48 protein-coding genes, 1 pseudogene and 1 riboswitch (2 of these 50 cut by a window edge) are annotated in these 56,123 nt (G+C 69.2%); of the genes and pseudogenes, 36 read left to right on the forward strand and 13 right to left on the reverse strand.

Annotated features, from left to right (window positions below):
- The 5 genes from ACSFBC_RS20445 to ACSFBC_RS20465 all read left to right on the forward strand — a co-directional run.
- Positions 1 to 680 carry the 3' portion of a histidinol-phosphate transaminase gene (locus tag ACSFBC_RS20445; RefSeq protein ID WP_435512252.1) on the forward strand. Its footprint begins 439 nt before the window's first position, so only the last 680 of its 1,119 coding nucleotides appear in the window; the start codon falls outside the window, past its left edge; it ends in the stop codon at positions 678 to 680.
- A gap of 72 nt (positions 681 to 752) precedes the next feature.
- On the forward strand, positions 753 to 1,190 hold the full coding sequence (locus tag ACSFBC_RS20450) for a GNAT family acetyltransferase (protein WP_435512181.1): 438 nt from the start codon (positions 753 to 755) through the stop codon (positions 1,188 to 1,190).
- A gap of 70 nt (positions 1,191 to 1,260) precedes the next feature.
- Positions 1,261 to 1,536, forward strand: coding sequence for a hypothetical protein (locus tag ACSFBC_RS20455; protein ID WP_435512182.1), 276 nt, complete (start codon positions 1,261 to 1,263; stop codon positions 1,534 to 1,536).
- Between the two features lie 72 nt (positions 1,537 to 1,608).
- Positions 1,609 to 2,643, forward strand: coding sequence for a homocysteine S-methyltransferase family protein (locus ACSFBC_RS20460; protein WP_435512183.1), 1,035 nt, complete (start codon positions 1,609 to 1,611; stop codon positions 2,641 to 2,643).
- A gap of 93 nt (positions 2,644 to 2,736) precedes the next feature.
- On the forward strand, positions 2,737 to 3,576 hold the full coding sequence (locus tag ACSFBC_RS20465) for an SH3 domain-containing protein (RefSeq protein ID WP_435512184.1): 840 nt from the start codon (positions 2,737 to 2,739) through the stop codon (positions 3,574 to 3,576).
- Here ACSFBC_RS20465 and ACSFBC_RS20470 read toward each other — a convergent pair.
- Positions 3,573 to 4,481 (reverse strand): LysR family transcriptional regulator, encoded by a 909-nt coding sequence (locus ACSFBC_RS20470; protein WP_435512185.1) that lies wholly within the window; start codon positions 4,479 to 4,481, stop codon positions 3,573 to 3,575. The two genes, ACSFBC_RS20465 and ACSFBC_RS20470, sit on opposite strands and share 4 nt — an antisense overlap.
- Positions 4,482 to 4,583: 102 nt before the next feature.
- On the opposite strand from ACSFBC_RS20470, the gene ACSFBC_RS20475 reads away from it, so the two are divergent.
- The 4 genes from ACSFBC_RS20475 to ACSFBC_RS20490 all read left to right on the forward strand — a co-directional run bounded on the left by ACSFBC_RS20475 (position 4,584) and on the right by ACSFBC_RS20490 (position 11,233).
- Entirely contained in the window at positions 4,584 to 5,030 is a 447-nt protein-coding gene (locus ACSFBC_RS20475; RefSeq protein WP_435512186.1) for a PACE efflux transporter, read from the forward strand.
- A gap of 55 nt (positions 5,031 to 5,085) precedes the next feature.
- Positions 5,086 to 7,296, forward strand: a complete 2,211-nt coding sequence (gene dinG / locus ACSFBC_RS20480) for an ATP-dependent DNA helicase DinG (RefSeq protein ID WP_435512187.1) — start codon at positions 5,086 to 5,088, stop codon at positions 7,294 to 7,296.
- 272 nt (positions 7,297 to 7,568) lie between these two features.
- Positions 7,569 to 7,645, forward strand: a riboswitch (S-adenosyl-L-homocysteine riboswitch).
- A gap of 23 nt (positions 7,646 to 7,668) precedes the next feature.
- Complete coding sequence (gene metH / locus ACSFBC_RS20485) at positions 7,669 to 10,431, forward strand: methionine synthase (protein WP_435512188.1); 2,763 nt, start codon at positions 7,669 to 7,671, stop codon at positions 10,429 to 10,431.
- Between the two features lie 151 nt (positions 10,432 to 10,582).
- A complete protein-coding gene (locus tag ACSFBC_RS20490) occupies positions 10,583 to 11,233 on the forward strand; it encodes a glycine zipper 2TM domain-containing protein (protein WP_435512189.1) in 651 nt (216 codons plus the stop codon).
- Positions 11,234 to 11,277: 44 nt separating this feature from the next.
- Here ACSFBC_RS20490 and ACSFBC_RS20495 read toward each other — a convergent pair whose 3' ends face one another.
- Entirely contained in the window at positions 11,278 to 12,201 is a 924-nt protein-coding gene (locus tag ACSFBC_RS20495; RefSeq protein ID WP_435512190.1) for a LysR family transcriptional regulator, read from the reverse strand.
- 155 nt (positions 12,202 to 12,356) lie between these two features.
- On the opposite strand from ACSFBC_RS20495, the gene ACSFBC_RS20500 reads away from it, so the two are divergent.
- Positions 12,357 to 13,889 carry an MFS transporter gene (locus ACSFBC_RS20500; protein WP_435512191.1) on the forward strand — a complete coding sequence of 511 codons (1,533 nt, stop codon included), beginning with the start codon at positions 12,357 to 12,359 and terminating at the stop codon, positions 13,887 to 13,889.
- Between the two features lie 113 nt (positions 13,890 to 14,002).
- Entirely contained in the window at positions 14,003 to 14,824 is an 822-nt protein-coding gene (locus tag ACSFBC_RS20505; protein ID WP_435512192.1) for a zinc-ribbon domain-containing protein, read from the forward strand.
- Between the two features lie 16 nt (positions 14,825 to 14,840).
- Here ACSFBC_RS20505 and ACSFBC_RS20510 read toward each other — a convergent pair whose 3' ends face one another.
- The 3 genes from ACSFBC_RS20510 to ACSFBC_RS20520 form a co-directional block, all read right to left on the reverse strand.
- Positions 14,841 to 16,028, reverse strand: a complete 1,188-nt coding sequence (locus tag ACSFBC_RS20510; RefSeq protein WP_435512193.1) for an amidohydrolase family protein — start codon at positions 16,026 to 16,028, stop codon at positions 14,841 to 14,843.
- Complete coding sequence (locus ACSFBC_RS20515; RefSeq protein ID WP_435512194.1) at positions 15,974 to 16,735, reverse strand: TetR/AcrR family transcriptional regulator; 762 nt, start codon at positions 16,733 to 16,735, stop codon at positions 15,974 to 15,976. The genes ACSFBC_RS20510 and ACSFBC_RS20515 overlap by 55 nt, the downstream gene beginning before the upstream one ends.
- A 166-nt stretch (positions 16,736 to 16,901) precedes the next feature.
- Positions 16,902 to 17,675, reverse strand: coding sequence for a ferredoxin--NADP reductase (locus ACSFBC_RS20520; RefSeq protein ID WP_435512195.1), 774 nt, complete (start codon positions 17,673 to 17,675; stop codon positions 16,902 to 16,904).
- Positions 17,676 to 17,967: 292 nt separating this feature from the next.
- On the opposite strand from ACSFBC_RS20520, the gene ACSFBC_RS20525 reads away from it, so the two are divergent.
- The 11 genes from ACSFBC_RS20525 (at position 17,968) to ACSFBC_RS20575 (ending at position 32,214) form a co-directional block, all read left to right on the forward strand.
- The gene (locus ACSFBC_RS20525) at positions 17,968 to 19,590 is read left to right on the forward strand and encodes a 6-hydroxynicotinate reductase (protein ID WP_435512196.1); all 1,623 of its coding nucleotides are present in this window, start codon (positions 17,968 to 17,970) and stop codon (positions 19,588 to 19,590) included.
- Between the two features lie 13 nt (positions 19,591 to 19,603).
- Positions 19,604 to 20,503: a UPF0280 family protein gene (locus tag ACSFBC_RS20530; protein ID WP_435512197.1), complete on the forward strand. Its 900-nt coding sequence runs from the start codon at positions 19,604 to 19,606 to the stop codon at positions 20,501 to 20,503.
- A 22-nt stretch (positions 20,504 to 20,525) separates the two neighbouring features.
- Positions 20,526 to 21,167: an amino acid synthesis family protein gene (locus ACSFBC_RS20535; protein WP_183029132.1), complete on the forward strand. Its 642-nt coding sequence runs from the start codon at positions 20,526 to 20,528 to the stop codon at positions 21,165 to 21,167.
- Positions 21,168 to 21,195: 28 nt separating this feature from the next.
- Positions 21,196 to 21,780: an amino acid synthesis family protein gene (locus ACSFBC_RS20540; RefSeq protein ID WP_435512198.1), complete on the forward strand. Its 585-nt coding sequence runs from the start codon at positions 21,196 to 21,198 to the stop codon at positions 21,778 to 21,780.
- Positions 21,781 to 21,932: 152 nt separating this feature from the next.
- Complete coding sequence (locus ACSFBC_RS20545) at positions 21,933 to 23,138, forward strand: ABC transporter substrate-binding protein (RefSeq protein ID WP_435512199.1); 1,206 nt, start codon at positions 21,933 to 21,935, stop codon at positions 23,136 to 23,138.
- 158 nt (positions 23,139 to 23,296) lie between these two features.
- On the forward strand, positions 23,297 to 25,219 hold the full coding sequence (locus ACSFBC_RS20550; protein ID WP_435512200.1) for an ABC transporter permease: 1,923 nt from the start codon (positions 23,297 to 23,299) through the stop codon (positions 25,217 to 25,219).
- 88 nt (positions 25,220 to 25,307) lie between these two features.
- The gene (locus tag ACSFBC_RS20555; RefSeq protein WP_435512201.1) at positions 25,308 to 26,105 is read left to right on the forward strand and encodes an ABC transporter ATP-binding protein; all 798 of its coding nucleotides are present in this window, start codon (positions 25,308 to 25,310) and stop codon (positions 26,103 to 26,105) included.
- A 2-nt stretch (positions 26,106 to 26,107) separates the two neighbouring features.
- Positions 26,108 to 26,842: an ABC transporter ATP-binding protein gene (locus ACSFBC_RS20560; protein WP_435512202.1), complete on the forward strand. Its 735-nt coding sequence runs from the start codon at positions 26,108 to 26,110 to the stop codon at positions 26,840 to 26,842.
- A 240-nt stretch (positions 26,843 to 27,082) separates the two neighbouring features.
- A complete protein-coding gene (pncA, locus tag ACSFBC_RS20565; RefSeq protein ID WP_435512203.1) occupies positions 27,083 to 27,790 on the forward strand; it encodes a bifunctional nicotinamidase/pyrazinamidase in 708 nt (235 codons plus the stop codon).
- A gap of 13 nt (positions 27,791 to 27,803) precedes the next feature.
- Positions 27,804 to 28,283, forward strand: coding sequence for a (2Fe-2S)-binding protein (locus ACSFBC_RS20570; RefSeq protein ID WP_435512204.1), 480 nt, complete (start codon positions 27,804 to 27,806; stop codon positions 28,281 to 28,283).
- A gap of 181 nt (positions 28,284 to 28,464) precedes the next feature.
- Entirely contained in the window at positions 28,465 to 32,214 is a 3,750-nt protein-coding gene (locus ACSFBC_RS20575; protein WP_435512205.1) for a molybdopterin cofactor-binding domain-containing protein, read from the forward strand.
- Here ACSFBC_RS20575 and ACSFBC_RS20580 read toward each other — a convergent pair.
- The gene (locus tag ACSFBC_RS20580; protein ID WP_435512206.1) at positions 32,211 to 33,119 is read right to left on the reverse strand and encodes an acyltransferase; all 909 of its coding nucleotides are present in this window, start codon (positions 33,117 to 33,119) and stop codon (positions 32,211 to 32,213) included. The genes ACSFBC_RS20575 and ACSFBC_RS20580 overlap by 4 nt on opposite strands.
- Positions 33,120 to 33,329: 210 nt before the next feature.
- On the opposite strand from ACSFBC_RS20580, the gene ACSFBC_RS20585 reads away from it, so the two are divergent.
- On the forward strand, positions 33,330 to 34,514 hold the full coding sequence (locus ACSFBC_RS20585) for a fumarylacetoacetate hydrolase family protein (protein ID WP_435512207.1): 1,185 nt from the start codon (positions 33,330 to 33,332) through the stop codon (positions 34,512 to 34,514).
- 18 nt (positions 34,515 to 34,532) lie between these two features.
- Here the strand turns inward: ACSFBC_RS20585 and ACSFBC_RS20590 are convergent, their stop codons facing one another.
- Positions 34,533 to 36,062: a YifB family Mg chelatase-like AAA ATPase gene (locus tag ACSFBC_RS20590; protein ID WP_435512208.1), complete on the reverse strand. Its 1,530-nt coding sequence runs from the start codon at positions 36,060 to 36,062 to the stop codon at positions 34,533 to 34,535.
- Between the two features lie 214 nt (positions 36,063 to 36,276).
- On the opposite strand from ACSFBC_RS20590, the gene ACSFBC_RS20595 reads away from it, so the two are divergent.
- The 12 genes and pseudogenes from ACSFBC_RS20595 to ACSFBC_RS20650 all read left to right on the forward strand — a co-directional run bounded on the left by ACSFBC_RS20595 (position 36,277) and on the right by ACSFBC_RS20650 (position 49,718).
- Complete coding sequence (locus ACSFBC_RS20595; RefSeq protein WP_435512209.1) at positions 36,277 to 37,011, forward strand: TorF family putative porin; 735 nt, start codon at positions 36,277 to 36,279, stop codon at positions 37,009 to 37,011.
- 57 nt (positions 37,012 to 37,068) lie between these two features.
- The gene (gene glnK, locus ACSFBC_RS20600; protein WP_140844855.1) at positions 37,069 to 37,407 is read left to right on the forward strand and encodes a P-II family nitrogen regulator; all 339 of its coding nucleotides are present in this window, start codon (positions 37,069 to 37,071) and stop codon (positions 37,405 to 37,407) included.
- Positions 37,408 to 37,441: 34 nt separating this feature from the next.
- Positions 37,442 to 38,869: an ammonium transporter gene (locus ACSFBC_RS20605; protein WP_435512210.1), complete on the forward strand. Its 1,428-nt coding sequence runs from the start codon at positions 37,442 to 37,444 to the stop codon at positions 38,867 to 38,869.
- Positions 38,870 to 39,087: 218 nt separating this feature from the next.
- Positions 39,088 to 40,011, forward strand: coding sequence for an SMP-30/gluconolactonase/LRE family protein (locus tag ACSFBC_RS20610; RefSeq protein ID WP_435512211.1), 924 nt, complete (start codon positions 39,088 to 39,090; stop codon positions 40,009 to 40,011).
- Positions 40,012 to 40,051: 40 nt separating this feature from the next.
- Positions 40,052 to 41,164: a glycolate oxidase subunit GlcE gene (gene glcE, locus ACSFBC_RS20615; RefSeq protein WP_435512212.1), complete on the forward strand. Its 1,113-nt coding sequence runs from the start codon at positions 40,052 to 40,054 to the stop codon at positions 41,162 to 41,164.
- A gap of 10 nt (positions 41,165 to 41,174) precedes the next feature.
- A complete protein-coding gene (locus tag ACSFBC_RS20620; RefSeq protein ID WP_435512213.1) occupies positions 41,175 to 41,978 on the forward strand; it encodes a YoaK family protein in 804 nt (267 codons plus the stop codon).
- A gap of 39 nt (positions 41,979 to 42,017) precedes the next feature.
- The gene (glcF, locus tag ACSFBC_RS20625; RefSeq protein ID WP_435512214.1) at positions 42,018 to 43,256 is read left to right on the forward strand and encodes a glycolate oxidase subunit GlcF; all 1,239 of its coding nucleotides are present in this window, start codon (positions 42,018 to 42,020) and stop codon (positions 43,254 to 43,256) included.
- Between the two features lie 139 nt (positions 43,257 to 43,395).
- On the forward strand, positions 43,396 to 44,277 hold the full coding sequence (locus tag ACSFBC_RS20630) for a LysR family transcriptional regulator (protein WP_435512215.1): 882 nt from the start codon (positions 43,396 to 43,398) through the stop codon (positions 44,275 to 44,277).
- Positions 44,278 to 44,495: 218 nt separating this feature from the next.
- Positions 44,496 to 45,308: a hypothetical protein gene (locus ACSFBC_RS20635; RefSeq protein ID WP_435512216.1), complete on the forward strand. Its 813-nt coding sequence runs from the start codon at positions 44,496 to 44,498 to the stop codon at positions 45,306 to 45,308.
- A 474-nt stretch (positions 45,309 to 45,782) separates the two neighbouring features.
- Positions 45,783 to 45,908, forward strand: a pseudogene (locus tag ACSFBC_RS20640) (ESPR domain-containing protein); the annotation flags it as partial.
- Between the two features lie 42 nt (positions 45,909 to 45,950).
- Positions 45,951 to 49,010, forward strand: coding sequence for a YadA-like family protein (locus ACSFBC_RS20645; protein WP_435512253.1), 3,060 nt, complete (start codon positions 45,951 to 45,953; stop codon positions 49,008 to 49,010).
- 276 nt (positions 49,011 to 49,286) lie between these two features.
- A complete protein-coding gene (locus ACSFBC_RS20650) occupies positions 49,287 to 49,718 on the forward strand; it encodes a carboxypeptidase regulatory-like domain-containing protein (protein ID WP_435512217.1) in 432 nt (143 codons plus the stop codon).
- Between the two features lie 16 nt (positions 49,719 to 49,734).
- On the opposite strand, the gene ACSFBC_RS20655 is transcribed toward ACSFBC_RS20650, so the two are convergent.
- Positions 49,735 to 50,220, reverse strand: a complete 486-nt coding sequence (locus ACSFBC_RS20655; protein WP_435512218.1) for a glutathione peroxidase — start codon at positions 50,218 to 50,220, stop codon at positions 49,735 to 49,737.
- A gap of 31 nt (positions 50,221 to 50,251) precedes the next feature.
- On the reverse strand, positions 50,252 to 51,556 hold the full coding sequence (gene lplT, locus ACSFBC_RS20660; protein ID WP_435512219.1) for a lysophospholipid transporter LplT: 1,305 nt from the start codon (positions 51,554 to 51,556) through the stop codon (positions 50,252 to 50,254).
- A gap of 176 nt (positions 51,557 to 51,732) precedes the next feature.
- On the opposite strand from lplT, the gene alr reads away from it, so the two are divergent.
- Entirely contained in the window at positions 51,733 to 52,839 is a 1,107-nt protein-coding gene (gene alr / locus ACSFBC_RS20665) for an alanine racemase (RefSeq protein WP_435512220.1), read from the forward strand.
- Between the two features lie 10 nt (positions 52,840 to 52,849).
- On the opposite strand, the gene ACSFBC_RS20670 is transcribed toward alr, so the two are convergent.
- The 4 genes from ACSFBC_RS20670 to ACSFBC_RS20685 all read right to left on the reverse strand — a co-directional run.
- A complete protein-coding gene (locus ACSFBC_RS20670) occupies positions 52,850 to 53,842 on the reverse strand; it encodes a 2-dehydropantoate 2-reductase (RefSeq protein ID WP_435512221.1) in 993 nt (330 codons plus the stop codon).
- Positions 53,843 to 53,863: 21 nt separating this feature from the next.
- A complete protein-coding gene (locus tag ACSFBC_RS20675; protein WP_435512222.1) occupies positions 53,864 to 54,652 on the reverse strand; it encodes a class II aldolase/adducin family protein in 789 nt (262 codons plus the stop codon).
- Positions 54,607 to 55,596, reverse strand: coding sequence for a Bug family tripartite tricarboxylate transporter substrate binding protein (locus ACSFBC_RS20680; protein WP_435512223.1), 990 nt, complete (start codon positions 55,594 to 55,596; stop codon positions 54,607 to 54,609). Before ACSFBC_RS20680 ends, ACSFBC_RS20675 begins: the two co-directional genes overlap by 46 nt.
- Before the next feature lie 170 nt (positions 55,597 to 55,766).
- Positions 55,767 to 56,123 carry the end of an aldolase/citrate lyase family protein gene (locus ACSFBC_RS20685; protein ID WP_435512224.1) on the reverse strand. It continues 459 nt past the right edge of the window, so 357 of the gene's 816 nt are visible here — the last part of the coding sequence; the start codon falls outside the window, past its right edge; its stop codon occupies positions 55,767 to 55,769.

A 56,123-nucleotide genomic window follows, 5' to 3' on the forward strand; every position in this document is an offset into this window, starting at 1 on the left:
TCGACGTCGATGCCTGGTGCGCGGCGCTCGCGCGCGGCCCGAAGATCGCCTTCATCGCCAACCCCTCGAACCCGGTCGGCTGCATGTTCGACACCGGTGACTTCGCGCGCCTGCTCGATGCGGCGGCACCGAACACGCTGCTGGTGATCGACGAGGCCTACGTCGAATATGCGCGCCTCGCGCCGGGCTATCCCGACGTGCTCGCGCTGCTGCGCGGTCGCGCGCAGCCGTGGATCGTGCTGCGCACCTTCTCCAAGGCCTGGGGCCTGGCGGGCCTGCGCGTGGGCTACGGCGTCGCGTCGGACCCGGCGCTGGTGCAGTTGCTCGACCGCGTGCGCACGCCCTTCAACGTCAACCAGGCGGCACAGGTCGCGGCGCTGGCGGCCTGGGGCGACGAGGCCTTCATGGCGCATGCGGTGGCCGAGACCGTGCAGCGGCGCGAAGTCCTGGCCGCGCAGCTGCGTGCCTTGAAGCTGCCCGGATTTCGCATGGCCCCGTCGGCCACCAACTTCCTGTTCCTCGACCTCGGCCGGCCCAACGGCCCGGTGAACGAAGCGCTGCTGGCGCAGGGCGTGATCGTCAAGCCGTGGAAGGACGCGGGTTTCGAGACTTTCATCCGCGTGTCGATCGGTACGCCCGAGGAGAACGCGCGCTTTCTCGCCGTGCTGCAAGCTCTTTAGCCGCTTCCTACAATCCGACTGCTTTCGCTGCGCGCCGAGTTCATGGCGCAGTGAATTTCAAAGGGATTGCCGATGCATCAGATGGCTTTGTATTCGAACGAAGCGCACAGGGCCCAGGTTGTTTCGCTCTGGCAGCAGGTCTTCGGCCACGCAGGAGGTCATAACGATGCTTGTGTGGCCATCGACACCAAGGTCGAAGTCGATGACGGACTTTTCTTCGTGGCGTTGCGGGACGGGATGGTCGTCGGCACCACGCTCGCCGGCTATGACGGGCATCGAGGGTGGCTCTACAGCGTGGCGGTGCACCCGCTGTACCGCAAGCTGGGCGTTGGCTCGGCACTGGTCTCCCACGCCGAAGAAGCGCTCACGCGCCGAGGTTGCATGAAGATCAACCTGCAGATCGTGAGCGGCAATGAAAGCGTGACGGCGTTCTACGAGGCGCTGGGGTTCGCCGTCGAACCGCGCGTGAGCATGGGAAAGAAAATCGCTGCCAACATCCCCTATGCCTAGCGGTGCAGGCAGCCATCGGTCGCAGCTGAGATACTCGGAAGCATGCGCTGATCAACTCAGGAGGATGGCCATGTCGACACTGCAGAAGCTGCGCGGAGACCCGAAGACCGAGATTCCCATGGGGAGCCGAACGCTGACGATCTATACACAGGGCGCTCGACTGGGTCTGTTTTCATTCGTGGCGACCGTGGTGCTTTTCAACTTGCCCTGGCGCTGGATCCCCGGGATGGGTGACATCCTTCAAGCGCTGGTTGCGGCCGTTGGCTTCTATCTTTCCGCCGCGCTGATCGCTTCGCTCACGCCCACACCCATGGACGCCGCGACTTCGTCACGACGCTGGTTCTGATGCGACGTCGCCGGTGGGCAACGAGCAGCCCTTCGAGGGGAGCGGTCGGGCCGAGCGCCTAGAATTTCGGCAATGAAGCCCGTCGTCTATACCCGTGGCCAGGCCCTGCCTGGCATCCTTTCCCAACGCATCGCCATCCTCGACGGCGCCATGGGCACGATGATCCAGCGCTTCAAGCTCACGGAGGCACAGTACCGTGGCGAGCGCTTCAAGGACTTCGAGCGCGACGTGAAGGGCAACAACGAGTTGCTCTCGCTCACGCGGCCCGACGTGATCTCCGACATCCACGAGAGCTACCTCGCGGCCGGCGCCGACCTGATCGAGACCAACACCTTCGGCGCGACCACCATCGCGCAGGAGGACTACAAGATGGCGCACCTGACGCGCGAGATGAACCTCGAATCCGCCAAGCTCGCGCGCGCGGCCTGCGACAAGTTCAGCACACCCGACAAGCCACGCTTCGTGGCCGGCGCGCTGGGCCCGACGCCCAAGACCGCGAGCATCAGCCCCGACGTGAACGACCCCGGCGCGCGCAACGTCGATTTCGAGTCGCTGCGCGCGGCCTACTACGAGCAGACCGAGGCGCTGGTCGAAGGGGGAGCCGACGTGATTCTGGTCGAGACCATCTTCGACACGCTCAACGCCAAGGCCGCGCTGTTCGCGGTCGACGAGTACTTCGACAACTCGGGCCATCGCCTGCCGCTGATCATCAGCGGCACCGTGACCGACGCCTCGGGCCGGATCCTCAGCGGCCAGACCGTCACCGCCTTCTGGCACAGCGTGCGCCACGCGCGCCCGCTCGCGATCGGGCTGAACTGCGCGCTGGGCGCGGCGCTGATGCGGCCCTACATCCAGGAACTGGCGCGCGTGGCCGAGGACACCTTCATCAGCTGCTACCCCAACGCCGGCCTGCCCAACCCGATGAGCGACACCGGCTTCGACGAGACGCCCGACGTCACTTCGCGCCTGCTGCACGAGTTCGCGGCCGACGGCCTGGTGAACATCGTGGGCGGCTGCTGCGGCACCACGCCCGACCACATCGCCGCCATCGGCCGGGCGGTCGCGCCGGTGCCGGGCCGCGCACTGTTCTACCGCGAAGCGGCCTGAATCTCGCGACGCCGGGGGCCGGGCATTCGGCGCCTCGGCCGGTTGACAGCGCTTCGGCACGGCGCCTACCCTGCAAGGGAAGGAGCCCGACACATGGACACCAAGTTCGCCTGGCGCTGGATCGGCATCGGCTCGATCGCGCTCTCCCTGCCTTTCGCGGCCACCGCGCAGCAGGCCTTCACCCGCGGCGCGCTGAACCTGCGCGCGGGCCCCGCGCCCGACTACCCCGTGGTCGCCACGCTGGGTGGCGGCCAGCCGGTCGATGTGATGGGCTGCACCAACGGCTACAGCTGGTGCGACGTGGTGCTGCCCGACGGCCTGCGCGGCTGGGTCTATGCGCCCAGCCTCGACTACGCCTACGAGCAGCAGCGCGTGCCGCTCGCGACCTATGGCGCGGTGATCGGCGTGCCGATCGTGGCCTTCACGCTGGGCAGCTACTGGTCGAACTATTACCGCGACCGGCCCTGGTACGGCGACCGCCGCTGGTGGGGCCAGCGCCCGCCGCCACCGGTGCAGGGCTGGCGCCCGCCGCCCCCGCCCCGGCCCGAATGGCGGCCGAATCCGTGGCGCCCCGGCGGCCCGGGCGGCCCCGGCCCGGGTTTCCGCCCACGGCCGGATCCACGGCCCACGCCCGGCCCGGGTTTCCGGCCGCCGCGCGACGACGGCTTCCGGCCCCGGCCCGATCCGGGCGTGCGCCCGGTCCGGCCACCGGGTCCGCGGCCCGAGGTGCGGCCCGACCGGCCGCGTCCGCAGGCGCAGGGCGGAGGCCTCCACATCCGCGAGCAGGGCAGTGGCCGGCCGCAGGGCGCCGGCCGTCCGGACCGCGGCCCGCGTGAAGGCGCCGGCAGGCCGCAGGGGCCAGGGCGGGGCGGCGATCACGGGGACCACCGCGGTGGTGGTCGTGGCGGCGGCGAGGGTCGCCACGGACGCTAGGTCTTCTCGGCCTTTTCACCCCCCTTGTCGCGCGCGATCAACGCGACGAAGCGTTGCGCCCCGAGGCCCAGCGGCCGTTCGCGCGACCACACGACGTCGACCCACAGGTCCAGCCCGTTGCTCAGGTTCTCGAACGGAATCTCCAGCAGCGCGCCGGCCGCCACGTGCGGCTTGGCGAAGTTGCGCGGCAGCCAGCCCCAGCCCAGACCGGCAGTGATCAGGCTCAGCGCGGCCAGCGCGTTGTCGGTGCGCCAGACATGGCGGCCGAAAACGAAGCGCGGGTCGCTGGTCGCCAGATCGCGGCCCGCCACCACGATCTGCCGCGTGTTGTGCAGGTGTTCCTCGCGCAGCCGTCCGCCGGCCGCGGCCAGCGCCGGATGGTCGGGCGCCATCACCGCCACCATCGTGTCGCTCGCCACCTCCTGAAAACCTTCGCGCCCGTCGAGGCTGGGCCGCTCGAACACCACCGCGAGCTGGGCGCGGCCGGCGTGCAGCAGCGCCAACGCGTCGGCCTGGGGCGCGGCCAGCACTTCCACCTCCAACAGCGGGTATTCCTGCGCCAGCGCGGCCAGCGCGCCGCTCCAAGGGGCCGCCAGCAGTTCGGGCGCAATCGCCAGCGTCAGCCGGTTCTCCAGGCCCTGGGTCAGCGCCAGCGCCTGCACCTCGAGCTGCTTGAACTGCGCGGCCAGCAGCCGGGCCTGCGGCTCGAGCGAGCGCGCCGCGGCGGTCGGCTTGGGCTCGCGGCCGCTGCGATCGAACAGCGGCAGGTCGAGTTCGGCTTCCAGGCCGGCGATCGCCATGCTGACGGCCGAGGGCACGCGTCCCAGCGAGCGCGCGGCGGCCGAGAAGGAGCCGTGGTCGAGCACCGCGAGGAAGACCTGCAGGTTGTCGGAGGAAAAAGCCATGGGCGACCGACCTGTCAATTGAATTGATAGAAGATGACTTTTTATATCAGCTAGAGACACATAAAGTCCAGGCCTGTTCACCGTTTTTATTCGAGGTTTCTCATGCAAGGGCTCAAGCGCCGCGTCGTCTACATCACCCTCTACGAAGGCATCGCCATCGTGGCGGCCAGCATCGGCCTGGCCCTGATGTCGGGCCAGGGTCTGGCGCACTCGAGCGTGCTGTCGGTCATCGCCTCGGCCATCGCGGTGTGCTGGAACCTGACGTTCAACTGGCTGTTCGAGCGCTGGGAGTCGCGCCAAGCCGTGCGCGGACGCAGCCTGCGCCGCCGCATCGCCCACGCGATCGGTTTCGAGGGCGGCCTGATCGCCTTCCTGGTGCCGGCCATCGCCTGGTGGCTGAACATCAGCCTCTGGCAGGCGCTGGTGATGGACCTGGGCCTGGTGGTCTTCTTCCTGGTCTACACCTTCGTCTTCAACTGGGCCTTCGACGCCATCTTCGGCCTGCCGACCTCGGCTGCCGATCCCGAGGGCGCACCGCAGCCGGCCTGACGCCGCCGGCACGGCCCGCCGTCGCGAATCGTGCGGGTCGTGCAACACTCGCTGCATGTCTTCTTTGGAATGGGCCGCGTCCGCCCTGCAGGCGTTCGATGAGGTGGTCCAGGCCAGCGAGGGTTTCCGCGGCCGCGAAGGCCAGCGGCGCATGGCCGAGCAGGTGGCGAACACGCTGAGTGCCGCCACGCTGGGCAAGGTCGATGACGAGGAAGCGGCCCCGCCGGTGCGCGCCATCGCCGTGATCCAGGCCGGCACCGGCGTCGGCAAGTCGCTGGCCTACTGCGCGCCCGCCATCGCGCTCGCGCTGGCGCGCAACACCCGCGTCGTGATCTCCACCGCCACCGTGGCGCTGCAGGAGCAGCTGGTCCACAAGGACCTGCCCGCGCTGGCGGCGCTGCTGCCGCAGCCCTTCCGCTTCGCGCTGGCCAAGGGCCGGGGCCGCTACGTGTGCCAGCAGAAGCTCGAGCGCCTGACCGGCATGGCCGGCGCGCTCGACGACGAAGACGACGAGGAGGGCGGCTACGACCTGTTCGCCGACGAGCAGGCCGGCGAGGCCGCGGCCCGCGCCATCCGCCCCGCGCACGAGGTCGAGGCGCGGCTCAAGTTCTACACCGGCATCGCGCAGACCCTGTCGACCGGCGCCTGGGACGGCGACCGCGACACGCTGGCCACGCCGCCCGCCGCCGAAGCCTGGATGCCGATGGCGGCCGACGCCGCCTCGTGCAGCGGCAAGCATTGCCCCTCGTTCAGCCAGTGCGTGTACTACGAGCGCCGCAAGGCGCTGGTCGGCGCGCAGGTCATCGTGGTCAACCACGACCTGCTGCTCGCATCGCTGGGCAACCGGCAACTGCCCGAACTCGACAACTCCCTGCTGGTGCTCGACGAGGCCCACCATCTGCCCGCCACCGCGCTCGCGCAGTTCGGCTGCCGCATGGACCTGGGCCAGCACGGCTGGGCCGAGCGGCTGGCCCGGCGCGCGGTGCGCGTGGGCGTGCGCTTCGAGGTGACCGAGGTGGCCGACATCCCGACCCATGCCGCGCAGATGCGCCAGGCGCTGCAGGACACCGAACGGCTGGTGATGGATCTGTACGGCGACACGCTGCGCGCCGGACTCGACGGCCCGGCCGCGCGCGGCCCCGCGCGGGCCCGCCTGCCGCTGGGCGAACTGCCCGAGGTGCTGCAGGGCCCGCTGGGCCGGGTGGCCCATCACGCCTCGGGTTTCCTGGAGGCGCTGCGCGTGATCGCCAACGCCTTGCGCGCCGAGATGCGTGAGCAGCCCGCCATGGCGCGCAAGCTGTCGGCGATGTACGCCCAGCTCGGCGCGCTGGCGCCGCGCCTGGAGCAGATGCTCGACACCGCGCAGCTGTTGTTGCGCGATGCCGCACCCGACGCGGTGCCGGCCGCCAAGTGGTTCACGCTCGAGCTCTACGGCGACCGCGAGGTGCTGCAGGCGCATGCGAGCCCGCTGCTGCCCGGCGCCACGCTGCGCCACCAGCTGTGGAACAAGGTGCGCGGCGCGGTGCTGACCTCGGCCACGCTCACGAGCTGCGGGCGCTTCGATTTCTTCCTGCGCGAGTCGGGGCTTCAGGGCGACGAGGCCGCCACCACGCTGGAGGTGCCCAGCCCCTTCGACTACGCGGCGCAGGGCCGGCTGATCGCGGTCGAGACGCGCGCCGACCCGCGCGACGCGGCCGGCTATGTCGCAGAGATGGTGCAGGCGCTGGTGCGCGACCTGGCCGACGTGCGGCACGGCGCGCTGGTGCTGTTCACCTCGCGCGAGCAGCTGCGGCTGGCGGTCGAAGCGCTGCCCGTCGCGCTGCGTTCGCGCGTGCTGCTGCAGACGGCGCTGCCGCGCCAGCAACTGCTGGCCACGCACCGCCATCGCGTGGGCGAGGGACTGCCCTCGGTCATCTTCGGCATGCAGTCCTTCGGCGAGGGGCTCGATCTGCCGGGCAAGCTGTGCGAGTCGGTGTTCATCGCCAAGCTGCCCTTCGCGCCACCCGACGACCCGGTGGGCGAGGCGCGCGCCGAGTGGCTGCGCACCGTGGGCCGCGATCCCTTCACCGAGCTGGTGGTGCCCGCCACAGCGATCCGCTTGGCGCAATGGGTGGGCCGCGCGATCCGCAGCGAGGACGACCGGGCCAGCGTGTACTGCTACGACCGGCGGCTGGTGCGCACCTCGTACGGGCAGCGGCTGCTGCAGGGGCTGCCGCCGTTTGCGTTGACGACAGTGCGGGCGGGGGAGGCCGCCGCGGCGGCTTGAGGTCTTTCTCCCTCTCCCTCCGGGAGAGGGCGGGGGTGAGGGCTGCAGCCTCAGTCACAGCATGCCCGAACCATCGCCCATGCCCTCACCCTGCCCTCTCCCGGAGGGAGAGGGGAAAGAAGGATGCGCCGAGCTCGTGTTGAGAGCGCCGTGGTCGAAGGTGTTCGGCTGTTCACTCCCTCTCCCGGAGGGAGAGGGAAAAGAGGAACGCTTCACTCGAGCAGCAAGTCCCCAACCCCGCACCCGAGAAGAATCCCGCCTAAAATCCCCACCCCCGAGGAGCGTTGCAGCGGCCGGCTTCACAGCCCCGCCAGGCTCGGGTCTGTCCCCGCAACGACGCTCACCTGAACCTTGTGCATCCAGGTGAGTTCCATGTCCGCTTCTTCCCCGTCCGTCGCTGCCGCCGAAACCGTTTCCCCGATGAAACTGTCGGGCCTCGAGCCCGTGCTGATCGGTGATGGCACGCTGTTCGTCAACATCGGCGAGCGCACCAACGTCACCGGCTCCAAGGCCTTCGCGCGGATGATCCTCAACGGCCAGTTCGAGGAGGCCCTGGCCGTCGCGCGCCAGCAGGTCGAGAACGGCGCGCAGGTGATCGACATCAACATGGACGAGGCCATGCTCGACAGCAAGGCCGCGATGGTCCGCTTCCTCAACCTGATCGCGTCGGAACCCGACATCGCGCGCGTGCCGATCATGGTCGACAGCTCCAAATGGGAGGTGATCGAGGCCGGCCTGCGCTGCATCCAGGGCAAGGGCATCGTCAACTCGATCAGCATGAAGGAAGGCGAAGACCAGTTCCGCCACCATGCCAAGCTGCTGCGCCGCTACGGCGCCGCCGCGGTCGTGATGGCCTTCGACGAGAAGGGCCAGGCCGACACCTACGAGCGCAAGGTCGAGATCTGCGAGCGCGCCTACCGCATCCTGGTCGACGAGATCGACTTCCCGGCCGAGGACATCATCTTCGACCCGAACATCTTCGCGGTCGCCACCGGCATCGAGGAACACAACAACTACGCGGTCGACTTCATCGAGGCCACGCGCTGGATCAAGCAGAACCTGCCCGGCGCGAAGGTGTCGGGCGGCGTGTCGAACGTGAGCTTCAGCTTCCGCGGCAACGACCCGGTGCGCGAGGCCATCCACACCGTGTTCCTGTACCACGCGATCAAGGCCGGTATGGACATGGGCATCGTCAACGCCGGCATGGTCGGCGTCTACGACGACCTCGAGCCGGTACTGCGCGAGCGCGTGGAAGACGTGATCCTCAACCGCCGCCCCGATGCGGGCGAGCGCCTCGTCGAAGTCGCCGAGACCGCCAGGAGCGGCGCCAAGGACGAGAGCAAGCGCAACGACTGGCGCGGCACGCCCGAGGCGCCCGTCACGGTCGGCGCGCGCCTGAGCCATGCGCTGGTGCACGGCATCACCGACTTCATCGTCGACGACACCGAAGAGGCCTACCAGCAGATCCTCGCCAAGGGCGGCCGCCCGCTGCACGTGATCGAAGGCCCGCTGATGGACGGCATGAACGTGGTCGGCGACCTGTTCGGCGCCGGCAAGATGTTCCTGCCGCAGGTGGTGAAGTCGGCCCGCGTGATGAAGCAGGCGGTGGCCCATCTGCTGCCCTACATCGAGGAAGAAAAGCTGCGCGACGAAGCGGCCGGCCGCGACGTGCGCACCAAGGGCAAGATCATCATCGCCACCGTCAAGGGCGATGTGCACGACATCGGCAAGAACATCGTCACGGTCGTGCTCCAGTGCAACAACTTCGAAGTCGTGAACATGGGCGTGATGGTCCCGTGCCACGAGATCCTGGCGCGCGCCAAGGTCGAGGGCGCCGACATCGTGGGCCTGTCGGGCCTGATCACGCCGAGCCTGGAAGAGATGCAGTACGTGGCCGGCGAGATGCAGCGCGACGACCATTTCCGCATCAAGAAGATCCCGCTGATGATCGGCGGCGCCACCACCAGCCGCGTGCACACGGCGGTGAAGATCGCGCCGCACTACGAAGGTCCGGTGGTCTATGTGCCCGACGCCTCGCGCAGCGTGAGCGTGGCGCAGTCGCTGCTGTCCGACCAGGCCGCGAAGTACATCGACGAGCTCAACGCCGACTACGACAAGGTGCGCCACCAGCACGCCAACAAGAAGCAGGTGCCGCTGTGGCCGCTGGCCAAGGTGCGCGCCAACAAGACGCCGATCGACTGGTCGAACTACACGCCGCCCGTGCCCAAGTTCATCGGCCGGCGCCTGTTCAAGAACTTCGACCTGACCGAGCTCGCGAAGTACATCGACTGGGGTCCGTTCTTCCAGACCTGGGACCTGGCCGGGCCCTTCCCCGCGATCCTGAAAGACGAGGTGGTGGGCACCGAAGCGGTACGTGTGTATGCGGACGCGAAGCGCATGCTCCAACGCCTGATCGAGGGCCGTTGGCTCAGCGCGAGCGGCATCGTCGGCTTCTGGCCGGCCAACACGGTCAACGACGACGACATCGAGCTTTACACCGACGAGACCCGCAGCGAAGTCGCGCTCACCTGGTACGGCATGCGCCAGCAGACCGAGAAGCAGGTCATCGACGGCGTGATGCGCCCGAGCCGCTGCCTGGCCGACTTCGTCGCGCCCAAGGAAAGCGGCCTGAAAGACTACGTCGGCATGTTCGCCGTGACCGCGGGCCTGGGCGTGGAGAAGAAGGAAAAGTACTTCGTCGACGACCTCGACGACTACTCGGCCATCATGCTCAAGGCCCTGGCCGACCGGCTGGCCGAGGCCTTCGCCGAATCGCTGCACCACCGCGTGCGCACCGACCTCTGGGGCTATGCGGCCGACGAGGCGCTGAGCAACGAGGACATGATCGCGGAGAAGTACCGCGGCATCCGCCCCGCGCCCGGCTACCCGGCATGCCCCGACCACAGCGTCAAGCGCGCGATGTTCGACGTGATGCAATGCGCCGACATCGGCATGACGCTGACCGAGAGCCTGGCGATGACGCCGGCCGCCAGCGTGAGCGGCTTCCAGCTGAGCCATCCGCAGGCCGTCTACTTCAACGTCGGCAAGATCGGCCACGACCAGCTGGCCGACCAGGCCGCGCGCCGCGGCCAGCCCGAAAGCGAACTCGAGCGCTTGCTCGCGCCGAATCTCTGAGCCTTGTTCCGACGGGGCTTGCAAGCGCCGGCTGACGCGCGGCGCATGCGGGCGCGTCCATGCTGGCGCTGTCGCGCAGACAGCGGCGCACAGCCAAAGGACACAAGCGATGGACAGCTTTTCTTCCTCCCCCTCCGTCCCTGAGACACCCGTGCGTTCCAGTTCGCCCAAGGCCTTGTGGGGCGTGATCGGCGCCTTGGCCGTTGCCGTTGCGGCGCTCGGCGGCACACTGCTTTACCAGCAGGGAAGCCGCAACGCCGGTGCCCCGCCGACGGCCGCCACGCAACCGCTGCACGCGCCGGACGATGGCACGCCGCCGCCCGCACCGGTGGCCGCGATACCGCCTGCGGCCAGCACCGCGCCGGAGCCCGTGCGTGCGCCGGCGCCGGCCGCGCAGGTCGCCGCACCGACGGCCGTGGCCGGCAGCGGCGCCCCCGCCGCCACGCGTCCCGCCGCGCCGGTCTGCACCGTGTGCGGTCGCGTCGAATCCGTTCAGGTCGTGAAGCGCGCGGCGCCCGCGACGGGCGTGGGCGCGGTGGCCGGCGGTGTGCTGGGCGGCGTGGTCGGCAACCAGTTCGGTCATGGCGGCGGACGCACCGCCGCCACCGTGATCGGCGCGGTCGGCGGCGGCTATGCGGGCCACGTGGTCGAGAAGCGCGTCCGCACCGAAACCTTCTATCAGGTGCGCGTGCGCATGGACAACGGTTCGCTGCGCACGGTCGAGACCCGCACCGCGCCGCCCATCGGCAAGCCGGTCACGCTCAAGGGGCAGGTGCTGCGGCCGGCCGACGGGCGCACCTGAGCCGGCTCAGCGTCGTACCGCAGCCTTGCGCAGTCGGGGCGCCTTCATCCGGTCGCGCGAGGTGATGACGACATCCGCGAAACCGCATCGGCTTCTTTGAACAGCCGCTCGCTCGCGAAGTCGACGAAGGCCCGAACCTTGGGCGACAACTGCCGGCTCGATGCCCAGAGCGCCGAGAACTGGCCCTGGCGCACCACGTGCGACGCCAGCACGCATTGCAGCTCGCCGCGGCCCAGCGCGTCGCGCGCGAGGAAGTCGGGCATGTAGGCCACGCCCAGGCCGGCCACCGCCGCGCCGAGCATGGCTTCCATGTTGTTTGTCGCCAGGGCCAGCGGCAGCTGCACGGGCAGGCCGGGCAGGTCCCATTCCTCGATCCGGCCGTCGGTCACGAACTTGTAGCGCAGGCAGAGGTGATGCGCGAGGTCGGCCGGTGTCTGCGGCACGCCGGCCCGCGCGAGGTAGGCGGGCGAGGCCACCAGCACGAAGTTGAACGGACCCAGCCGGCGCGCCACGAGGCCGGAGTCGGCCAGCTCGCCGCTGCGGATCGCCACGTCGACGTTCTCGGCGATCACGTCGACCAGCCGGTCGTTGAAGTCGAGGTCGAGCTCGATCTCCGGGTAGCGCAGCTTGAAGTCCGGCAGCACCGGCAGCAGAAAACGGTAGCCGATGGTCGGCAGGCTCACGCGCAGATGGCCGCGCGGCGTGGCCACGGCGTCCTGCATCATCGCGCGCGCATCGTCGAGCTCGTCGAGGATGCGGCGGCAGCGCGCATGGAACAACGCGCCTTCCGTCGTGAGCCGCACCTGGCGCGTGGTGCGGTGGAACAGGCGCAGGCCCAGTTGCGCTTCGAGCCGCGCCACGTTCTTGCCCACGGCCGAGGCCGAGATGCCCAGGTGCCGGCCGGCGCCCGCAAAGCTCAGCAGGTCGGCCGCCCGCACGAAGGATTCGAGTCCGCTGAAGCTGTCCATGGATGGATGGATGGATGGGGTGGGATTGGCAACCTGAGGTTGGGGGTGTGAGGAGTCTGGCGGCTATTTTCATCGCATTGAATCCTTTCTATCTTCTCCCCACGCCCCGGTCGGCGTTGTCGACCTGCCTCCCTTCCCGCCTGAAAGCCTCTGCGATGTCTCCCTCCGTCTCCAAGAACTGGCTACTGGCCGCCGTCTGCCTCGCGGCATTGGGCATGCCGCTGAGCTTCACCGGCCCCGCGGTGGTGCTGCCCGCGATCCATGCGGCGCTGGGCGGCAGCCCGGTGCAGCTCAACTGGGTCACCAATGCCTTCATGCTGAGCTTCGGCGCCACGCTGCTGGCGGCCGGCGCGCTGGCCGATGCCTTCGGGCGCAAGCGGGTCTTCCTGCTGGGCTTGGCCGTGGTGGCGCTGAGCTGCGCGCTGCTGACCTGGGCGCCGGGCATCGTGGCCTTCGACCTGGTGCGCGCGCTGCAGGGGCTGGGCTCGGCCGCCGGCTTCGCGGCCGGCACGGCCGCGCTGGCGCAGGTGTTCGACGGCCCGGCGCGCACGCGGGCCTTCAGCCTCATTGGCACCTCCTTCGGCGTGGGCCTGTCCTGCGGCGCGATCCTCTCGGGCTGGCTGGCCCAGACCTTCGGCTGGCAGGCCGTGATGCTGAGCCCGGGCGCGGTCAGCCTGCTCGCGCTGTGCATCGCCGCGCCCGGCATGCGCGAATCGCGCAACCCGCAGGCCCAGGGGCTGGACCTGCCCGGCGCGCTGAGCTTCACCGCGGCGCTGAGCCTGCTCACGCTGGGCGTGCTGCAGGCGCCCGACAGCGGCTGGGGCAGTCCCTGGGTGCTCGGTGCGTTGGCCGCTGCGGCGCTGATGGGCGCGGTGTTCGTCGCCATCGAGCGGCGCGTCGCGCATCCGATGCTCGACCTGTCGCTGTTCCGCTTCCCGCGTTTCGTCGGCGTGCAGCTGCTGGCCGCGGCGCCCGCCTATGGTTTCGTGGTGCTGCTGGTGCTGCTTCCGCTGCGCTTCATCGGGCTCGAAGGGCGCAGCGCGCTGGAGGCGGGCGGCTTCATGTTCGCGCTGTCGGGGCCGATCCTGGTGGTGCCGACGCTGGCCGCGTGGCTGGCGCAGCGCTACCCGGCCGGCGCGCTGTCGGCGTTGGGCCTGCTGGGGTGCGCGGCGGGGCTGTTCTGGCTCAGCCGCTGCGCGCCGGGCACGCCGCTGCACGGCATGGTGGGGCCGCTGTTGCTGATCGGCGCGGGCATCGGCCTGCCCTGGGGCCTGATGGACGGCCTGGCCGTGAGCGTGGTGCCGCGCGAACGCGCCGGCATGGCTTCGGGCATCTTCAACACCGTGCGCGTGGCCGGGGAGGGCATCGCGCTGGCGCTGGTCGGCGCGGGGCTGACGGCGCTGGTGGCGCGGCAGCTGGGGCACTTGTCGGGCCACACCGCGCAAGCCGCCTCGCAGGCCGCGCAGCGCGTGACGACCGGTGACCTGGCACAGGCCCTGGCGCTGTTGCCAGGGCTGGGTCGTGCCGAGCTGCTGCAGGCCTACGGCGCGGCCTTCGCGACGCTGCTCTGCGTGCTGGCGGCCGTGACCGTGCTGACGGCGCTGGCGGTGTTCGCCTTTCTGCGGGACGAGGCGCGGCCGGTCGCGGCCGAGGCATCGGCGTTGGCATCGGAACCTCGCGCCTTCTGAACGCGCCCCGGCAGGTCGCGCCATGCCCGTGCAGGCGCACGCTGTGACATGTGGAAACGTCACGAGGTCGCGCGGGCTGCCCGAGGCCGCCGTTCTGATGCAAAGTTCTGTGCATGCTCAGCCAAAGGTTCTCGACGACGGTCTGCCAGGAATGCGGGAAGCGCAACCCCGCCAGTGCACGGTTCTGCGCGGCATGCGCCGCGCGCCTGGGCGCCGAGCCCTCGATCGGAGCTGCCGCGGTGCCCGGCGCCACGATCGCGTCACCCGAAGGCCGGCACGATGCGCCGCGCGCCGTGGATTCGCGGCCGGGCGAGCTTCCCGCGCAGGGCGTGGACGCCAGCGCTTTCTGGTTCAAGCTCTGCATTGCCGGGTTGGTCGTCATGCTGGCCTTCATCGCTTGGGCGCTGTACATGCTGACGGGCAGCAAGGTCCCGGCGCAGGTGCCGACCGGGCAGGGCACGGCATCGTCCGAGGTCTCGACGATCGCGCCGCCACCACCACCCCCGCCAGCCGCCACCGTGCCATCGACAGCGCCGTCCGCTGCCCCTTCCGCAGCCCCTTCCGCAGCCCCTGCAGCGACGACCGCCGCGGTCCCGCCTTCCGATGTGTTCCCCTACACGCCACCGACCAAGGCATCGGGGGCGCCGCAGCGCCGGCCTGCGCGTGTGCCGCAGGCGCCGGTCGAGGGGGCCGCCGATGCGCGCGTGGCTGCTCCCGGTGCATGGGTCGAACCTTCGCGCGAGCCGTCGATGACGTCTTCGCCGGCTTACCGGGATGCCGGGCCGCCGATCGTGCCGGGGCCTGGCCCCGGCATGAGCGACGCCGCGCCGGCAGTCTCGGGCGGCCCGGCGCGGTCGGTCGATCCAGGGCCGCCCGTGGTGGACGGGCCTGGGCCGCGTTACGACTTCTCGACGCCCGGCGCGCGCGGCCGGTAGGCCCGGTGGGTAGGCGTTACAGCACCACCGGCACTTCGGTCGCCGGCGGCGTGTTGCGGCTGCGGCCGCTGCGCACGATGCCGTCGATCATCACCATGCCCACGCCCGGGATGTCGCCCAGCGCCACGCTCTCCAGCAGCCCCGGTGCGGGCGAATGCTGGGCGCGGTCCATGAACACGAAGTCGGCGTCGCGTCCCACTTCGATCAGGCCGCAGTTGAGGTTGCGGATGCGCGCGGTGTTGCCGGTCGCGAAGCAGAACACCTGCTCGGCCGGGATGTTGGCGAAGGCCGTGATGAAGGACACCATGCGCAGGATGCCCAGCGGCTGCACGCCCGAGCCGGCCGGGCCGTCGGTGCCCAGGATCACGCGGTGCGGGCACTTGAGCTCGATCGCGGCGCGGGCCGCGGCGATGGCGGTCTTCTCGTTGCCGTTGTGCACGATCTCGATCGCGCGCGACGACTTCTCGCACAGCTCGCACACATGCGCTTCGGGCAGCGAGGTGTGGCCGCCGTTGATGTGGCCAATGACGTCGGCATCGGCCTCGAGCACCACGTCCTTGTCGATGTAGCCCGAGCCCGGCACCGAGGGGCCGCCCGTGTGGATGGTGCTCTGGATGCCGTACTTGCGCGCCCACGCCACCATCTCCTTGGCCTCGTAGCCGGCCTTGACCGTGCCCAGGCCCACTTCGCCCAGCAGGCTCACGCCGGCCTCGGCCAGTTCCTTGAAGTCGCTCTCGACCATGCCCTTCTCGATCACGGGCGCGCCGGCCAGCACCTTCACGCCGCTGGGGCGGAAGTTGTCGTAGGCACGCTGCGCGGTGATGGCCAGGGCCTTGAGGCCGACGATGTCCTTGGGGCGTCCCGGCAGGTGCACTTCGCCGGCCGAGATCATGGTGGTGACGCCGCCGTTCATCGACGAGTCGATCCAGCCCAACTGGCTCTGGCGTGGCGTCCAGTCGCCGAACACCGGGTGCACGTGGCTGTCGATCAGGCCGGGCGCGACGGTGGTCTGGCGGCAGTCGATGACGGTCTTCGCGCCCTCGAGGTCGCAGTCCTTCTCCTTGCCGACCGCGACGATCAGGCCGTCGTTCACCACGATGGTGTCGGCGTCCAGGATCGGCTTGTCGATGTCGCCCGAGAGCAGCAAGCCTATGTTCTTGATGACGACCTTGCCCGACTTTGCGCCGGCTGCGATTTCTGCCATGTCAGTTCCTCGTGGGGTGGGGTAGTTTCTGAGTTCTCGTTCTCGTCCGCGCGCACGGTGCGCAGTACGGTCTCGACGACGAAGTCCTCCCAGTGCGCGACCGCCTCCGGCGTCTCGAGCGGCTCGCCGAGGAAGGTCGTCAGCGTGTGCCGGTTCGACGTGTAGAAATAGCCGGTGGCCGCGATCAGCAGGTAGACGTCGCGGGCCGCCAGGTCGGTGCGGAACAGGCCCTGCGATGCACCACTGGCGAGCAGTTCACGCACGATCGCGACCGCGCGCGACGAGTACTCGCTGGCCCGCAGCGACTTCGCGATGTGCCGACCTTTGTGCAGGTTCTCGGTGTTGAGCAGCGTGACGAACTCGGGGTTCTTGCGGTAGTAGCCCAGCACGAAGTGGATCACCGTCGTCAGCGCCTCGACCGGGCGCGAGGTGTCGAGGTCGATCGCCGCCTCGGCCTCGTCCATGCGCCGGTAGATGCCTTCGAGCACCGCAATGAAGAGGCCTTCCTTGCTGCCGAAGTAGTAGTAGATCATCCGGTCGTAGGACTTGGCGGCCTTCGAGATCTTCTCGACGCTGCCGCCGTCGTAACCGTAGCGGGCGAACACCTTGGTGGCCGCCTTGAGGATCGCATCGCGCGTGGCCTGGGCTGCTGCTTCGCGCACGCCGGTCTTGCGCTGGGGCTTGGCGGCGGGCTTGCGGGTGCTCATGCCGTGCGTCGGTGCGGGCACGCGGGGGCCAGCGCCGGCAGCACATGCGTGCCGACTGCGCCGACGGCCGCGGAGCGAGCCATGCCAGCGACATCCGCGGGACTGGCTTCGCCAGACCGCAGGATGTGCCCCCCTGGGGGGGAGCCGCGCAGCGGCACGGGGGGGATCATTTCTCGGCGAAGGCGCGTTCGACGACGAAATCGCCGGGCGTCGAGGTGTTGCCTTCCTTGAAGCCGCGGCCTTCGAGCATGTGCTTGAGGTCGACCAGCATGCCCGGGCTGCCGCACAGCATCACGCGGTCTTCGGCGGCGTTGATCGGCGGCAGGCCGAGGTCGTCGGTGAGCTTGCCGCTCTCGACCAACTCGGTGATGCGGCCCATGTTGCGGAATTCCTCGCGCGTCACGGTCGGGTAGTAGAGCAGCTGCTTCTCGATCATCTCGCCGAGGATCTCGTGCTTGGGCAGGTGGTCGCTCACCAGGTCGTGGTAGGCCAGTTCGTCGATCTGGCGCACGCCGTGCACCAGGATGACCTTCTCGAACTTCTCGTACGTTTCCGGGTCGCGGATGATGCTCATGAAGGGGGCCAGCCCCGTGCCGGTGCCGAACAGGTACAGGCGCTTGCCCGGCAGCGTGTAGTCGATCAGAAGCGTGCCGGTAGGCTTGCGGCCCACGATGATCGTGTCGCCGACCTGGATGTGCTGCAGCTTCGAGGTCAGCGGGCCCTCGTCGACCTTGATGCTCAGGAACTCGAGGTACTCCTCGTAGTTGGCGCTGGCGATGCTGTAGGCGCGCAGCAGCGGCTTGTTGTTCACCTTGAGGCCGATCATGGTGAAGTGGCCGTTGGAGAAGCGCAGCGCGGGGTCGCGCGTGGTCGTGAAGGTGAACAGGCGGTCGGTCCAGTGGTGAACCGAGAGGACGCGTTCTTCGCTGAATGCACTCATGGGATGACTCGAAAAAAAGTGGACGAAATGGCAGGCGACGAAGGCTTGCTGTACCTGGCTGGCAGCGTCAACCGGCGGGCTCCGCCCGATTGTCGTTCACCGCACACCATGCCGGGGAACCCAGGAAAACACCCATGCAAGCATCGGGCCGGATGGGTACATTTCATGCGTCCAATGTAGTGAACACCACATGAAAGTGGAGTGGATGCTACACAAATGACAAATTGCGCACAAGCGTGGAACCGGCATGTTTGTTGCACGTGCTGCAGGACGCTTCAAGAGAGATGCCACGATGACTGAACACACCAAGACGGACGGCCTGCCGGGCATGGACGTTCCCACGGCCGCCGATACCGCGGGCTTCGGCAAGGCGCCGCCGCGCAGCGAAAAGATGAGCGTCGCGAAAGTGGAGTGCAACGCCTGCCCGGTGCTGTGCCAGATCTCGGAGGGCCGCACCGGCGCCTGCGACCGTTACGCCAACCGCGCGGGCGTGCTGGTGCGCGTCGACCCGGTCGTGCTGCTGCGGCGCGAACTCCAGAGCCCGTCGCCCGCGCTGGTGCCCTTTGCCCGCGAAGGCGCCGAGCCTGCCGCGGAAGGCGCCGAAGGTGCCGAGGCCGACTGGAACGGCGACCTGCTGCATGCCGACGAGGTCTTCGTGACCGGCGTGGGCTCGTCCACCACCTACCCCGACTACAAGCCCGCGCCCTTCATCGTCGGCTCGAAGGCGCAGGGCGTCGACATGGTCACGGTCGTGACCGAAGGCATCTTCAGCTACTGCAGCTTCAAGGTGAAGATCGACACCGACCGCTTCCTCGGCGCCGAGCAGGCCAACGTCCGCTACAAGGGCGAGGTCGTGGGCCACGTCACCACGGCCGAGTACGGCTCGCAGATGCTCTCGCTGGGCGGCGTGCACCACCTCACCGGCGGCAGCAAGAAGGAAGGCCGGATGACGGCCGAGCTGATGCAGCTGCTGGGCAACAAGAAACCGGTCGAGTGCACCATCGATGGCGGCTCCAGCCTCGTCATCCAGGCCGGCAAGGCGCCCATCGTCAACGGCGTGGAAGAGCAGCGCATGCGCGTGGGCTGCGGCTCGGCCGCGGTCGGCATCTTCGCGCGCCAGTTCGCGGGCGTGGCCGACGAGGTGGTGGTGGTCGACGACCACATCACCGGCGTGCTCACGCAGCACCAGGCCGGGCGCTGCCTCGACATGCCCGAGTCGGGCATCAGGATGCTGGGCCGCAAGTCCACCCCCGGGCGCTACTTCCAGGTGGCCAACCCCGGCGACGGCTGGGGCGGCACCGACATCGCCGATCCGCTCGCGATCATCGAGGGCTGGGAAGAGGGCGTGGCCAAGCCCGGCCTGCGCCTGCTCATGACCTCGACCACCGGCGAGCACGCGCAGTGGTACGTGCTCGACGAAGCGCTCAAGCCCGTCGAGCAGCCGATGCCGCCCGAAGTCAAACGCATCGTCGAGCGCATCGGCGAGAACTGCGAGCCCTCGCTGTGCACCGTGCTGTTCCTCGGCGGCGCGGGCGGCAGCCTGCGCGCGGGCGTGACCGAGAACCCGGTGCTGCTCACGCGCGCCATCAAGCGCGCGCTGGTCAACGTGACCTGCGGCGGTGCGCCGGCCTATGTGTGGCCGGGCGGCGGCATCACGGTGATGGTCGACGTCATGCGCATGCCCGACAACAGCTTCGGCACCGTGCCCACGCCAGCCATCGTCGCACCCATCGAATTCAGCATGCGGCTCGAAGACTACGCGGCGCTGGGCGGCCATGTCGCGCACGTGTTCCCGCTGCAGGAAGCGCTGGCGCGCGGCGCCTGGCAGGACGACGGCGCACCGACCGCGCGGCAGTGGGTGCGCATCGACGATGCGAATCCGTGGCCGCTGGGCCAGTCGCCGATGCTGGGCTGACGCAGGCCATTCCATGCACGCCGAACGCCGCCAGCTCGACGCCCAGCGTTGGCATTTCCAGCACGGACCGATCGATCTGCTGATCGAGGCCGCGGGAAAGGTCGCGGCCGTGACCGACGCGCATGCGGCGGCCTGGGCGCGCTTCGAGCCGCTGCTGGCCGAGCTGGTGCGCGAGCTGCCCGCGCTGCGTGCGCCGGTCGGTGTGCACTGCCTGCTGCAGGGCCCGGTCGCGCAACGCATGTGGCAGGCCTGCGCACCGTTCGGCGAAAGCTTCATCACGCCCATGGCCGCGGTTGCGGGCGCCGTGGCCGAGGAGATCGTCGCCTGCTATCGGCGACCCGGCATCGAACGCGCCTGGGTCAACAACGGCGGCGACATCGCGCTGCACCTGGCGCCGGGGCGCTCGGCGCGCGTCGGGCTGTTCGCGGACCTGGCGCGCTTCGATGTGCGCGATGCAGGGCCGCTCACGACCGACGGCCAGTTCGAGATCCAGGCCGGGCAGCCGGTGCGCGGCGTCGCCACCAGCGGCTGGCGCGGCCGGAGTTTTTCGCTGGGCATCGCCGACAGCGTGACGGTGCTGGCCGCCACCGCTTCGCAGGCCGATGCCGCGGCCACGGTGATCGCCAACGCGGTGGACGTCGACGATGCCGCGATCCGGCGGTTGCCGGCGCGCGACTGCAAGGACGACAGCGACCTCGGCGACCTCCCGGTCACGGTCGAAGTGCCGCCGTTGTCGCCCGACTCGGTGCGCCGTGCACTCGATGCGGGCGCGCGCCGTGCACACGTGCTGCAACAGCAGGGCCGCATCTGGGCCGCGGTGCTGGTTTGTCAGGGGCAATGGCGCCAGGTCGAACCCTTATGCTCCATCGGCGCCAACGTGCCGGGCGATGCGGTTGGTTCAGTATTTGCTTAATGAAAAGACAGGCCTTCATTCCATGATCGATATCCGTCGCGTCTTCACCCATGTCGAGCACATCCACCACGAGTTCGGCCCGCGCGCCGCAACGCCGCTGGTGCGTGGCGCCATCGGCGTGGTGATGACCAATCCTTTCGCCGGCCGCTACGAGCCGGACATCCTGCCGATGATGGCGCTGCTCGACCCGGTGGGCGTGGACATGGCGCACCGGCTGCACGCCGCCATGGACGTGCCGCTCGAAGCCATAGCCACCTACGGCAAGGGCGCCATCGTCGGCGCCGCGGGCGAGCTCGAGCATGGCGCGCTGTGGCACGTGCCCGGCGGCTACGCGATGCGCGAGCTGCTCGGCTGGAAGGGCGACCGCGCGGCCTACACCGCGGGCAAGGCCGAGGACAAGAGCGGCCAGCCCGGCAACGCGCTGTCGATCGTCCCTTCGACCAAGAAGGTGGGCCCGCCCGGCGCCACGCTCGACGTGCCGCTGACCAACATCAACGCCAGTTATGTGCGCGGCCAGTTCGACGCCATCGAGGTGCGCGTGCCCGGCGCGCCCGCGGCCGACGAGATCGTCTTCATCCTCGCGATGAGCACGGGCTACCGCATCCATGCGCGCGTCGGCGGCCTGCTGGCCGAGAACATTTCCAAGTGGGACGGCCTGCGCTGAGCCCGAGACAACCAAGGAAGATCAAGACATGACCGCCAACATCCGCAAGCTCGTCATCCAGGTCGACGAGACCCGCAAGGAAATGGGCCAGGACGTCACGCCGCCCACGCGCCGTGCCGTCGCCATCGCCGTGATCGAGAACCCTTACGCGGGCCGCTACAGCGAAAACCTCGACGAACTGATCGCCATCGGCGAAGAACTCGGTGCGCTGCTGGGCCAGAAGGCCGTGGCTGCGCTGGGCATCGCGCCCGCCGACGCCCAGAGCTACGGTAAGGCTGCGATCGTGGGCGAGGCCGGCGAGCTCGAGCATGCGGCTGCAATCCTGCATCCCAAGCTGGGCGCGCCGCTGCGCGTGGCGGTCGAGAAGGGCGCCGCGCTCGTGCCTTCGGCCAAGAAGCGCGGCACGCTGGGCACCGCCATCGACGTGCCGCTGGGCCACAAGGATGCGGCCTTCGTGCGCAGCCACTTCGACGCGATCGAGGCGCGCGTGTCCGACGCGCCGCGCGCCAACGAGATCGTGGTGGCCGTGGCCGTGACCGACAGCGGCCGTCCGCTGCCGCGCATCGGCGGGCTGCAGCATTCCGAAATCAAAGGCCAAGACGGCTTGAGATAGGCCCACCCCCAGTCTGCGCGCACTGCGTGTCGCTCCGCCAACCCCCTGCAGGGGGCGACACCAGCGGCCCGGCAAAGCCGGTTCCGCGGTGTCTCTGGCCAATGCAACACCGAACTGTTTTGTTTTTCCTTCGACCACTTAGGAGTTTCCCGATGAACCCATTGCGTCATGTCTTCAGCGCGGCCGCCGTCGCCACGCTCGCCACCGCCCTCGTTCCCGCGCATGCGCAGGGCGTGATCAAGATCGGCGAGATCAACAGCTACAAGGCGCAACCGGCCTTCCTCGAGCCCTACAAGAAGGGCATGGAACTCGCGATCGACGAGATCAATGCCGCGGGCGGCGTCAACGGCAAGAAGCTCGAGCTCATCAGCCGCGACGACAACGCCAACCCCGGCGACGCGGTGCGCGTGGCCGAGGAGCTGGTCTCGCGCGAGAAGGTCGACGTGCTGACCGGCGCCTTCCTGTCGAACACCGGCCTGGCGCTGACCGACTTCGCCAAGCAGAAGAAGTTCTTCTACCTGGCCGCCGAGCCGCTGACCGACAAGATCGTCTGGAGCAACGGCAACCGCTACACCTACCGCCTGCGCCCCTCGACCTACATGCAGGTCGCGATGCTGGTGCCCGAGGCCGCCAAGCTCAAGAAGAAGCGCTGGGCCGTGGTCTACCCCAACTACGAGTACGGACAGTCGTCGGTCGCGACCTTCAAGCAGCTGCTCAAGGCCGTGCAGCCCGACGTCGAGTTCGTCGCCGAGCAGGCCCCGCCGCTGGGCAAGGTCGACGCGGGCAGCGTGGCGCAGGCGCTGGCCGATGCCAAGCCCGACGCGATCTTCAACGTGCTGTTCGGTGCCGACCTGTCGAAGTTCGTGCGCGAAGGCAACACGCGCGGCCTGTTCAAGGGCCGTGAAGTGGTCAGCGTGCTGACCGGCGAGCCCGAGTACCTCGATCCGCTCAAGGACGAAGCACCCAACGGCTGGATCGTGACCGGCTACCCGTGGGATTCGCTCAAGACGCCCGAGCACAAGGCCTTCGCCGATGCCTACCAGGCCAAGTTCAAGGACTACCCGCGCCTGGGCTCGGTGGTCGGCTACAGCGCGATCCACTCGCTCGCGGTCGGCATCAAGAAGGCCGGCAGCACCGACACCGAGAAGCTGATCGCCGCCTTCAAGGGCCTGCAGGTCGACAGCCCCTTCGGCAAGTTCAGCTACCGCCCGCAGGACAACCAGTCCACCATGGGCGCCTACGTCGGCAAGACCAAGAACCAGAACGGCAAGGGCGTGATGGTCGACTACGTGTACCTCGACGGTGCCAAGTTCCAACCCTCGGACGAAGAGGTCAAGAAGATGCGCCCTGCCGAGTGACTGTTGCTCGCCCCCAGGCTGCGCGCACCTTGGCCCGTCCTGAGCTCGTCGAAGGGTGTCGCGCGCGCCAACCCCCGACCGGGGGCGGGCCGGCCGCTTCGGGCGGCCGCGTGCGGCGGCCCCTACGAAATGAATAAAGCGTCTCCCAAGGATCCCCGATGAGTCTCTCTGGTTTTGTCGTTCAGTTGCTCAACGGGTTGGCCGGTGCCTCCTCGCTGTTCCTCGTGGCGGCCGGTCTTTCGCTGATCTTCGGTGTGACGCGCATCGTCAATTTCGCGCACGGCTCCTTCTTCATGGTGGGCATCTATGTGGCCTACACGCTGGTCGAGAAGCTGGGCGGCAGCCTGGGCTTCTGGCCGGCTCTCTTGCTCGCCGCCGTGGTGGTGGGCGTGCTGGGTGCGCTGATCGAGGTGCTGCTGCTGCGCCGCATCTACAAGGCGCCCGAACTCTTCCAACTGCTGGCCACCTTCGCGCTGGTGCTGGTCATCAAGGACGCGGTGCTCTGGCTCTGGGGCCCCGACGAGCTGCTGGGCCCGCGCGCGCCCGGCCTGCGGGGCTCGGTCGAAATCCTGGGCCGGCAGTTCCCTTCCTACGACCTGTTCCTGATCGTGGTCGGCCCGGTCGTGCTGGGCCTGGTGTGGCTGCTGCTCACGCGCACCCGCTTCGGCACGCTGGTGCGTGCGGCCACGCAGGACCGCGAGATGGTCAGCGCGCTGGGCGTGAACCAGGCCTGGCTCTTCACCGCGGTGTTCGCGCTCGGCGCGCTGCTGGCCGGCCTGGGTGGCGCGCTGCAGCTGCCGCGCGAACCCGCGACGCTGGAGATGGACCTGAACACCATCGGCGCCGCCTTCGTGGTGGTGGTGGTGGGCGGCATGGGCTCGCTGCCCGGCGCCTATGTGGCGGCCTTGCTGATCGCGGAACTCAAGGCGATCTGCATCTGGCTCGGCGTGGTCGACATCTTCGGCTTCGCGATCTCGTTTTCCAAGCTCACGCTGGTGGTCGACTTCCTCGTGATGGCCGTGGTGCTGGTGTGGCGCCCCTGGGGCCTGATGGGCCGGGCGCAGGCGCCCAGCCGCTACGTGGGCATGCAGGAAGAACCGCTGCGGCGTGCGAGCCGCGGCTACGTGATCGGCGCCGCGCTGTTCGCGCTGGTGCTGGCGGCGGTGCCGCTGCTCACGGCCAACGCGCCCTACACCGTGGTGCTGATGATCGACCTGCTGATCGCCGCGCTGTTCGCTGCAAGCCTGCACTTCATCATGGGTCCGGCCGGCATGCATTCCTTCGGCCACGCGGCCTACTTCGGCCTCGGGGCCTACGCCGCGGCGCTGCTGGTGCGTTCCAGCGGCATGCCGATGGAGCTCGCGCTGGTGGCCGCGCCGCTGATCGCCGCGCTGGGCGCCTTCGTCTACGGCTGGTTCGCCGTGCGCCTGTCGGGCGTGTACCTGGCCATGCTCACGTTGGCCTTCGCGCAGATCACCTGGGCCGTGACCTACCAGTGGGACAGCTTCACCGGCGGCAGCAACGGTCTGACCGGCGTCTGGCCTTCGGAATGGCTGTCGGACAAGCGCGTCTACTACTGGGTCACGCTGGCGCTGGTGGGCGGCGGCGTGTGGTGGCTGCGCCGCGTGCTGTTCTCGCCTTTCGGCTATGCGCTGCGCGCGGGCCGCGACTCGGTGCTGCGCGCCGATGCCATCGGCATCGACGTCAAACGCATGCAGTGGGCCGCCTTCGTGGTGGCGGGCACGGTGGCCGGCCTGGCCGGTGCGCTCTACGCATTCTCGAAAGGCAGCATTTCGCCCGAATCGATGGCGGTCGGCAAGTCGGTCGACGGCCTGGTGATGGTGCTGCTGGGCGGCATCCAGACGCTGGCCGGCCCGGTCGTGGGCGCGGTGACCTTCACCTGGCTGCACGACACCGTGGCCCGCAACACCGACTACTGGCGCGCGATGCTCGGCGCGATCATCCTGCTGCTCGTGCTGCTGTTCCCGCAGGGGATCGCGGGCTCGATCAAGCAGATGGTCGACCGCCGGCGCAAGAGCGCCAAGGCCGAAGCACCGGCGCTCGGAGAGGTGAAGGCGTGAAGGTCAGGGGGCTTTCTTTCCACGCCGTCGCCGCTCCGGGCGCCTTGCCCTGCGCCCGTGCGCGCACCGATTCCCAATGAGATTCCCGATGACCCTTCTGCAAGTCACCAACCTGGGCAAGTCCTTCGGCGGCGTCAAGGCCGTCGACGGCATCAGCTTCGACCTCGCGCCCGGCGAACTGCTGGCGCTGATCGGCCCCAACGGCGCGGGCAAGTCCACGACCTTCAACATGGTCAACGGCCAGCTCAAGGCCGACCAGGGTTCGATCAGGCTCGGGGGCCAGGAACTCGTGGGCCTGAAGCCGCGCGAGATCTGGCGCATGGGCGTGGGCCGCACCTTCCAGATCGCCGAGACCTTCGCCTCGCTGACCGTGGTCGAGAACGTGCAGATGGCGCTGCTCTCGCACGACGGCAAGCTGTTCTCGATGTGGCGGCGCGCGGCCGACCACCGGCGCGAGGACGCGCTGGCGCTGCTCGAGCAGGTCGGCATGAAAAGCCAGGCCGACCGGCCCTGCAGCGAGCTGGCCTATGGCGACGTCAAGCGCGTCGAGCTGGCCATCGCCATGGCCAACGCACCCAAGCTGCTGCTGATGGACGAGCCCACCGCGGGCATGGCGCCGAAGGAACGCAATTCGCTGATGGCGCTGACCAAGGAGCTGGTGATCCAGCGCGGCATGGCCGTGCTCTTCACCGAGCACAGCATGGACGTGGTGTTCGCCTATGCCGACCGCATGATCGTGCTGGCCCGCGGCCGGCTCATCGCGCAGGGCAAGCCGCTGGAGATCCGCGACCATCCGAAGGTGCAGGAGGTGTACTTCGGCAGCGGCAAGACATTCGAAAAAATCGCAGAGAAGGCCGCGCAAGTCAATGCGGCGGCAGGAGCCTGACCATGAGCACGCACGAAACACTGCTGTCGGCGAAGTCCCTGTGCGCCTGGTACGGCGCCGCACAGATCCTCTACGACGTCGACCTCGAGGTGCGGCGCGGCGAGGTGGTCGCGCTCATGGGCCGCAACGGCGCGGGCAAGTCGACCACGCTCAAGACGCTGATCGGCATGCTGAGCAAGCGCAAGGGCAGCGTGAGCTTCCTCGGCCAGGACATCTCGAAGAGCGAGCCGCATGTCGCGGCACGCATGGGCCTGGGCTTCGTGCCCGAAGACCGGCGCGTGTTCACCGACCTGACGGTGATGGAGAACCTCGAGGTCGGCCGCCAGCCCGAACGCCGCTGGAACGACGGCAGCGCCGCGCCCGTGTGGACGCCCGAGCGGCTGTTCAAGCTGTTCCCCAACCTGGGCGAGATGCCCCACCGTCCCGGCGGCCGCATGAGCGGCGGCGAGCAGCAGATGCTCACGGTCGCGCGCACGCTGATGGGCAACCCCTACCTGGTGCTGCTCGACGAGCCCTCCGAAGGCGTGGCGCCGGTGATCGTCGAGCAGATGGCCAACATGATCCTCGAGCTCAAGGCGCAGGGCGTGAGCATCCTGCTGTCGGAGCAGAACATGCACTTCGCCGAGCTGGTGTCCGACCGGGCCTATGTGCTCGAGAAGGGCCAGATCCGCTACCAGGCGACGATGGCCGAACTGGCGGCCAACGACGAAGTGCGCCGCGCCTATTTGTCGGTATGACCCCCAGTCTTCGCGCACTTCGTGTCGCTACGCCAACCCCCTTCCAGGGGGCAACACCAGCGGCCCGGCAAAGCCGGTTCCGCGGTGTCACTGAGCTCACCCCCAGTCTTCGCGCACTTCGTGTCGCTACGCCAACCCCCTTCCAGGGGGCAACACCAGCGGCCCGGCAAAGCCGGTTCCGCGGCGTTCCTGGATAGAGCCAGATCGTTCCTTCCTCACAACTTGCACAGGAGCCTCACCATGCACCGCAGAACCGTTCTCCAAGCCGGCGCCGCCCTCGGGCTGGTCGCGCTGTCGCCGCAGCTCTTCGCCGCGGGCAAGGTCAAGCCGGGCGGCAAGGCCGCGCTGATCGTGGTCGATGTGCAGAACTGCTTCCTCGAGGGCGGAACGCTCGCGGTCAAGGGCGGCAACGAGGTGATCCCGGTGATCAATGCGCTGGCGCCGTCGTTCGAGAACATCGTCGTCACGCAGGACTGGCACACCGCGGGGCATGCCTCCTTCGCGAGCACCTACTCGGGCAAGAAGCCCTTCGAGACCACGAAGCTCAACTACGGCACGCAGGTGCTGTGGCCCGACCACTGCGTGCAGGGCACCAACGACGCTGCGCTGGGCAAGGAGCTCAAGGTGCCGACCGCGCAGCTGATCATCCGCAAGGGCTTCCACAAGGACATGGACAGCTACTCGGCCTTCGAGGAAGCCGACCACAAGACCGCGACCGGCCTGGCCGGCTACCTCAAGGCGCGCGGCATCAAGACCGTGTTCGTCACCGGCCTGGCCACCGACTTCTGCGTCGCCTGGACCGCGATGGATGCACGCAAGGCGGGCTTCGAGGCCTACGTGATCGAGGACGCCACGCGCGGCATCGACCTCAACGGTTCGCTGGCCGCGGCCTGGAAGCAGATGGCGTCCAAGGGCGTGAAGCGCATCCAGTCGGCAGACATCGGCTAGGCCAGGCGCTGCGTTGGTCGAACTCGCCCTCGTCGTCAACTCGCGCGCGACCACGCTGGCCGTGTCGCACGAGGCGACCCTGCTCCACGTGCTGCGCAACGAACTCGGCCTCAACGGGCCGAAGTACGGCTGCGGACTCGGGCAGTGCGGCGCCTGCACCGTGTGGGTCGATGGCGTGGCGGCGCGCAGCTGCGTGATTCCGGCGCATGGTGTGGCGGGCCGCGCAGTCACTACCCTCGAAGGGCTGGGGTCGCGGGGCAACTGGCACCCGGTGCAGGCCGCGTTCGAAGACGCGCAGGCCGCGCAGTGCGGCTACTGCCTGAACGGCATGGTCATGCAGGCGGCGGCGCTGCTGGCGCGCGATCCGCAGGCGAGCGAGGCGCGCATTCGCAGCGAGCTGTCGGGGAACCTGTGCCGTTGCGGGACGCACATCGAGATTCTCGATGCGGTGCAGCGTGCGGCGGTGCGCATGCGCGCACAGGTCAACCCATGAGCCGATCGCGTTGCTCCCTCCCGAGGTCTTGTCCCCTCTCCCTCTGGGAGAGGGTGAGGGCATCGGCCTTGGAGCAAGCACGGCCGCTGCCATCGCCGCCGGCCCTCACCCCAACCCTCTCCCCAAGGGGAGAGGGAGTCATTCCCCGGCGTTGCGTCCTCTCCCTCCGAGAGAAAACCCAATGACGCGCCGCGCCGATCTTCCGCACACCCGTGGCGACTTCCTCTCGGCCGAGGGCGTGCTGGTCGTGAGCCGGCCCACGCCGCCGCCGATGGCGCCTGCCAAGGGTCAGCCGATCGCGGTCGCGGGCAACCCGGCCGAGGGCGACGAGATCCTGATCGCGGTCTGGGACGACGGCAGCGTCACCGCACTCAACGGCCACGTCGACCTGGGCACGGGCATCCGCACCGCGCTCGCGCAGATCGCGGCCGAAGAACTCGACGTGCCGCTCGATGCATTGAACATGGTGCTGGGCGACACGGCGCGTGCACCCAACCAGGGCGGAACCATCGCGAGCGCCTCGATCCAGATCCATGCGGTGCCCCTGCGCGCCGCCGCGGCGCAGGCGCGCGGCTGGCTGCTGGCGCGCGCGGCCGCGCACTTCGGCGTGGCGGTCGACGCGCTGCAAATCGAAGATGGCGTGCTGAGCCTGAAGGCCGACGCGGCGCAGCGCCTGCCGATCGGCGCGCTGGTCGCGGGCCAGCGCACCGTGCTCACGCTCGACCTCCACGCGCCGCTCAAGAACGCGGCCGACTACAAGCTGGTCGGCACGCGGCAATCGCGCGTCGACATCCCGGCCAAGCTCGCGGGCGAACTGGTGTTCGTGCACGACATGCGCGTGCCCGGCATGCTGCACGGCCGCGTGGTGCGGCCACCCTATGCGGGCGCCGACCACGGCGATTACATCGGCAACACGCTGGAGTCGGTGGACGAAGACTCGATCGCGCACATCCCCGGCATCCGCGCGGTGGTGGTGCTGCGCGACTTCGTCGGCGTGGTGGCCGAGCGCGAGGAGCATGCCGAGCAGGCGATGCGCGAACTGCGCGTGCGCTGGAAGGCCTGGCCCGGCATGCCCGACCTGTCGGACGTGGCGCAGGCGCTGCGCGACAACCCCTCGACGCAGCGCCTGTTGGTCGACGACGGCGATGTCGACGGCGCCCTCGCGCGCGCCGCGCAGCCGATGCGCCGCACCTATGTGTGGCCCTACCAGATGCATGCGTCGATCGGGCCCTCGTGTGCGCTGGCCGACTGGTGCGCGGACGCGGCCGACGGCTTCATGCTCCGGGTGTGGGCGGGCTCGCAGAGTCCGCATGTGCTGCGCGCCGATCTCGCCAAGCTCATGGACCTGCAGGACCTGCAGATCGACGTGGTGCGGATGGAAGCCGCGGGCTGCTATGGCCGCAACGGCGCCGACGACGTGGCGGCCGATGCCGCGCTGCTGGCGCGCGCGGTCGGCGCGCCGGTGCGCGTGCAACTCTCGCGCGAGCAGGAACACGCGTGGGAGCCCAAGGGTGCCGCGCAGCTGATGGAGGTCAACGGTGGCCTCGATGCCGAGGGGGGCATCGCCGCCTACGACTTCGAGACCTCGTACCCGTCGAACGGCGCGCCCACGCTGGCGCTCTTGCTCACGCGCACGGTCGAGCCGGTGGCGCAGGCCTACGAGATGGGCGACCGCACTGCGCGCCCGCCCTACACGGTCGACAACCTGCGGGTGAAGGTCAACGACATGGCGCCGATCGTGCGCGCCTCGTGGCTGCGCGGCGTGTCGGCGCTGCCCAGTTCCTTCGCGCACGAGTCGTACATCGACGAACTCGCGACCGCGGCCGGCGTCGACCCGGTGCAGTTTCGGCTGCGCCACCTGCACGACCCGCGCGCCGTCGAGTTGGTGCAGGCCACGGCGCAGAAGGCCGGCTGGCGCATGCGCACCGGGCCGCAGGAAAATTCCGATGGCGGGCTCGGGGAGGGCGGCGACATCCTGTTCGGCCAGGGCTTCGCCTACGCACGCTACATCCACAGCAAGTGGCCGGGCTTCGGCGCGGCCTGGGCCGCCTGGGTGGCCGACGTGGAGGTCAACCGCGTGACCGGCGAGGTGCACGTTCGCCGCGTGGTGGTGGGCCACGACGCCGGGATGATGGTCAACCCCGCGGGCGTCGAGCACCAGATCCACGGCAACGTGATCCAGACCACCAGCCGCGCGCTGATGGAGGAGGTGCGCTTCGCGCCGCAACAGGCCGGCGGCGCGCCCGCGGGCGAGGTCATGGCGGGCCGGCCCGCATCGGGCGTGGTCGCGAATCGCGAGTGGGGCGGCTACCCGATCCTCAATTTCCGCCAGGTGCCGGTGATCGAAGTGATGCACATGCCGCGCCAGGGCGAGGCGCCGCTGGGCGCGGGCGAATCGTCTTCGGTGCCGGGCACGGCCGCGATCGCGAACGCGATCTTCGATGCGACGGGTGTGCGTTTTCGGTCGCCGCCGTTCACGCCGGAGACGGTGCTGGCCGCATTGAACCGGGCTTCACTCCCTCCCCCTCCGGGGGAGGGCGGGGGTGGGGGCACGCGGCCTGGGCAAGGCGAGGCGCTGCAGCCCCCATCCCAGCCTTCCCCCAAGGGGGGAAGGAGCAAGACCGATGCACCCTGGCCCCAGCGCAAAGGCGTCTGGGCCACTGGCGCCGCCCTCGTGATCGGCGGCCTCGGCGTCGTCGCCGGCTTGCTGGGCTGGCGCTCCGCCATCGCGCCCGTGTCGCTCACCGCGCCGGTCTACAGCGCCGTCACCATCGAGCGCGGCCGCGTGCTGGCCGCCATGGGCGACTGCGCGGTCTGCCACACGGCCGCGGGCGGCACGCCCAACGCGGGAGGCCGTGCGATGGACACGCCCTTCGGCACGATCTACACCACCAACCTCACGCCCGACGCCGAAACGGGCCTGGGCCGCTGGTCCTTCAGCGCCTTCCAGCGCGCGATGCGCGAAGGCGTCTCGCGCGACGGCCACCACCTGTACCCGGCCTTCCCGTACACCGCCTTCGCCAAGACCACCGACGACGACCTGCAGGCGCTGTACGCCTACTTCATGTCGCTGCCGCCGGTGGTCGCGGCGACGCCGAAGTCCGATCTCAAGTTTCCGTACAGCGTGCGCCCGCTGATGGCCGGCTGGAACGCGCTGTTCCACGATCCCGCGCCCTATGCACCGGTCGCCACGCAGAGCGCCGAGTGGAACCGCGGCGCCTATCTGGTCAACGGCCTGGGCCATTGCGGCGCCTGCCACACGCCGCGCAATGCACTGGGCGCGGAGCAGGGCGGCGGCGCCTTCCTGTCGGGCGCGATGGCCGACGGCTGGGAGGCGCCCGCGCTCACCGGCCGTTCCAAGTCGGCCGTGCCCTGGGATGCCGAATCGCTCTACCGCTACCTGCGCAACGGCCATGCGCCTGCGCACGGCGCCGCTGGCGGGCCGATGGCCGAGGTGGTGCGCGAGCTGGCCCAGGTGCCCGATGCCGACATCCGCGCGATGAGCACCTACCTCGCTTCCTTCAACCCCGCGGTGCCCGATCCGCAGGCGCTTGCCACGCAGGCCGTACAGGCCGCGGCCGCCAACAAGGGCCGTCTGCTGGGCGCGCCGCAGCGCCTGTTCGACAACGCCTGCGCGGCCTGCCACCACGACGGCGACGGCCCGACGCTGCTGGGCGTGAACACGCCGCTCGCCCTCAACAGCAAGCTCACGAGCGACCGGCCCGACAACCTGCTGCGCACCATCCTCGACGGGGTGCGCGAGCCGGCGTCGAAGGACATCGGCTTCATGCCGGCCTTCCGCGACGCGCTCGACGATGCGCAGATCGCCGAGCTGGCCGGCTACATGCGCGCGCGCTTCGCGCCGCAGGCCGCGCCCTGGTCCGAACTGGCGAAGGACGTGGCGCGCGTGCGCGCCGCCGCGGCGCCTTAGCGCTTGTTCTTCAAGGACGCGAGCAGCGCCTCGATCTGCGCATCCTTGAAGGCCCAGATGTCGGCCAGCCAGCGGTGGAAGCTGCCGCGGAAGGCGGAGTCGGCTTCGTAGTCGCCCCGGCTCAGTTCGGCCGGGATCGGCACCTCGCGCGCGCGCAGCACGATGCGCGTCGTGCGGCCGCACAGGAAGTCCCAGAAGCTGGGCACGGCGTCGGGGTAGACGATGGTCACGTCGATCAGCGACTGGAATTTCTCGCCCATCGCATCCAGTGCCAGGGCCAGCGCGCCGGCCTTGGGCTTGAGCAGGTGGCGGTAGGGCGAGGACTGGCTCTGGTGCTTGGCGGCGGTGAAGCGCGTGCCCTCGGCGAAGTTCATCACGCTGGTCGGCACGAGCGCGAATTTCTCACAAGCGCGGCGCGTGGTCTCGCGGTCCTGGCCGCGCAGCGCGGGGTTCTTGCGCAGGTCGGCCTTCGAGTGGCGCTTCATGAAGGGGAAATCCAGCGCCCACCAGGCCAGGCCGATCACCGGCACGTAGATCAGCTGCTGCTTGAGGAAGAACTTGAGCAGCGGGATGCGCCGGTTCATCGTGTGCTGCAGCACGAAGATGTCGACCCACGACTGGTGGTTGGCATTCACCAGGTACCAGCCACGGTAGGCCAGGCCGTCGACACCCTGCACGTCCCAGGTGGTGCGCTGCGTGAGCCGCATCCAGCCGCTGTTGCAGGCGATCCAGGCGGTGGCGATGGCGTTGAGCACCGGGTCGATGCCGCGACGCACCGCGGCAAAGGGCAGCAGCAGCTTGACCAGCGAGAGCAGCAGCAGCAGCGCACACCAGAACAACGTGTTGATCACCAGCAGCAGGCCGGCGATGACGCCGCGGACGAACGGGGGGAGGAATCCAAGCATGGGTGTCGGTGCAGAAGAGAGAGGTGCGGAGGGCGCAGAAGGGTCGATTGTGCGCATGGCGCGAAAGCCGGGGGTGATGCAGCGCAAACGCCTTCGCCAAAGCCCCTCGTTTCACAAGCCCGCAGGCACGCGTTATCGTGGCAGACCCCGCGGCACGGGCCCGCACCCGCGCGCGTTGCGTTCTTCCATTCCAAGTTTCAGAGACACACCATGCCCCTTGCCCTCGACATTGCTTCCGCCCTTCCCAGCGACGCCGCGACCGCCACGCTGGTCGGCCGGATCTGGCTGCCCGACGTCGGGCCGGTGCTGGTCGCGGTGCATGGCGACCATCTGCACGATCTGTCGCGCGTGGCGCCCACCATGAGCCAGCTGCTCGAAGGCGATGCCCCGGCCGTCGCGGTGCGCGCGGCGCTGGAAGACGGCATCGCGCCGCGCATCGCCGCGCTCGATGCGGTGATCGCCAACGGCGACGAGAGCGCCCGCGATGTGACGCAGCCCTGGCTGCTCGCGCCCTGCGACCTGCAGGCCGTCAAGGCCAGCGGCGTGACCTTCGTCGAGAGCCTGCTCGAACGCGTGATCGAGGAACAGGCCCGCGGCGACGCCTCGCGCGCCGAAGCCACGCGCCAGGCGCTGGGCAGCGTGCTCGGCGACAACCTCGCGGGCATCGTGCCGGGCTCGCCCGAGGCCGCGCGCGTGAAGGAGGTGCTGATCGCGCAGGGCGTGTGGTCGCAGTACCTCGAAGTGGGCATCGGCCCCGACGCCGAGATCTTCACCAAGGCCCCGGTGCTCGCGGCCGTGGGCACGGGCGCCGACGTCGGCATCCATTCGGGTTCGGTCTGGAACAACCCCGAGCCCGAGGTGGTGCTTGCCGTCAACAGCCGCGGCCAGACGCTGGGCGCGGCGCTGGGCAACGACGTGAATCTGCGCGACTTCGAAGGCCGCAGCGCGCTGCTGCTGGGCAAGGCCAAGGACAACAACGCCTCGTGCGCGATCGGCCCCTTCATCCGGCTGTTCGACGCCGGCTTCGGCATCGACGAGGTGCGCCGCATCACGGTGGCGCTCAAGGTCAAGGGCCCGGAGGGCTTCACGCTCGAAGGATCGAGTTCGCTGGCCAAGATCAGCCGCGACCCGCTCGACCTGGTCGGCCAGGCCATCGGCGAGCACCACGACTATCCCGACGGCCTGATGCTGTTCCTGGGCACGATGTTCGCGCCCACGCAGGACCGCCATGGTCCGGGCCAGGGCTTCACGCACGTGGTGGGCGACCAGGTCACCATCTCGGCGCCGGAGCTCGGCGCGCTGGTCAACCGCGTGGTGCACGCCGACCAGGCGCCGCGCTGGACCTTCGGCATCACGGCGCTGATGCGCAACCTGGCCAAGCGCGGGCTGCTTTAAGAACGGCGGCAGGCGCGCTCAGCGCAGCGCGCGCCGGTACTGCACGGCCTCGGCCACGTGCGCGGGCTGTACCGCCTCGGCGCCGGCCAGGTCGGCGATGGTGCGCGCGACCTTGAGCGCGCGGTGCGTGCTGCGGGCCGACCAGCCCAACCGGTTCGACGCCGCGTAGAGCAGTTGCAGCCCGTCGGCGGCCAGCGCCGCATGGCGGTCGATGGCGGTGCCCTGCAGGGCCTGGTTCGGCGTGCCTTGGCGCGCCATCGCGCGCTGGCGTGCGGCGACGACGCGTTCGCGGATGGCCGCGGTCGACTCGCCCGGCGCCGCATCGAGCAACTGCTGCGGCGCGACGGCCGGCACCTCGACGTGCAGGTCGATGCGGTCGAGCAGGGGCCCGCTGAGCTTGCCCTGGTAGCGCGCCACCTGCTCGGGGGTGCAGCGACAGGCCTTGAGGGCCGAGCCCAGAAAACCGCAAGGGCAGGGGTTCATCGCGGCGATCAGCTGAAAGCGCGCCGGGAACTCGGCGCGCCGTGCGGCCCGCGCGATGGTGATGGTGCCGGTCTCGAGCGGCTCGCGCAGCGCCTCGAGCGCCGCGCGTGCGAACTCGGGAAATTCGTCGAGAAAGAGCACGCCCTGGTGCGCGAGCGAGATCTCGCCCGGCCGCGGCGGCGAACCGCCGCCCACCAGCGCCACCGCGCTGGCCGTGTGGTGCGGGCTCGCGGTCGGGCGGCACATCCAGCCTTCGATCGCGAAGCGGCCACCGAGGCTGGCGATGGCCGCGCTCTCGAGCGCCTCGTCGACCGTCATCGGCGGCAGCAGCCCGGCGAAGCGCTGGGCCAGCATCGACTTGCCCGAGCCCGGCGGGCCCACCATCAGCAGGCCGTGCTGGCCGGCCGCCGCGATCTCGAGGGCGCGCTTGATGCCCGCATGGCCCTTGACGTCGGCCAGGTCGGGCCCGGGCGCAGCCGGCACGCCCAGCTGCGCATGGACGCGCGCCCAGCCTTCGGCGGCCGGTGCTTCGACTGCGCCTTCGGCCTGCGGCAGGAACTGGCCGACCACGTCGAGCAGGTGCTGCGCGCCATAGACCTCGGCGCCGGGCACCAGCGCGGCCTCCTGCGCACTGTCGGCGGGCAGGACCAGCCGAGTGGCCACGCCGCGCGTGTGCAGCGCCAGCGCCATGGCCAGCGCGCCGCGCACCGGCCGCAGATGGCCCGACAGCGAGAGCTCGCCCGCGAACTCGTGGCCGGCCAGCCGGGCCGCGTCGATCTGGCCGCTGGCCGCCAGGATGCCGAGCGCGATCGGCAGGTCGAAGCGGCCCGAGTCCTTGGGCAGGTCGGCGGGCGCGAGGTTGACCGTGATGCGCTTGTTGTGGGGAAATTCCAGGCCGGCGTTCTGGATCGCGGAGCGCACGCGCTCGCGTGCCTCCTTGACCTCGACTTCGGCCAGACCGACCAGCGTGAAGCTGGGCAGGCCGTTGGCGAGATGCACCTCGACGGTGACGCTGGCCGCTTCGAGCCCCAGCAGGGCACGGCTTTGCACCAAAGACAGACTCATTCCTCTCCCTTTCCCCAACATGGTGCGCGATGGAGGGCTTGTTCGGGCAAACCTCACATTGGTGCGCGGCCTTGATTTGAAACACGCCGGTAACGCGGCGCAACGGTCTTTCTCCCCGATGGCCAGCTCCGGTGACAGTCGGTCTGGCGCATTTGGCACGCTCCCTGCTTTGAGAAGGTTCCCCCCTACCTTCCAATCCCCGAGGAGCCATTCGATGATGCACCGTAAAACCGCCCAGGCCCTGGCCGTGGTCGCTCTCGCTTCCCTGCCGATGTTCGCCAGCGCCCAGCTCACGGCCAACGTCGCCCTGACCAGCAACTACAAGTTCCGCGGCCAGGACCAGGATTCGAGCAAGAGCAAGGCCGTCAAACCGGCGATCCAGGGTGGCTTCGACTACGCCTTCGGCGAGACCGGCTGGTACGTGGGCAACTGGAACTCCAGCGTCGACTGGCTGCCGGGCAACAGCATCGAGAGCGATCTGTACGGCGGCTACAAGTTCGCGGCCGGCGGCATCGGCTGGGACCTGGGCGCCCTGACCTACATCTACCCGGGCAACAGGAACGGCAACACGACCGAGCTCTACGCCGCCGGCAGCGTCGGCCCGCTGACGCTGAAGTACTCGCACACCATCTCGAAGGACTACTTCGGCTGGGCCGGCGAGAACGCGGGTTCGGGCCTCAAGGGCCAGAACACCGGCTACCTGAACCTCGCCTTCGCCCAGGAAGTGGCGCCGTCGCTGACGCTCAAGGCCAACGTCGGCTACACCCGCTTCGCCAGCGACATCAAGGACCTGGGCGTGCCCAACTACGTCGACTACGCGGTGGGCGTGTCGTACGACTTCGGCAGCGGCGTGGCCCTCTACGGCGGTGTGCAGGGCGCCAACAAGAAGGCCTTCTTCGGCGACGTGAACAAGGCGCGCGCCATCGTCACGCTCAGCAAGACGCTCTAAAGAACAAGGCGCGGCCCATGCTGCCGCGCCACCCCTTTCATCTCCAGGAGAAATTCCATGAAGCTGGTCACAGCCATCATCAAACCATTCAAGCTCGACGAGGTGCGTGAAGCCCTCTCGACGATCGGTGTGCAGGGCATCACCGTGACGGAAGTCAAGGGCTTCGGCCGCCAGAAGGGCCACACCGAGCTCTATCGCGGCGCCGAGTACGTCGTCGACTTCCTGCCCAAGGTCAAGATCGAAGCGGCCGTGGCCGACGAATTGGTCGAGCGCGTGATCGAGGCCGTGGAGGGCGCGGCGCGCACCGGCAAGATCGGCGACGGGAAGATCTTTGTCTACAACCTGGAGCAGGTCGTGCGCATCCGCACCGGCGAAACCGGCCGCGAGGCCCTCTGATTCCAGCGCATCACGGCACGAAAGAACAATCGACATGAAAAAACTGCTTGTCTCACTGGCGCTCGGCTTGAGCGTGCTCACGGCCGGTGTCTCCGGTTTCGCGCAAACACCGGCGGCTGAACCCGCGGCGTCGGCGCCTGCCGCTGCGGCCGCACCGGCTACGCCCGAAGCCGCGGCCGCCGCCGCACCTGCAGCGGCCGCACCCGCCGCCGCTGCGCCGGCTGCTGCCCCCGCACCCAAGGTCGATTCCGGCGACACCGCCTGGATGCTGACCTCGACCCTGCTGGTCATCCTGATGACCATCCCCGGCCTCGCGCTGTTCTACGGCGGCCTGGGCCGCTCGAAGAACATGCTGTCGGTGCTGATGCAGGTGTTCGTCATCTTCTCGCTGATCAGCATCCTGTGGGCCATCTACGGCTACAGCCTGGCGTTCTCGGGTGACGGCAACTTCATCGGCGGTCTGGACAAGATCTTCCTGAAAGGCGTCACCACCGAGACCTTCGGCGCGCTGACGACGATTCCCGAGCACGTGTTCATCGCGTTCCAGGGCACCTTCGCCGCCATCACCGTGGCGCTGATCGTGGGCGCTTTTGCCGAACGCGCCAAGTTCTCGGCCGTGCTGCTGTTCGCCGTGATCTGGTTCACCTTCAGCTACCTGCCGATGGCGCACATCGTCTGGGGCGGCGGCCTGCTGGCCAAGGACGGCGCGCTCGACTTCGCCGGCGGTACCGTGGTGCACATCAACGCCGGTATCGCCGGTCTGGTCGGTGCCTACATGGTCGGCAAGCGCCTGGGCTACGGCAAGGAAGCCTTCACGCCGCACTCGCTGACGCTGACCATGGTCGGTGCCTCGCTGCTGTGGGTGGGCTGGTTCGGCTTCAACGCCGGCTCGGCGGGTGCCGCCAACGGCGCGGCCGGCCTGGCCTTCATCAACACGGTGCTGGCCACCGCCGCCGCGACGCTGTCGTGGATCCTGGGCGAGAGCATGCACAAGGGCAAGGCCTCGATGCTGGGCGCCGCTTCGGGTGCCGTCGCCGGCCTGGTCGCCGTGACGCCGGCTGCCGGCTTCGTCGGCCCGATGGGTTCGATCGTGCTGGGCCTGCTGGCCGGCCTGGTCTGCCTGTGGGGTGTGAGCGGCCTCAAGCGCATGCTCGGCGCCGACGACGCGTTCGACGTGTTCGGCGTGCACGGCGTGGGCGGCATCCTGGGTGCCATCCTGACCGGTGTGTTCGCTTCGCAGAGCCTGGGCGGCACGGGTGGTCTGACCCCCGACACCTTCTCGATGGGCGCGCAGGTCTGGGTGCAGCTCAAGAGCGTGGTGTTCACGATCGTGTGGTCCGGCGTGGTGGCCTTCATCGCCTTCAAGATCGCCGACCTGGTCGTCGGCCTGCGTGTGACGGAAGAAGAAGAGCGCGAAGGCCTCGACATCTCCTCGCATGGTGAAACGGCATATAACAGGTAACACCCCCGAGGGTCCAGGCGCACTGCGTGTCGCCTGGCCCTTCCCCCTCAAGGGGGCAACACCTGCGGCCCGGCAAAGCCGGTTCCGCGGTGTTCCTGGAAGGGACGAAAGAACGAACGAGTTTTCAAGCAAGGTCTCCTCGGATGTTCAGCCCGCAGCGCTTCGGCGTCGCGGGCTTTTTTTTGTCCGGAGCACGGGTGCACCGCACAATCGATGCGATGAACTGGACACCCCTTGAACACAGCCTCTGCCAGCTCGGCGAATCCCCGTTCTGGCACCCGCAGGAGCGCGCGCTGTACTGGATCGACATCGTGGCGCGCGAGGTGCTGCGCACGCGCGGCGAGGGCGCGACGGCGACGGTCGAGCGCTGGCAGCTGCCCAGCGAGCCGGGCTGCATCGCGCCCGCGCGCAGCGGCGGCCTGGTGCTGGCGCTGCGCGACGGCATCTACCGTGCGAAGACCTGGGGCGGCGCGCTGGTGCTGCTGGCGCGCGCCGATTACGACACCCGCACGTTGCGCTTCAACGACGGCAAGTGCGATGCGCTCGGCCGTTTCTGGGCCGGCACCGTGAACGAGGCCAAGGACGGGCCCAGCGCCGCGCTCTACTGCCTCGATGCGCGCGGCGGTCGCACGCCGGTGCTCACGCGGATGGCGAACGAGGCCACCACCGCCAACGGCCTGGGCTTCTCGCCCGATGCGCGCACGCTCTACTGGGCCGACACGCCCTCGCACGCGGTGAAGGCCTGGGATTGGGCGATGGAGGCCAACACGATGTCGAACCCGCGCGTGTTCGCGCGCTTCGACGCCAAGCCCGCGGGGTGGACTTCCGAGTCCGCGCAGCACTACGACGGCCGGCCCGACGGCGCGACCGTCGACGCGGCGGGCCATTACTGGGTTGCGATGTTCGAAGGCGCGCAGGTCGTGCACCTCGATCCCGCGGGCCAACGGCTCGAGGCCATCGCATTGCCCGCACAATGCCCGACCATGCCCTGCTTCGGCGGCGACGACCTGCGCACGCTGTTCGTCACCAGCGCGTCCAAGGGCCGCAGCGAGGCCGAGCGCGCGCGGCTGCCGGCCTCGGGCTGCGTGTTCTCCACCCGCGTCGCGACGCCGGGTCTGCCGGTGCACTTCTTCGAGGACTGACGCGCGCCGAAGCCCGACCCCTGGCGGTACCATCGACCGCATGGATTCCGAGCTTCAAACGATCGTCGAGCGCATCCGCGCTGCCCATGGCAACGCCACACCGCTGCGCATCCGAGGCGGCGGCACCAAGGACTTCTACGGCGAGCCGGCGCAAGGCGAGGTGCTCGACACCCGCGCGCTGGCGGGCATCCGCAGCTACGAGCCCAGCGAGCTGGTGGTCACGGTGCGTGCCGGCACCCCGCTGGCCGAGCTCGAAGCCGTGCTGGCCGAACAGGGCCAGTGCCTGCCCTTCGAGCCGCCGCATTTCGACGGAGAAGTGCAGGGTGGCACCGTCGGCGGCATGGTGGCCGCCGGGCTCTCGGGGCCGGCCCGCGCCAGCGTCGGCGCGGTGCGTGACTACGTGCTGGGCGCCACCCTGGTCAACGGCCGCGGCGAGGTGCTGAGCTTCGGCGGCCAGGTGATGAAGAACGTGGCCGGCTACGACGTCTCGCGTGTGCTGGCCGGCTCGCTGGGCGTGCTCGGACTGATCGCCGAGGTCAGCCTCAAGGTGCTGCCGGTGGCGCCGGCCGAAGCCACGCTGCGCTTCGAATGCGAGCAGGCCGAGGCGCTCGATCTGCTCAACGGTTGGGGCGGCCGGCCGCTGCCGCTCAACGCCAGCTGCTGGGTGGAAGACGAAGGCCGCGGCCTGCTGTACCTGCGACTGCGCGGTGCGGTCGCGGCGGTCGATGCGGCCTGCGCGCAACTGGGCGGTGAGCGCCAGCCCGATGCGCCGGCCGACTGGATCGCCTGTCGCGACCAGCGCCTGCCATGGTTCGCCGAGGCGCGCGGCGTGCACGACCTGTGGCGCCTGTCGGTGCCGCAGACCGCGCCCGTGCTCGACGTTGGCGGTGCGCCGCTGGTCGAGTGGCACGGCGGCCAGCGCTGGTACCGCGCCGCACCTGCCGACGGGGTTCGGCTGCGCGCCGCGGCCGCTGCCGTGGGCGGCCATGCCACGCTGTTCCGTGCCGCCGCGGAGGCCGCCTCGACGCTGGCGCGCTTCGAGCGGCCGTCGGCGCCGCTCATGCGCATCCACGAGGCACTGCAGCAAGAGTTCGATCCGGCCGGCGTGTTCGACCGCGGCCGCCTGCATCGCCGCGACGTGACGGCGTCCTGACGCTGTCGCCATGCGCCGCCTGCTCCACCTCACCGGCCGGCATCGCACGGCCTCGGTCGACCGGCTGTTCGGCCTGCTGCTGGCCTTCAATGCGGGCGCGGTGAATGCGGGCGGGCTGCTGGTGGTGCACATGTACACCTCGCACATGTCGGGCTTCGCCTCGCAACTGGCCGACGGGCTGGTGCTGGGCAGCGTCTCGCTGCTGCTGGGGGCGCTGGGCGCGTTGCTGGCCTTCGTCGTGGGCGCTGCGTCCACCGCGGTGATCGTGCACTGGGCTCATCGACATCATCTGCGCAGCGCCTTCGCGATGCCGCTCATGCTCGAGGCCGCATTGCTGCTGGTCTTCGGCCTGCTGGGGGCGGTCACGCTGAGTTGGCCGACGGTGTTCGCGGTGCCGCTCACCGTGCTGCTGCTGGCCTACATCATGGGCCTGCAGAACGGCCTGAGCTCGAGCATGTCGCACGGCAAGATGCGCACCACGCACATGACCGGTCACATCACCGACCTGGGCCTCGAACTCGGCCGGCTGGTCTACCGCAACGCGCCCGGCACGCCGCCCGCGCAGCGTGTGCAGGCCAATCGCGCGGCATTGCGCTTCTATGGCGGCCTGCTGGCCATGTTCATCGCGGGCGGCGTGGTGGGCGCGGCGGGTTTCAAGTACGTGGGCTTCGTCTGGGTCGTGCCGCTGGCCTCGCTGCTGCTCGCGCTGTCGCTGCCGCCGTTCCGGCGCGACCTGCGGCGCTCGGCCTACCTCCAGATGCTGCTGGCCTCGGTCACACGTCGCTTCCGACGCGGTGCACCTCCCTCGGTCTAGCCGCCCGACAATCCCGAGAAGAACAAGACAAGCCTCCCCATGCAAACAGAACTCGCCCCCGAATTCAAGGACAGTGCCGACGGCCGCGAGGCCGAAGCCATTCTGCGCAAGTGCGTGCACTGCGGTTTCTGCACCGCGACCTGCCCGACCTATCAATTGCTCGGCGACGAACTCGACGGGCCGCGCGGGCGCATCTACCTGATCAAGCAGGTGCTCGAGGGCAAGGCGCCCACGCGCAGCACGCAACTGCATCTCGACCGCTGCCTGACCTGCCGCAACTGCGAAACCACCTGCCCCAGCGGCGTGCAGTACGGCCACCTGGTCGACATCGGCCGCAAGATCGTCGACGAGAAGGTGCCGCGGCCGGCGCTCGAATCGGCCACGCGCTGGCTGCTGAAGGAGGCGCTGCCGTCGCCGCTGTTCGGGCCGGCGATGAAGCTGGGCCAATCGGTGCGTGGCCTGCTGCCGGAAGCGTTGAAGGCCAAGGTGCCCGCGAAGCAGGACGCCGGGACCTGGCCGACGCGCACGCATGCGCGCAAGGTGCTGATGCTCGCGGGCTGCGTGCAGCCGTCGATGATGCCCAACATCAACAGCGCGACCGCGCGCGTGCTCGACGTCGCCGGCATCGAGACGGTTGTCGCGCCGAAGGCGGGCTGCTGCGGCGCGGTGAGGTTCCATCTCAACGACCAGGAGGGCGGCAAGGCGCAGATGCGCGCCAACATCGATGCCTGGTGGCCGCAGGTCGACAGCGGCGCGGTCGAGGCGATCGTGATGAATGCCTCGGGTTGCGGCGTCACGGTGCGCGAGTACGGCCACCTGCTGCGCGACGACCCGGCCTATGCGGACAAGGCCGCGCGCATCAGTGCGCTCACGCGCGACCTGAGCGAGCTTCTGCCCGAACTCGTGCCGGTGCTCAAGCCCCGCGTGAAGGCGCCGCAGGGCGTGGTCGCCTACCACCCGCCCTGCACGCTGCAGCACGGCCAGAAGCTGCGCGGCGGCGTCGAGGTCCCTCTGCGCGCCCTCGGCTTCGATGTGCAGGTCGCCAAGGTCGAGTCGAACCTGTGCTGCGGTTCGGCCGGGACCTATTCGGTGCTGCAGCCCGAATTGGCCTGTCCATTGCGCGACCGGAAACTCGGGCACCTGCAGCAATTGCAGCCCAGCGTCATCGCATCGGCCAACATCGGCTGCATCACGCATTTGCAAAGCGGCACCACGGCGCCGGTGCGCCACTGGATCGAATTGTTGGATCAGGCGTTGGCGCCCACGGTGCGTAATTAACAATTCGATGAAAGTTGCCACATGGCATCACGGCGGACGAATCGGCACAAACAAGCCGCCATCGAATTGAAGCGCGTCATCATTCGCGCGCCGCGCGGATGAAGTCCGTGAGAATGAGCGGATGGACCAACTCGCCGCAATGAAGTCTTTTCGCGCCGTGGTGGAGACCCAGGGTTTCTCCGCGGCGGCGGCGCAACTGCAAATCTCCCATACGGCCGTCTCGCGCCAGGTGCAGCAACTCGAAGCCCTGCTGGGCGTCCAGCTGCTCAACCGCACGACGCGCCGCTTCGCGCTCACCGAAGCGGGTCAGACCTATTACGCCCACAGCCAGCAGATCCTCGACCAGCTCGAGCAGGCGGCGTTCGCGGTCACGCAGCACCAGGGCAAACCGTCGGGGGTGCTGCGCATCAATGCACCGATGTCCTTCGGGCTCGAGGAGCTCTCGCTCTGGCTGCCCGCGTTCCTGGCAGCCCATCCCGGCGTCTCGGTGGACCTGGTCTGCAACGATCGCTTCGTCGACCTGATCGAGGAAGGCTTCGACGTGGCGTTGCGCCTGGCCTACCAGCTGTCCGACTCGACGCTGGTGGTGAAACGCCTCGCGGTCTGCGACGAGTGGTGGGTCGCCACGCCCGGCTATCTGCAGCGGCACGGCACGCCACAGCTGCCCGCCGACCTGGCAGCACACAACTGCCTGGTTTATTCCCTGATGCAGAAGGCGACCCAGCCCCATTTCATCGGGCCCGACGGCGGCGGGCACAGCGTGACGGTCCGCGGCAGCCTGCAAGCCAACAGCGGCATCGCCTTGCGTGCAGCGGCCATGGCCGGCCTGGGCCTGGCGTTGTCGCCGGCCTTCCTGGTGCACCGGGAGGTCGCGCGCGGCGAGCTGGTGCGCGTGCTCGGCGACTACCGGCAACCGCCCCTGACGCTGAGCGCGCTGTACCCGCAAAGCCGTCACCTGTCGCCCAAGGTGCGCGCGCTGGTCGACTACGCCGCCGAGCACTACCGCACGCCGCGCTGGTAGGGGCGTGCGTCCTGGGCGGGGCGCCCCGACCGTGCCGGAGCGATTGAGGCACAACCGGCACGGGCGGGTTCTGTCTCTGCACGAATTGCATATCGGCAGTTCCGTATCCGACTAACGCCGTGCGGAGGCTAAAACTAAAGTCTGAGCATGCCGCGCCATCTGTCATGCAGCCTTGCGGCAGCGGGTCCGAGGAGGCCCGGGCTGCGCAGGAGTTCCCTATGCCATCCAAGCTTTTCCGGCGGCAGCGCATCGCGATCCTCGAACCCGATCTGCGTGGCCGCGAGCATGCGCGCCGCGTGGTCCGGGCGACGGGCCACGCGCCCTACGTGTTTGCCAGCATCGAGGAAATGCAGGAGGTCGACCCCACGGCGCGGCCCTTCGCCATGGCCTATCTGGGTTGTGCGTTCGGCGACGAGGACATCGAACGCACGGTGCGGGACGTGCGCGCCTGCCTGGGCGACACCCTGCCCCTGTTGCTGGCCGTCAAGCCCGTGGTCGTTCGGCGCGTGGCGCAGGCACCCGCGATCGCTGCCGATCATGTGATTGCGCTGCAGCCCCGGTTCGCCGACCTGTACCTCGAACTCACGGACTTCATGTGGGCGCATGGCCCCCATCCGCAGGACACGCTGTTGAGCTGGGGTGAATTCCGCTTTCGGCCTGCTGCCCGGACGCTCCAGATCGGCGAGGCCGCACCGATGTCACTCTCGCTCTTCCATTTCGAACTGGCGCTCGAACTGTTCCACAACGTGGGGCGGACGCTGTCGCGACGCTGGTTGAACACGATGCTGGCGCCCCCGTCGCGCGCGATTTCCGCGGTCTCGCTGCAGGATGCCGTGAGTCGTCTGCGGCAACTGCTGAACCTGCAGACGCCCGCGGCGTGGCAGATCCAGTCGCTGGAGGAGGGTGCGGTCCGGCTCGCGGCGATCGCACCAGGGCTCAATGCTTCCAAGCCGCGTCCTCTCGTGCCAGGCACGGCTATTCGTGCGCCCTCGGTTCAAGGCCTCCATCGGAGCGCATCGACAGTCCTTTGATCGAAGCAGCACGCGGAGCGTCCGGCGCGTCGAGCGACGCGATCGCTGCTCATGTTCCCTGCATCTCCTCCTTGCCATTCGGGTGAGGGGTGGTCGGTGCCGCCCGCGCCTTCGGCCGGAGCGCTCGAAATAGCACGGCCTCTCGGCGCCCAAGCCTCATGAGTTTTCGCAGGCATTCGAAAACTCTTCACTCGATCACCCCTGGCGGCTCGTCGCTCGGCATCGCAAGCAGCCCTGTTTGCTGGACCTGCGAAATTAACCTTTTGTTCACATTTTCCAAGCACATTGGAGACGGGAAATGTGATATTTCGTGCAAAAAAATATTCAAATCAGTAAATTAGTTCACGAATCGTGAAATTTGAATCGTCGCGAAAGTGACATGCGGGACAGCGTGGCATTTGTAATCACTCCCTTGAATCTGGGAACACCTGTGGGTGAAACAGATTTTTTGTTTACACAACAGGGAGCCTATCAATGAACCATTGCTTCAAATCGATCTGGAACCGGTGCTCAGGGGCCTGGGTGGCTGCAGCCGAAACGACGCGGGGCCGCGGCAAGAAAGGCTCGTCCCGCACGGCTGTTTCCGCAGGCCTGGCGCTGTGCGCGACATGCATTGCGGGCAGCGTGTGGGCGCAGCCTGCGATGACCGGCAACAACCAGACGTTCGCGATCGGCAGCGCCACCACCTCGGGGGGCACCTGCATTGCCATCGGTGCGAACGGCAGCTTCTCGGCCACGGCCACCTGCTCGGGGGCGGATTCCCTGGCCGTGGGCAATGGTGCGTCGGCGACCAACCAGGCCGCATCGGCCTTCGGCGTGGGCAGCCAGGCCCTGGGCGTCGGCGCCACGGCAGTGGGTTTCGGCGCAACGGCGGGTGCGGAGAATGGCATCGCCCTGGGGACCAGCGCCAATGCGGTGGGCACGGGTGCCGTGGCCATCGGCAATACGGCGAAGACAGCCAGCGCCAACCAAATTGCGATCGGCAACGACGCGCAAGCGGCTGGGGGTGTCGGCGTGCCCAACAACGCCGCTGTCTCCATCGGATGGAGGTCGAGGGCGACCGGTCAAGACGCGGTCGCTCTCGGTGACAACGCGCAGGCGACCGGCGTCGGCACGGTCGCGCTGGGGCCGAACACCACGGCCAGCGGTTTTGCGGGCACGGCGTTGGGGCCCAATGCGACGGCGAGTGGAACCAACGCCACCGCGCTGGGCTACGTGGCCAATGCCGCCTCCGAAAATTCGACGGCGGTGGGCCACAACGCACAGGCTCTGCAGGCAGGCGCCGTAGCCCTTGGCGACAGCGCCACGACCGCTGTCGCCGTGGGCACGGCGAACGCCACGATCAACGGCAACGCCTACACCTTCGCCGGCACCACACCCGGCAGCACGGTGAGCGTGGGCAGCGTGGGGGCGGAGCGCACGATCACCAACGTCGCGGCGGGCCGGCTGAGCAACACCAGCACCGATGCGGTCAACGGCAGCCAGCTGGCCCGGACCAACGAGGCGCTGGGCAGCGTCGGCGCGACGGTGACCACCATCACCGACGGCGGCGGCATCAAATACTTCCGTGCGAACTCGAGCGGCAAGGACAGCCAGGCCCTTGCCTTGGAGAGCGTAGCCATCGGCCCGAACGCAGTGGCCAACAATGAGGGTGATGTCGCCCTGGGCAGTGGTTCGACCACGGATGCCGCGATCCAGACGACCGGTGCGACGATCAACGGCACGGCCGTCACCTTCGCCGGCAGCGCTCCGACCAGCACAGTCAGTGTGGGCAGCGTCGGAGCGGAACGCACCATCACCAACGTGGCCGCCGGCCGCTTGGGCAACACCAGCACCGACGCAGTCAACGGCAGCCAACTGTCTGCGACCAACACCGAGGTGGGCAAGATCGGTACGCAGGTCGACGGCATCGTGAACAACGGCGCGGGCATCAAGTACTTCCACGCGAACTCGACCGCGGCCGACAGCAGTGCGACCGGTGACGACAGTGTGGCCATCGGTGGACAAGCCATCGCCAGCGGGGCCGGCAGCTTCGCTGCAGGGGCCGGCGCGCAGGCGACCGGCGCGATGGCCATTGCCATTGGCCAGGGGGCTCAGGCTGCAGGAGAGAGCAGTATCAGCGTCGGCACGGGCAGCATCGTCTCGGGCAAAAACTCGGGCGCCTTCGGCGACCCGAACAACGTCGCCGGTTCGGGCTCCTATGCCTTCGGCAACAACAACACCGTCAGCGCCAACAATGCCTTCGTGCTGGGCAACAACGTGATGATTGCAGCCGGCTTCGACGGCGCTGTGGTGCTCGGCAGCGGCTCGGCGGGGAACCGGGCGGCGGGCGTGGTGGGCTACGCCGCGCCGCCCGCCACTGCCGCGCAGGTGGCAGCGATCAACGCCACCACCGGCACGCGCAGCGCGGTGTCGGTGGGTGATGCCGCCAATGACATCTTCCGCCAGATCACGGGCGTGGCAGCCGGTTCGGCCGACAGCGATGCGGTCAACGTGGCGCAGCTCAAGGCGGTGAACGCCAATGCGGTGGCGTCGGCCAGCAAATGGGTCGCAGGTTCGCAGACCGCGAGCTACGTCGCGCCTTCGGCCACGGGCGCCGAAAGCACGGCGGTTGGGTCCGGCTCGTCGGCCACGGGAAACAACAGCGTGGCCATCGGCACGGGCGCGAGTGCGAGCACCGCCAACAGCGTGGCGCTGGGCAACGGCTCGACCACGAGCGTTGCAGTGGCCGTGGCCAATACCACGATCCTGGGCACCACCTACGACTTCGCGGGCGCCACGCCCGCTGGCGTGGTGAGCATAGGAAGCGCGGGCGCCGAGCGCCAGATCACCCACGTGGCCGCGGGCCAGCTGACGACTGGCAGCACCGATGCGGTCAACGGCAGCCAGCTGTACACCACCAACCAGGCGATCAACAACATGGCCGTCGGCGGTGCTGGCATCCGGTACTTCCACAGCAACTCCAAGGCAGCGGATTCGCAGGCCGCCGGGGGTGAGAGCGTGGCCATCGGGCCGCAGGCCGTGTCGCAGGCGACGGGTTCGGTGGCACTGGGTGCCGGCGCAGTCGCGGACCGTGCCGGCATGAGCGGCCAGAAGGAACTGTTCTCGAACGCCACGGTGTCCTCCACGCAGGGTGCGGTGTCGGTCGGCTCGACCGGCAACGAGCGGCAGGTCACCAACGTGGCCGGCGGCACGCAGGCGACCGATGCGGTCAACGTGCGTCAGCTGCAGGCGGCCAGGGACGGCAGCGTGCAGTACGACAAGAACCCCGATGGCACGGTGAGCCGCGCCAGCGTGACGATGGGCGGTGGCCAGGCGAGCAGCCCGGTCGCGGTGCACAACGTCGCCACCGGCGTGGCCGGCACCGATGCGGTCAACGTCAACCAGTTGAACACCGGCGTGGCCAGTGCCAACGAGTACACCGACGCACGGATCAACAAGGTCCAGGGTGACTTGAGCAAGATCAGCAAGCAGGCAGACGCGGGCACGGCCGGGGCGCTCGCTGCAGCCAACTTGCCGCAGGCCTATGTGCCGGGCAAGGGCATGCTTTCGGTCGGCGTGGGCGGCTTCGGCGGCGAGGCGGCGTTGGCCATGGGCGTGTCCAAGCTGTCGGACAGCGGCCGTTGGGTGATGAAGTTCAGCGGCACAGCAAACTCGCGGGGCAAGGTCGGTGTGGGTGCCGGGGCAGGCTTTGTCTGGTGATCGGACTTCGGTGCGACCGCGGGATCGGCGTGGCCGCCCCCATTCGATGGCTGCCTGCATCCGGCGTTGCCGCTGGAGCGTGTGGCGTATCTGTCGACGGTGACGCCTTGGCCGCGCGCCGCTGCCGATCGAGGCGCCTCGCTGTGCATCGCTCAGGCTTCACCTTGCGCATGGGGGCGCTTGTCGGCGCACGGCCGAATGCGCGGTGCGCCGACGTATCGGACGGTCGCGATGGGCGAACATGCGATGCGTTCATCCTCTTGTTGGAGCATCGCCATGACTTCTCTCGTATCAAATCTGCGCCGTGGGCTGATGGCCTGCGCCGTCTTGTCTTCTTCGACCCTCGCGCTGGCCCAGCCGACGGGGTCCTTGCCGCCCCTGCGCGGCGAGGGGGCTGTGCGCTACGTCTGCGGCGGCATCGGGCTCGATGAATCGACGGCCTTCCGTGCCGCGATGAAGGACCATCCGCTGGCGCTGCTGTTCGCGCGCACCGACGGCGCCTACGTGGCCGAGGTGCGGGTGCGCATCGAGGGCGCCGACGGCCGCCCGGTGCTCGCCTTGCGGGCCGGCGGCCCGGTGTGCCTGATCGACCTGCCGGCCGGCCGTTACGTGGTCCACGCGGAGGTGGAGGGCGAGGCGAAGCAGCAGTCCGTCAATGTCGGCACCGGCAGCCGGACCGCGGATTTCCGGTTCGGCACAAAGGGTTGAAGCGAGACACCGGGCCTCAGCCCGCGAGCGCCTTCTCGATGTCCTGGGCCAGCGACGCCGGCTTGTCCAGCGGCGCGTAGCGCTTGATCACCTTGCCGTCGCGGCCCACCAGGAACTTGGTGAAGTTCCACTTGATGGCGGTGCTGCCGAGCAGCCCCGGCTTCTCCTGGGTGAGCCAGCGGTACAGCGGCGCCGCGTGGGCGCCGTTGACGTCGATCTTCTCCATCATCGGGAAGCTCACGCCGTAGTTCTGGGTGCAGAAGGCGCCGATCTCCTCGTTGCTGCCCGGGTCCTGCGAGCCGAACTGGTTCGACGGGAAGCCCAGCACGATCAGGCCCTGCTTCGCATACTGCTGGTGCAGCGCCTCGAGCCCGGCGAACTGCGGCGTGAAGCCGCATTGGCTCGCGGTGTTCACGATCAGCAGCACCTGGCCGCGGTAGGCGCCGAGCGCCACCGGCTGGCCGTCGATGCGTTGGGCTTCGAAGTCGTAGACGGTGGTCATCGTGGTGTTCCTTGGAGGGGGCGGGCGTTCTTCAGTGGTGCTTGTCGCTGCGCGCGATGTTCAGCAGGTGCTCGACCTCTTCGGGGTACCTGCGCAGGTTGTTCTCGTGCCAGCGCTTGATGAGCCACATGAAGCCCGCCACCACCACGCCGAAGGCCGTGATCGCCGAGTAGGCCGACAGGCCCAGCCCGGTGCAGGCGCTGTAGAAGGCGCCGAGCACCAGGATGCAGGCCTGCTCGTTGAAGTTCTGCACCGCGATCGAGCGGCCCGCGCCCATCAGGTTGTGGCCGCGATGCTGCAGCAGGGCGTTCATCGGCACCACCAGGAAACCGCCCAGCCCGCCCAGCAGGATCAGGAAAGGCACAGCGACCCAGATGTTGTCGATGAAGTTCATGCCGATCACCAGCAGGCCCATGCCGATGCCCATCGGGATCACGCGCGTCGCCATGTCGAGCCGCATCTTGATCGAGGCCACCACCGCGCCGACCGCGGTCCCGATGGCCACCACGCCGGTCAGCGACGAGGCCTGCGCGGTGCTGTAGCCCAGTGCCAGCGAAGCCCAGGCCAGCACGATGTACTTGAGGTTGCCGCCCGCGCCCCAGAAGAGCGTGGTGGTGGCCAGCGAGATCTGGCCCAGCTTGTCGCGCCACAGGCGTGCGTTGCAATGCCAGAAGTCGGGCAGCAGCGCGACCAGGTTGCGCGCGAAGCTGTGATGCGCGTTGGCGCGCAGCGGCCGCATCTCGACGCCGGTGTGCGGGATGCGGGTGTTGAACCAGGCGGCCAGCATGTAGACGAAGATCAGCGCGGCGACCGCCGCTCCGGGCGCGGTCTCGATGCCGGTGTCGACGAAGGGCAGGTCGATCGCCAGCAGGTGGCTCGAGACCGTATGGCCGACCAGCACGCCGCCCAGCACGATGCCCAGGATGATCGAGGCGATGGTCAGCCCTTCGATCCAGCCGTTGGCCTTGACCAGCTGCGAAGCCGGCAGCAGTTCGGTGAGGATGCCGTACTTGGCGGGCGAGTAGGCCGCGGCCCCCAGGCCCACGATCGCGTAGGCCAGCAGCGGGTGCGAGCCGAACAGCATCATCAGGCAGCCCACCACCTTGATCGCATTGCTGATGAACATCACCCGCCCCTTGGGGAAGGCGTCGGCGAAAGCGCCTACCAGCGGTGCGAGCGCCACGTAGAACAGCGTGAAGATCGGGACCAGGGCCGCGCGCTGCCACTCGGGTGCGCCCGAGGTTCGCATCAGTTCGACGGCCGTCACGAAAAGCGCGTTGTCGGCCAGTGACGAAAAGAACTGGGCCGACATGATGGTGTAGAAACCGCGCTTCATCGATGGGCTGGCTGGCCAGGGGGCTGGCGACTGGGTTAGGGCGGTAGACGAAAGGCTTCGCTCACAGGCGAATGCGCGGTTATAGCATGGGGGTGCGATGCCAAAATGGTGCGCCGATGCCGTTGCGCCTCGGTGTTTCCATGGGTTTCCTCCGCGTCAGAAAGGTTCAGTTTTTCGTGCCCCGCCCGATCCTCGCCACCATCCACACCGCCGCCCTGCGCCACAACCTGGCGCGCGTGCGCCGCAACGCACTCGATGCGCGGATCTGGGCCGTCGTCAAGGCCGACGCCTATGGCCACGGAATTGAGCGGGTCTTCGATGCCTTTCGTGCCGCCGACGGCTTCGCGCTGCTCGATCTCGCCGAGGCCGCGCGCGTGCGCGCACTCGGTTGGCGCGGGCCGGTGCTGCTGCTCGAGGGTGTGTTCGAGGCGCGCGATCTGGAACTGTGTTCGCGGCTCGACCTCTGGCATGCGGTGCATTGCGATGCGCAGATCGACATGCTCGCTGCGCACAAGACGCAGGTGCCGCAGCGCGTGTTCCTCAAGATGAACTCTGGCATGAACCGGCTGGGCTTCACGCCCGAACGCTTCCGTTCGGCCTGGACCCGGCTCAACGCCCTGCCGCAGGTCGACGAGATCTCGCTGATGACGCATTTCAGCGACGCCGACGGTTCGCGCGGCGTGGCCGATGCGATGGCGGCCTTCGCGCACGCCACGCTCGACTTGCCCGGCGAACGCTCGGTCGCCAACAGCGCCGCCGTGCTGCGCCACGCGCCCGAGACCCGCGCCGACTGGGTGCGCCCGGGCATCGTGCTGTACGGCAGCGCGCCCGATTTCCCCGAACACGACGCGCAGCATTGGCAGTTGCAACCGGGCATGACCCTGTCGACCCGGCTGATCGGTGTGCAGACGCTGCAGACGGGTGCCGCCGTGGGCTACGGCTCGACCTTCGTGGCCGAGGCGCCGATGACGATCGGCATCGCCGCCGTCGGCTATGCCGATGGCTATCCGCGCCATGCGCCGACCGGCACGCCGGTGCTGGTGAACGGCGTGCGCACGCGCCTGGTGGGGCGCGTCAGCATGGACATGGTCATGGTCGACCTCGACCCGTTGCTGAAGGCCGGCAAGCCCGCGGGTTTCGGCAGCGAAGTCACGCTGTGGGGCCGGGCAGGCGGCGGTGCGCTGCTGCCGATCGACGAGGTGGCCCGCGCCGCGGGCACCGTGGGCTACGAACTGATGTGCGCCGTGGCGCCGCGCGTGCCGGTGGCGGTGGACGAGGGCTGAGGCGCGCGCCTCAGCCGATCGCCGCCGGGTACAGGCCGAGCCCGCGAGCCTGCAGCCGCGCCAGCCCCAGCAACGCATCGGTGAAGGGCGTCGGCACACCGCTCAGCTGACCGAGCTCGCGCACGGCCCCGACCAGCGCGTCGAGTTCCACCGCGCGGCCGGCTTCCACGTCCTGCAGCATCGAGGTCTTGAAGGCGCCGAGCTTGCGCGTCACCGCATGGCGGTCTTCGGGCGTCTCGGCGATCGGCAGGCCGATGCGCGCGCCGATGGCCTGGGCTTCGCGCATCACGGTCGAGACGAAGTCGCGCACCAGGTCGTCGGCCAGCACGAGGTCGGTGGTGGCACCGGTCAGCGCGCTGATCGGGTTGACCGTCATGTTGCCCCAGAGCTTGTACCAGACGTCTTTCTGGATCTGCGGCGACACACGTGCTTCGATGCCGCCGCGCACCAGCAGCGCGACCAGCGCGCGCACGCGCTCGGTCGCTTCGCCGGAAGGCTCGCCCACGATCAGGCCGTTGCCGAAGTGGTGCCGGACCACGCCCGGCGCATCGAGCGAGCAGCTCGCGTGCACCACGGCGCCGATCACATGGCGCGCGGGGATCGCGGTGGCGATGGTGCCGTCCGGGTCCACGGCCGCCAGGCGACGTCCTGCGAGCTCCCCGCCGAAGCCACCGTCGAGGAACCACCAGGGCACGCCGTTCATGGCGGTGAGCACGATGGTGTCGGGGCCGAGCAGCGGTGCGATGCGCTGCGCCACGCCGGCCAGCGCCGGTGCCTTGACGGCGATCACCACCACGTCCTGCACGCCGAGCAGCGCCGGGTCGGCGACCGCATGCACCGGAATCTGCGTGCGCTGGTCGCCGCGCACCAGCACCAGGCCGTCGCGCTGGAGCGCTTCGAGCGTGGCGCCGCGCGCCACCACATTCGGACGCTCGCCCGCTTGCGCGAAGGCGGCGCCGATCCATCCGCCGATCGAGCCGGCGCCGTAGATACAGATGTTCATAAGGGCGATGGTGCCAGAGCTTCAGTCGCGGTAGCCGGGATCGATGCGCTCGATCTGGCGCACCAGCGCGTCGAACATGTCCTGCCCGCCGGTCTCGGGCGAGTGGAACTGCAGCGCGTCGCGCGCGCAGCCGCGCGCCACGTCGTCGCTGATCGCGAGGCCCGAGCCCATCGACAGCGTGGCGCGCTGGATGTCGCAGGCGCGCTGCAGCGTCCAGAGCACCGCGAAGGTCTGCGGCAGCGTGCGGCCCCAGGCCAGCAGGCCGTGGTTGCGCAGGATCACGGCCGGCTTGTCGCCGATGCTGCGCAGCAGCCGCGGCCCTTCCTCGGCATGCACCGTGATGCCCTCGAAGTCGTGGTACGCGACGCGGCCGTGCAACTGCGCGCTGTAGAAGTTGCTTTGCTGCAACCCACCTTCGACGCAGGCCACGGCCATGCCCGAGTCGGTGTGGGTGTGCATCACGCAGTGCGCCCCCGGCAGGCCGTCGTGGATCGCCGCATGCACCGTGAAGCCCGCGGGGTTCACCGGATGCGTCGAGCCGTCGAGCACCCGGCCCTGCAGGTCGATCTTGACCAGGTTGCTGGCCGTGACCTCGCTGTAGTGCAGGCCGAAGGGGTTGATCAGGAACTGCTTGCGCCCGTCCGCCCCATCGGCCAGCCGGACCGTGATGTGGTTGTAGATCAGCTCGGTCCAGCCCAGCATCGCGAAGATGCGGTAGCACGCGGCAAGCTGGATGCGCGCCGCGCGTTCGTCGCTGGACAGGGTCAGCCCTCTGCGGTGAAGCCGACCTGCTTGACGATCGGGCCCCACTTGGCCGTGTCCTTCTTGATCAGCTCGGCCAGCTCGGCCGGCGTCGAGGACATGGCTTCGAGGCCGAAGGTGCCCAGGCCGTCGATCACGTCCTTCGAGGCCAGTGCGGACTTCATCGCGGCGTTCAGGCGCGCCACGACTTCGGGCGTGGCCTTGGCCGGCAGGAAGAAGGCGAACCACTCGCTGTGGGCCATGTCCTTGATGCCCTGCTCGCCGAAGGTCGGCACGTCCGGGGCGAAGCGGTTGCGCTTGGCGCCCGAGACACCCAGGATGCGCACCTTGCCGCTGGGCAGATGCTGTGTGATGTCGCCGATCGGACCCGACACCGCCGAGATGTTGCCGCCCAGCAGGTCGAGCATCGCGGGCTGCGTGCCGCGGTAGGCCGCGTGCTTGAGCTCCACGTCGCCGCTCTTGCCCAGCAGCGCGCCGATGAAGTGCGGCGTCGAGCCGGCGGCGGGCGAGCCGAAGTTGGCGCCGGCCGGGTTGGCCTTGGCCCAGGCCAGGAACTCGGGCACCGTCTTCACGCTGGCCGGCACCGACGGGCCGACCGCGAAGCCGAAGTCGAACACGCAGCCCAGCGACACCGGCGTCAGGTCGGTCTGCGGGTCGTAGGGCAGCTTCTTGTAGATGTGGGGGTAGATCGTCAGCATCGACGTCGGCGTCTGCAGGATGGTCCCGCCGTCGGCCGGGCGGCCCTTGACGTAGGTGATGGCGATCTGGCCGCCGGCACCGGTGCGGTTCTCCACCACGGCGACCTTCGCGAATTCGGGGCTGATCTTCAGCGCCAGGCGACGGCAGATGGTGTCGGAGGTGCCGCCGGCCGCGAAGCCGGTGACGAAGGTCGTGGTTTCGAGCCCGGCCTGGGCGAAGGCCTGTTGGCCGATGCTGGCCAGCAGGGCCGATGCGCCCGTGGTCTGCAGCAGGTGGCGGCGGGTGAAGTTCATGCGGTTGTCTCCGAAGGTTGAAGCCGGGTCGCGTCACGCCCCAGGAAAAAGGCGGGCGCGTCCGAAGGGGGCGCGGCGCCAGGAGGGCTCCGTGCGCGCGCAGGACACACATTTTTCCAGTTGTGAACCCTTCGGTACCCCCGCGTTTACGCCACGTTGGCGCGCTATTTTCAGTAGCTGCCCGCGGTCGGCGGCGGCGCATCCTTCTTGTAAAGAGCGAGCAGTTGCTTCGCCGCGGCCGCCAGCACCATCGTGTCGATGCCGACCGCGACGAACAGCGCGCCGGCCGCCAGCCACTTGCGCGCCTGCGCCTCGGTGGTCGAGAGGATGCCCGGCGCCTTGCCGGCTTTCAGGATGCGCGCGATGCCGTCGGCGATCGCCGCCTGCACCTCGGGGTGGTCGGGCCGGCCCGGGAAACCCATCGAGGCCGACAGGTCGGCCGGGCCGATGAACACGCCGTCGACGCCGGGCGTGGCTGCGATCGCGTCGAGGTTGCGCATGGCTTCGGCCGTCTCGGCCTGCACCAG

This window comes from Variovorax frigidus (assembly GCF_051216515.1).
GTDB lineage: Bacteria > Pseudomonadota > Gammaproteobacteria > Burkholderiales > Burkholderiaceae_C > Variovorax.

Bases quoted from the DNA above. Each gene is read 5' to 3' on its own strand.
- ACSFBC_RS20450 (WP_435512181.1), top strand. From the start codon at position 753: ATGCATCAGATGGCTTTGTATTCGAACGAAGCGCACAGGGCCCAGGTT.
- ACSFBC_RS20455 (WP_435512182.1), top strand. From the start codon at position 1,261: ATGTCGACACTGCAGAAGCTGCGCGGAGACCCGAAGACCGAGATTCCC.
- ACSFBC_RS20460 (WP_435512183.1), top strand. From the start codon at position 1,609: ATGAAGCCCGTCGTCTATACCCGTGGCCAGGCCCTGCCTGGCATCCTT.
- ACSFBC_RS20465 (WP_435512184.1), top strand. From the start codon at position 2,737: ATGGACACCAAGTTCGCCTGGCGCTGGATCGGCATCGGCTCGATCGCG.
- ACSFBC_RS20470 (WP_435512185.1), bottom strand. From the start codon at position 4,481: ATGGCTTTTTCCTCCGACAACCTGCAGGTCTTCCTCGCGGTGCTCGAC.
- ACSFBC_RS20475 (WP_435512186.1), top strand. From the start codon at position 4,584: ATGCAAGGGCTCAAGCGCCGCGTCGTCTACATCACCCTCTACGAAGGC.
- dinG (WP_435512187.1), top strand. From the start codon at position 5,086: ATGTCTTCTTTGGAATGGGCCGCGTCCGCCCTGCAGGCGTTCGATGAG.
- metH (WP_435512188.1), top strand. From the start codon at position 7,669: ATGTCCGCTTCTTCCCCGTCCGTCGCTGCCGCCGAAACCGTTTCCCCG.
- ACSFBC_RS20495 (WP_435512190.1), bottom strand. From the start codon at position 12,201: ATGGACAGCTTCAGCGGACTCGAATCCTTCGTGCGGGCGGCCGACCTG.
- ACSFBC_RS20500 (WP_435512191.1), top strand. From the start codon at position 12,357: ATGTCTCCCTCCGTCTCCAAGAACTGGCTACTGGCCGCCGTCTGCCTC.
- ACSFBC_RS20505 (WP_435512192.1), top strand. From the start codon at position 14,003: ATGCTCAGCCAAAGGTTCTCGACGACGGTCTGCCAGGAATGCGGGAAG.
- ACSFBC_RS20510 (WP_435512193.1), bottom strand. From the start codon at position 16,028: ATGGCAGAAATCGCAGCCGGCGCAAAGTCGGGCAAGGTCGTCATCAAG.
- ACSFBC_RS20515 (WP_435512194.1), bottom strand. From the start codon at position 16,735: ATGAGCACCCGCAAGCCCGCCGCCAAGCCCCAGCGCAAGACCGGCGTG.
- ACSFBC_RS20520 (WP_435512195.1), bottom strand. From the start codon at position 17,675: ATGAGTGCATTCAGCGAAGAACGCGTCCTCTCGGTTCACCACTGGACC.
- ACSFBC_RS20525 (WP_435512196.1), top strand. From the start codon at position 17,968: ATGACTGAACACACCAAGACGGACGGCCTGCCGGGCATGGACGTTCCC.
- ACSFBC_RS20530 (WP_435512197.1), top strand. From the start codon at position 19,604: ATGCACGCCGAACGCCGCCAGCTCGACGCCCAGCGTTGGCATTTCCAG.
- ACSFBC_RS20535 (WP_183029132.1), top strand. From the start codon at position 20,526: ATGATCGATATCCGTCGCGTCTTCACCCATGTCGAGCACATCCACCAC.
- ACSFBC_RS20540 (WP_435512198.1), top strand. From the start codon at position 21,196: ATGACCGCCAACATCCGCAAGCTCGTCATCCAGGTCGACGAGACCCGC.
- ACSFBC_RS20545 (WP_435512199.1), top strand. From the start codon at position 21,933: ATGAACCCATTGCGTCATGTCTTCAGCGCGGCCGCCGTCGCCACGCTC.
- ACSFBC_RS20550 (WP_435512200.1), top strand. From the start codon at position 23,297: ATGAGTCTCTCTGGTTTTGTCGTTCAGTTGCTCAACGGGTTGGCCGGT.
- ACSFBC_RS20555 (WP_435512201.1), top strand. From the start codon at position 25,308: ATGACCCTTCTGCAAGTCACCAACCTGGGCAAGTCCTTCGGCGGCGTC.
- ACSFBC_RS20560 (WP_435512202.1), top strand. From the start codon at position 26,108: ATGAGCACGCACGAAACACTGCTGTCGGCGAAGTCCCTGTGCGCCTGG.
- pncA (WP_435512203.1), top strand. From the start codon at position 27,083: ATGCACCGCAGAACCGTTCTCCAAGCCGGCGCCGCCCTCGGGCTGGTC.
- ACSFBC_RS20575 (WP_435512205.1), top strand. From the start codon at position 28,465: ATGACGCGCCGCGCCGATCTTCCGCACACCCGTGGCGACTTCCTCTCG.
- ACSFBC_RS20580 (WP_435512206.1), bottom strand. From the start codon at position 33,119: ATGCTTGGATTCCTCCCCCCGTTCGTCCGCGGCGTCATCGCCGGCCTG.
- ACSFBC_RS20585 (WP_435512207.1), top strand. From the start codon at position 33,330: ATGCCCCTTGCCCTCGACATTGCTTCCGCCCTTCCCAGCGACGCCGCG.
- ACSFBC_RS20590 (WP_435512208.1), bottom strand. From the start codon at position 36,062: ATGAGTCTGTCTTTGGTGCAAAGCCGTGCCCTGCTGGGGCTCGAAGCG.
- ACSFBC_RS20595 (WP_435512209.1), top strand. From the start codon at position 36,277: ATGATGCACCGTAAAACCGCCCAGGCCCTGGCCGTGGTCGCTCTCGCT.
- glnK (WP_140844855.1), top strand. From the start codon at position 37,069: ATGAAGCTGGTCACAGCCATCATCAAACCATTCAAGCTCGACGAGGTG.
- ACSFBC_RS20605 (WP_435512210.1), top strand. From the start codon at position 37,442: ATGAAAAAACTGCTTGTCTCACTGGCGCTCGGCTTGAGCGTGCTCACG.
- ACSFBC_RS20610 (WP_435512211.1), top strand. From the start codon at position 39,088: ATGAACTGGACACCCCTTGAACACAGCCTCTGCCAGCTCGGCGAATCC.
- glcE (WP_435512212.1), top strand. From the start codon at position 40,052: ATGGATTCCGAGCTTCAAACGATCGTCGAGCGCATCCGCGCTGCCCAT.
- ACSFBC_RS20620 (WP_435512213.1), top strand. From the start codon at position 41,175: ATGCGCCGCCTGCTCCACCTCACCGGCCGGCATCGCACGGCCTCGGTC.
- glcF (WP_435512214.1), top strand. From the start codon at position 42,018: ATGCAAACAGAACTCGCCCCCGAATTCAAGGACAGTGCCGACGGCCGC.
- ACSFBC_RS20630 (WP_435512215.1), top strand. From the start codon at position 43,396: ATGAAGTCTTTTCGCGCCGTGGTGGAGACCCAGGGTTTCTCCGCGGCG.
- ACSFBC_RS20635 (WP_435512216.1), top strand. From the start codon at position 44,496: ATGCCATCCAAGCTTTTCCGGCGGCAGCGCATCGCGATCCTCGAACCC.
- ACSFBC_RS20645 (WP_435512253.1), top strand. From the start codon at position 45,951: ATGACCGGCAACAACCAGACGTTCGCGATCGGCAGCGCCACCACCTCG.
- ACSFBC_RS20650 (WP_435512217.1), top strand. From the start codon at position 49,287: ATGACTTCTCTCGTATCAAATCTGCGCCGTGGGCTGATGGCCTGCGCC.
- ACSFBC_RS20655 (WP_435512218.1), bottom strand. From the start codon at position 50,220: ATGACCACCGTCTACGACTTCGAAGCCCAACGCATCGACGGCCAGCCG.
- lplT (WP_435512219.1), bottom strand. From the start codon at position 51,556: ATGAAGCGCGGTTTCTACACCATCATGTCGGCCCAGTTCTTTTCGTCA.
- ACSFBC_RS20670 (WP_435512221.1), bottom strand. From the start codon at position 53,842: ATGAACATCTGTATCTACGGCGCCGGCTCGATCGGCGGATGGATCGGC.
- ACSFBC_RS20680 (WP_435512223.1), bottom strand. From the start codon at position 55,596: ATGAACTTCACCCGCCGCCACCTGCTGCAGACCACGGGCGCATCGGCC.